Source organism: Kitasatospora sp. NPDC034035 (assembly GCF_055575755.1).
Genome location: NZ_JBVISA010000046.1, coordinates 1 through 50019 on the forward strand (window position 1 = coordinate 1; position 50019 = coordinate 50019).

Below are 50019 nucleotides of genomic sequence, written 5' to 3' on the forward strand. Positions count from 1 at the left end.
TACTTCGGTAAACGCAACAAGTTCAGGAATGACCGATGGGTGTTCGGTGCCCCTGGCACCCCTGCCTACGTCACGAAGTTCTCCTGGACTGACATCGTCCGGCACGCAATGGTCAAGGGGGAAGGCATCACCCGATGACCCCTCCCTGACTGACTATTGGGCAACTCGGCGCAAGAAGGTCAAGCCGCCGCTCGACAAGTACACGCTCCGCCTGCTCACCAAGCAGGAAGCGCGTTGTCCACTGTGCGGCGACCAACTTCTCTTCGCCGAACAACCCCCTGAGTCTCCTGAGCAATGGGAGCGATGGTGGCTGCGGATCGCCCGCCAGGCGATCACGGCCGACTACCTCGTTCACCATGGGAGACCAGGCTCGCGGTCAAACGATGATGGGACCCGGCTCGTACACGCTTCCTGTCGCCGCGGATATCTCATCCGCCAACGCAGGAGCACAACACAGCTCTCCTGAATCGTCCTGTGGGGCTTGCATGAGCCGTGTGCCGCGATGAGTGGCACGCACGGTTCTGAGGGGGGAGCGGCGGGGTAACCCGCCGCTCCTACCCGGCAATGCCTGCGGTGCAGAGCCGTTGGGGCGGGCTCAGATGTAGTCAAAGAAGCGGTCCCACCAGGTTCGTGGCTCGAAGTACGTACCGAGGTTGCTGACGCCGTCGTATCGGTTCCAGAGCAAGTGCTCGGAGACGGCGATGTAGCCGAGTGCTTCGAGTTCGTCGTCGATGGGGCGACGGTCGGCGGTGTCGAAGAGGACGTTCTCCTCTTCCTCGTCGTAGCTGCCGGGGTTCCCCAGCGTCACGGCGACGAGGTTGCCGTAGTTGCTGACCGTGATGGTGAGGTGGTCGCCGCTGACCGTCGCACCGGCGGGGATGACGATGGTGCCGTGATGGTTCGCGTCCTGGACGCCTCGATCGACGGTGCAGGTGCAGCGGAACCGCTGATCCAGCCTGTTGGCGAGCTGATCGAATCGCGCTCGGGTCGCGACGTGGTCGTAGCTCGCAGGGAACTCCATGCGGTCGGGATCGTCGAGGTCCCTCAGCAGAGCCCAGATGTGCTGGTCATCGAGGGGCATGGCCATCGTCTCCGTGTCGGTGGGGATGCTTGATGCGGTGGCTGACCTGCGCGGCGTAGGTGGCCCAGTCGCCGGCGGCCGCCTTCTGCCACTGGACGGCCACGTGGATGTGGACGCCGAGCATTCGGGCAAGGATCGCGGCTGGGAGCTCGGTTGTGAGGGTGAACAGCGCGGTGGAGCAAGTCGCCGCTGGCGAGGAGATCAGCGTCTCGTCGGTCGCCCGCGCCGCCGGCGTCCACCGCAGCCTGATTCACCGTCACGGAGACCTGCATGCGCCCGTCATCGCCCGCGCGAGCCGGCCCCCACCCGGCGCGACCACTGGAGCATAGGTCAGTCGCAAGTCTCTGCTGACCGACGTCGCGAACCTCACCGCCCGCAACAGGCGACTGGCCGCGCACATCACCCGGCTCGAACGACGCCTCTCCGAGGCACTCGGTCAGGCCGCCTGGGAAGCATCCGGCCTGGGCGCCCTCGCCGACGGCGAGACGCTCAACCGCAGGGTCGCCGAGCTGGAACAGCAGCTCCTCGACCTCCGCCCGAGTTCATCGACCGAGACGAAGACTTGGCCGCCGCCCGCGCAGCGAACCGCGAGCTTATGACGAAGCTCAACGGATGCCAGGCACCAGCCCGTTGATGTAGCGGTCGACCTTCGGAAACCGCTCGCGCCGGCGGAGGCCGACCTCTGAAACTGGTCACCATGAACACCCTGTCGATCAGGACACTGGGCCTGATCATCGAGACCGCGGTCGACAGCTGCAGCGGGACTGAGCTGAAGAACATGCTGATGATGACCGAGCTGGGTGACGGTGATCCGCCCAAGTTCACCAGCAAGGCCGAAATGCTGCGGCCGGCTCTGCTGAGGGCCCAGCGCTCCGCTACACAGGGGGACAACGCGAACGCGCACAAGGCTCTGCTGGAGTTCGTCCGACTCCTCGTCGAGAGCCTCAACCCGTTCTACCGCGACAAGCTCCCAGCTCTGACAGAAGCGATGTCGGGCGATGGCTTCGAGCTCCAGATCACCCGGAACAACTCGAAGCTCACCTGCCGAGTGCTGCCCAACGAACCCACAGTCGCCCCTCTCAACCCGGAGATCACCGCGCTGGAGGCGGAGCTGAAGGCGCGCGGCTACACCCAGGCGCTCGGCCACTACCAGCTGGCCGTGAAGCACTTCGCCGAACAGGACCACGCATCCTCGAACGGGCAGCTCAGGGCAGCCCTAGAAGGCTTGATCGTCAGCCTCGCCGTCGACCACGCTGGCTACACCGACAACGGCAAGGCCAACCAGGGCGGCGTCGCGATCAAGAGTCTCTACACTCCGGGCGGAAGACCGCCCGCTGCCCTCGGCCAGCCGCTGCCGGAACGCGACGGCGGAGCCATGCTTCAGGGGATCTGGGACATCTCGCACTCGAACGGCTCGCACCCAGGGCTGTCGGACGCGCAGGAGGCGCGTATTCGCATGCAGCTGATCACCGGTCTCGCGCAGTTCCTTCTCCGGCACTTCCCTATCTGAGCGCCGAGGGGGTTGTCGTCCGCGACACATGTTGCGGACAGCAACCCGCTTTTGACCTGCTCGGATCGTCCTTCCTGAACCGCCTACCCCAGGCGAAGGGCAGTGCAGGGCGCAGGCGCAGCGGCCGACGGCGGTGCCGTGGACGGTGCCGTCGTCGCCGGTGACGGGGGGCCGCGTCGGTGGCTCCCTTGGTGCGGGCACAGAAATCGCTCTGGACGAGGTGGTCGACGTCCGCCCCGGCGCGGAGCAGGGCTTAGGCGGCGGCGAAGCGGGCGGCGCGGGTGCTGCTCATGAGGTACCTCCGGGGCCGGGTGTCGGCCGGGCGGCCGCGCCGCTCACCACGGCGCCCCGACCCTGCGGCCCGCCACCACGGCGGCCGCCACCACCGAGGAGGACCTGGTAACCACCCAGCCCGACCACCAGGACGCGGCCGCGCCTCGGCCAGCCACCCTGCACGAGCTGCGCACCGCGCTGTCCCGCTACGGCCTGCCCGGCGACCGCGACCTGTTCGAGCGGGACCTGGCCGCCGCCCTCGACTCCTCCCCGATCGGCGAGCTGGACGCCGTCGCCGAGGTCATCGCCACCTACCGCCACCGCCTCACCCTGCGCACCAGCACCGAGGCCATGGCCTCCCTCGCCGCGCCCATTGGCGGTCAGCAGTGGGCCCCGGCCAACGAGGCCTTCACCCCGCTCTGCGCCGCTGTCGGTGACCCCGGATGCCCTGCTGCCCCGCCCGGGATGAGCTGCAGCCACAACAACGTCGCGGCCTGCGGCAGACTCGGTGGCTGAGCGCGGCGCGCTCCGCTACCGCACCCTGGCCAGCGCCCGGATGCGCTGGACCATCCTTCGTTGCCGCCTGCCCTGCGCCGCCGTCCCGCCGTCAGGGCCGTGGCCGGCCCCGCCGTCGGCCCGTCACCGCACCGGTCACGCCGAAGACGGCGTGACACTGGGCAGTTGCCATCGAGCAGGCGGCTGGTGCACGTGCTGGGCGGGGGTACCTGCCGGATCGGCCTGCACCGGGTGCCCGGCCTGCCCGCCGACTGGGCGGTTGCCACGCCGAACCCGGCGAACCGGCCTGCGAGCGTGAGCGGCCCCGGGTATCGGTCGGCACTGCGGAGGTAGGAGACTGGTACCTGGTCCCGCCCGTACGACAGCCTCTGGAGGAACCGGTGAGCGCAGCGCCCCTGCACGGCCATCACGACGGCCAGCAGCCCATCCCGCGCACCCAGGACGCCGTCGCCGCGGCCCTGCCGCCCGCGCAGCGGATGGAGTTCTACCGGGAGATGGGCGAGGCCAACGACGAGACGATCGGCGGCGTCCTGCGTCGTTGGTGGCTGCGAGCCAGGCTCTACCAGGACGCGGAGGGCGACCGCATCCACGCCGCCGTCCAGGCCGGCACCGCTCCCGGCACCCCCGCTTCGGCGGTCCTGCGCCGACTCGGGGCCCTGTGAGCGACTACACCGAGTTCCCGGACGACGACGACCCGATCACCCTCTCTCCAGCCGTTGAGGAATTCCTTGGCGACCCGGACATCCCCGCCGACGTCTTCTCCGCCGTCGTGGCGTTCATCGTCGACCTGCGCGAACACCCCTTCCCGCACCTGAGCATGCCCGTCCCCGGACGGTCCGGCATGCACTCGGCGCCGCTGCGCCGGGACCTCGGTCTGGTGGAGTACGCGGTGAACGAGAGCGCGGATCCGCCGCAGATCTACGTCTCCCGGATTCTGCGCGCGGACTGAGCGCGCCGCGGAGTCCCGAAGGGAGGGTCTCCGCGACCGTGGTGGGTTGTGCGTCGTCCGGGCGGTGGTCATGGTTCCTACGTGGTGGGTGGTGGGGTCAGCGCATCAAGGGCGTGGCCAGGGCGGCGGACCAGGCCTTGAGCTGCTGGGTCTGCCGGTACAGGACCCGGGTGTTCGCACTCCACTGCAGGAGCGGGTCGAGGGCGGCCCGGACCCGGGGGAGGACTGCCACGGGGTCGGGATGTTCGCAGGGGTACAGCAGGCGCAGCACGGCGGCGGTGCGTTCGCCGATCAGGTGGGCGAGGGTGCGCCGTTGCTTGTCGTCCGAGGTCCTGGCGGGTGGTGACGAGGGCGCGCCAGCGGGCGCGGACGGCGTCGGGTCCGTCGGACCAGCGCGCGGGGAAGGGAAAGTGGAGCTCCCGGCCGGCTCGGGAAGTGGGCCGCGACAGCCGATGCGCGGAACGCGACCGCCGCTGCGGAGCGGATCGGGTCTTCCGCTCCGTCCCTTCGGCTTCTCCTACCCGACCGCCGCCGCCGTCACCGCTGCCCCCAGTCCCACGGGGCCAGCCGGGCGCCGCGCAGGCACGCCACTTGGTGGACCGCCAGGTCGCGGGTCCGGGAGTCGAGGCGGGCGCGGCGCACGGTGTCCATCACGGCGGTGAGCACGACGACGTCCCGCACGACCTGGTAGCCCGACCACGCGCCGATGCGGTCGCAGGGCATCGCGGCGTCGTCGGTGCGGCCGTGCGTGGTGTAGGTGCGGTGGTAGGCCTGCAAGTCGTCGCGGCGGCCGCGCAGCAGCTCGTTGCTCCAGCGCGCGGCGACCAGGTCCCACTCCCGGTGGCCGCGCCACAGCGGTCTGCGCAGCGCCAGCCGCGGGTGCGTCCCGCCGTCGTGGCAGTGAGCGAGTCGTCGGGCGCCGAGGATGACGGTGGGCGGGGTCGGCCAGTCGATGCCTGCCCACTGCGCGCGCAGCCAGGCGGTGCACTCGAACAGGAACCGGCGGGCGGACTCGCTCAGCGGGGTGTCGTCCAGGCCGTCCAGCAGGCCGGCGAACGGGTCGTGGTCCTCCAGCCACAGCGCGGACCCGGGATGGATCCGGTGCACCGCGGCGGTCACCCGGGCGCTCAGTGACTCGTCCCGGCGCTGTTCCCCGGGGTCGTGCCAGAAGGTGACGGCCCGGCCGGCAGCCGTGCGCACGCCGCCGTAGTACGGGGTGACGACGGCCACCCGGTGCTGTTCCAGCAGCTCCGCGCCCCGCACCAGTGCCCATGCCTCGTCCTGACCCGTGTGTACCAGGGCGATCGCGCGCGAGGCGGGCAGCGACCAGACGTCGTGGGGGTGGTCGCTGACCAGCTCGGCGTGCCGGGCGTCGTCGCCGGTGGCCGCGCAGGCCTGGGCCAGGGCCACGTAGGACGCTGTGACGTCCTGTCTGCGGGTGCGGCCGGTGGTCTCGAGCAGCGCGCTGGTGCTCGGTCCGATGCTCACGGAGCGGTCCTCGGGTGCGGAGTCGACGGACACGGTGTCCTGCGGGCTCGCCCCCCGGCGCCGGTGGTCCGGCCGGGCCGTTCCAGGGCGATCGGGCCGTCGTGCCCGGCGACCGTCCGGCCCGCCCCCCTCGGCGCCCTCCGGAAGCAGGCGATGACCGCCCCGCGGGTGGTGGTGATCGACAGGTGGGGTTCGTCCAGCCGTCGGCGGATCCTCACCTCGTTGCCGACGAGACCCGCGGGGAGCAGGTAGAGGTTGCCCTCGAACGGCACGAGTCCGCGGGGGTCGACCCTGCGCTGGACGCAGATACGCGCCGGGAACGGCTTCGAGGGCAGGGGCAGCAGGGCTCGGGTGCGGCAGCCCGACGGCCGGTTCCGGCTGCCCAAGCGCTCGGTCAGGCGGTCGAGGCTGTCCTGGGCCGCCTGCACGCCGGGTTCGCCGGTCGCGGTGTCCCACCAGTGGAGGACGACGGAGCGGTGGGCGCGGACGACCGGGTTGGGCGCTCCCGTCTGCGGGCGGATCGCGATGGAGGCGCCGTAGTGGATCGCGATCTCGTGGAAGACGGCGGTCACCTTGCCGGCCGTCGAGCAGACCGGCGCGGTCCGGTCGAATAACCAGCGCTCGCCGGTGCCGCCGAGGCGGCGCAGCACCTGGTCCAGGGCTTCCACGCAGTGCGGGAGGTCGGTGGTGCCGGCCAGGGCGGCCCGCCAGTGGCCGGATCGCGTGAGCGAGCCCATGAGCAGGTACATCTCTTGCCCGCAGTCCCATTCGACGGGTGGGGCCGGGAGCCGTACCCAGTCGAACTGCACGTCTTCCAGGGGGCCTCGGCCGGGGCTGGCCCTCCCGCGGTGGCGCGGTCCGCGACGCGGCCACATCAGATGCCTGCGCAGGGCGCGGGTGAAGGTCGAGTAGGCGCGGTTGTAGCCCAGCTCGACGATCTCGCCGTGGAGCGTTCTCGCCTGCAGGTGCGGATCGTCGTCGAGGCGCTGCCGGCAGTACGGGACGAACTGCAGGAACTCGTCACGGGTCTCCGCCCGGACCCCTACGGTCCGCTCCCCGTTGAGGTAGGCCGTGACCGTCTTGCGGTCACGGCCCATGCACCGGGCGATCGCCGAGATGGACCAGCCCTGGTGGCGCATGGCGCAAATCTCTCGGTATTCCTCTGCACTCAGCATCCAGACTCCCAGCTATCGGAATTTCGCCGCCGCAAAGCGCCTTGAATTAGCGGCGGCCGCCAGGCATGGTCGAAAAATACAGCATGCGACCGAACCACTCAAGGAGCGGAAACGTTTCTTTCCGGATATGGCGTGGGCAATTTCAGGGAGCATGTTTACCGCCACCCCGACCGGGAACTCCACCCCGGCTCCCAATACAATCACGTACACTTATTGGGGAATTCTGCCGAGCGGCGCGGGAATTGCATATTGAAGGACGCTCGAATCGCGCGCGCCGTGAGGACCGGTGCCGAACCGTTCGTGCGGCGGGCACGGCCGGCGGGGTCCGGGACGGCGCGCGGCCTCACAGCGGCAGTCGGCAGGAAACCGTCTTGGTTCCGTCGACATGGAAACGGTACCCCCACGAGCCGGCGATGCTCTCCACCAGCAGCAGCCCGCGCCCGCCTTCTTGGGAGGCGGTTGCCCGGTACGCCCGGGGAGCAATCGCGGAGCGGTCCCGGATCCCGATCGACAGCCACCGCTGCTCGAGCGCGATGGTCACCCTGATCCGGTGCTCGCTATCGGTGTACCGGATTGCGTTCGTCAGGAGCTCAGAGGTCAGGAGTTCGGCGTCCTCGGTGAGGTGTGCTATATCCCAGAGGCTGAGAATGGCGTTCACGGCACGGCGCACGGGTCCCACGCAGTGGGTCTCCGGCAGGACGAACATGGTGACGCGCCGTCCCCGCGTGTCGTGCGGGCCCGAACGTGGCGAGTCTGCGAAGGTCATGGCCGTCCCCCGATTCCCTCCCCCGGCAAGGCCGGGATCCCGTGCTTGGCGGTCCGGCAGTGGCTTGGCGCCGGCGGCCCGCAGTGAGCTCATGGGTTCTTCCTCGGCGGTTCGGTGCCGGCGGCGGCGTCCGACGGCCGGGCCGACCGCGGCGAGCGGGGAGCGATGATGTCCGCGGCCCGGGGCGTGGCCCGGCCGGGGGGATCCGGTGGAGCGTCGGCGGTCAGGCTGATGCCGATGTGCTGTGCGAGGCCGTCGGCGAGAGCTGCCAGCGTGGGGTGGCCCGCGACGAAGTCGCCGGCGAGCCTGACGCCGAGGGAGGCCTCCAAGCGGGTGCGCAGTTCGATGCGGAGCAGGGAGTCGAACCCGAGCGCGTTCAGCGGGGTCTGCGGGTCCAGGGTGCTGGCCCCCAGCCGGAGCACGGTGCGGATGTGTCCGGCCAGGTGGTCCTCGAGGACCGTGCGGCGGGCGAGGCCGGGTTCCGCGGCCCGCAGCTCGTCCCGGATGTCGCGCGCCGCATCCTGCCCGGACGCCTGTACGGGGGTGCCGGGTGCCTCGGGCGTGAAGAGGGCGAACAGCGAGGACGCCCGCCCGGCCGGGGGGATCCAGGTGTCCGGCGAGCCCGGGATCACGCCGGTGCGTACACGGCCGTGGGTCAGGAGCGCCGCCAGGGCCTCGAGTCCTTCTGCGGTGGGAATGGTCTGGTAGCCGCGGGCCGCGAAGCCGGTGGCGACCCCGGTTTCGCCCCAGGGCCCCCAGTTCACGGCCAACGTGGGCAGCTCCAGGGCGGTGCGCCAGGTGGCGAACGCGTCGAGCCACGCGTTGGCGGCCGAGTAGGCGCCCTGGCCCGGGTTGCCGAGCAGGGAGGCCATGGAGGAGTACAGGACGAACCAGTCGAGCGGCAGTCCGGTGGTGGCCTCGTGGAGGCGCCAGGCGCCGGTGACCTTGGGATGCCAGACGCGTTCGAGCTGGTCGTCGGTGATGTTGGACACCGCGGCGTCGTCGAGGACCATCGCGGCGTGGACCACGCCGCGCAGTGTCCCGCCGCCCGCGGTGGCCTCGGCCACCAGCTGCTCGGCGACGCCGGGCTGCGCGATGTCTCCGAGCACGACGCTGACGCGGGTCCCCTGTTCGCACAGTCCGGCGAGGACCCGTTCGGTCTCGGCGGAGGGGGACGTGCGTCCGTTGAGGACGAGGTGGGCGGCGCCTCGGCCCGCCAGCCACAGGGCCGTGGCGAGGCCGACGCCGCGCAGGCCGCCCGTGACGACGTAGGCGCCGTCCGCCCGTACCGGCGAGGGCGGGTCGCGCAGTACGGCGGTGGTGTGGCCTTCGCCGGGCACCGTCAGGACCAGTTTGCCGATGTGCCCGGCGCCGGCCATGAGGCGGAAGGCGTCGGAGGCCTGCGCGAGCGGATAGGTCCGGCACGGCAGCGGGGCGAGGGCGCCCTGGCGGAGTTCGGCGAGGACCTCGCCCAGCAGCTCGGCGAAGGTGTCCGGGCGGGTGTCCTGGAGCTCGACGAGGTCGACCGTGCTCATGGTGATGTTGTGCCGTAGCGGTGCGAGACCCAGCGGGGTGTCGGCGAGGATGTCGCGCACACCCAGCTCGATGAACCTGCCGAAGGGGCGCAGCGTTTCCAGTCCGGCCCTGATGGCGGGCCCGGAGAGGGAGTTGAGGACCACGTCGACACCCTCTCCGGCGGTGGCGTCGCGGGTCTGCTCGGCAAAGTCCAGCGAGCGGGAGTCCATGACGTGCCGGATGCCCATCGCGCGCAGGTACTGGCGCCTGTCCTCGCTGCCGGCGGTGGCGAGCACCTCGGCGCCCAGGCGCCGCGCGACCGCGATCGCGGCCAGTCCGGTGCCGCCGGTGGCGCTGTGGATCAGGACGCGCTCGCCGCCGGCGAGCCTGGCGAGGCGGCGCAGTGCGTACCAGGCGGTGAGGTAGGCGACGGGCAGCCCGGCGGCCGTCTCCGCGGGCAGGCCCGCCGGGACGGGGGCGACCGCGGCGGCGGGCAGGGTGGCGAAGGTCGTGAAGAGTCCGCCTCGCACGTCGGCGGCGAGGACGCTGTCGCCGACGCACACGTTCCTGACGCCCGGTCCGACTGCGGTGACCACGCCGGTGGCTTCGAAGCCGATGCGGTAGCCCGCCTCGTCGTCGGTCGCCAGCATGCCCATGGCGGTGAGCACGTCGCGGAAGTTCACGCCCGCGGCGTGGAGGCGCAGTTCGACCTCACCGGGGCCGGGGGCACGCCGTGGTGAGGTGGTCAGGCGCAGGGCGTCGAGGTCGCCGAGCCGCCCCGCGTGGAGCTGGAAGCGGTCGGCGCCGTAGCGCACGGTGCGGGTGACGGCGGCGGCGCGTTCGGTCTCCGACAGGGGGGTGTAGGACAGCCGGGCGATGTGCCGGGTGTCACCGCGCAGGGCGATCTCGTCCTCGGGGGGGTCGGCGAGGAGTTCGGCCGCGAGCCGGTGCAGGCCGGTGTCGGCACGGTCGGCGTCGATGAGGGTCGCCCGCAGCTCCGGGTGTTCGTGCGTCAGGACGCGCACGAGTCCGCGCAGGGCGCTCTGGGCGGGGTCGGCGGGCTGCCCCGGCTCCGGAGCGTGGGCGGACCGGGTGACGGCGAACAGGCGGGCGGGCGTGCCGCGCGCGATCGCGCTCTGTGCGGCGGCGAGCAGGCGGCGGGTGCGGCACAGCGCGATCGCGGCGGCGTCGTCCTCGGGCGCGGACGGCGCGGACAGGAGGACCACGGCGCACGGTGCGGGTGCGGAGTCCCAGTGCCGGGCGATGCTCTGCTTGAGCGGCTGGAGGGCGGCACTGTCGACGGGGACGTCGAGGACGTCGGTGCGGGCTCCGGCGAGCTCGAGGGCGTCCGCCAGTGCCCGGGCGGATCCGTCCGCCTCGCCGATGACGAGCCAGGGGCCCGGGGCGGGCGGTTCGAGGCCCTCCCGGCGCGGCACCGGCTGCCAGCGGGTCTCGAGGAACCACCGGTCGACGGTTTCGTCGGCCTCCGCGCCGCGGCGTACGAAGCGCAGCGCGTCGATCTCGACGAGGGGGCTTCCCGCCTCGTCCAGCAGCCGCACGTCCCCGACGATGGCGTCCGCGGCGGTGTGGGTGAGCCGGGCGTGCGCGTAGCAGGCGTCCTCGGGGGCTGCGAGGATCCGCACGGCGCGCATCCCGACTGGCAGTACCAGGCCGTGGCCCGGTTCGTCGATCAGGCCGGCGACGACGAGTTGGGCGCACAGGTCCAGGAGGACCGGGTGGATCCGCAGGCCGTGGCGGGCGGTGCGTGCCGGGTCCGGCAGCGTCACGCGGGCCCAGAAGCTGTCGCCCTGGGCGCAGGTGCGCAGCTCGGTGATGCCGCTGAAGGCGGGTCCGTGCTCCAGGCCCCGTGCGCGCAGGCTCGCGTAGAGGGCGTGCGGATCCAGGACGACGGGGTGGTCGGCGGCCAGTGCGGCCGCGGGGAGCACCGGTGTCCGGGGGGAGGCGTCGATGCGGCGCAGGACCGCGGTGGCCTGCCGTACCCAGGTCCCGTCCCTGTCGCGGCCGAAGACTTCGCAGTCGGCGCGGTCGGCGCCGGTCAGGGTGACGGTCGTGCCGACGGGCGTGCGGGCGTCGAGGTGCAGCAGCTCGCGGAAGCGGATGTCGGTCGCTTCGACATCGTGCGCGGCGCCGCGGAACACCTCGCCGGCCGCGGTCAGGGCCAGGGCGCAGTAGGCGGCGCCGGGCAGGACCGGCCGGCCGTGGACGCGGTGGTCGGCCATCCAGGGCAGGACGTCGGTGCCGGTGTCGGCGTGCCAGGTGTGGCGGGGCTGGTCGCCGGGCACCTCCGTGTGTGCTCCCGGCAGGGCGGCGGGGGTGCTCTCGGTGTGCGGGGAGGCCGCTGCGGGCGGGGTGGTGTCGGTCCAGTGGGGTCGGCGGTCGAAGGTCAGCGCGGGTACGTCGGCCAGGCGGCCGCCTGCGTAGAGGCGGGACCAGTCGACGCCGACCCCCGCGCAGTGCAGGGCGGCGAGCTGGGTGCGGAAGGTGGTGCGGTCGTCTTCCCCCTTGCGCAGTGTCGGCAGGATCACGGGCTCGTGGAGCAGGCCGGTCAGGCTCTGGGCGAGGGGGCGGGTGACGACGGCGTGCGGCGAGATCTCGAGGTACACCTGGTGGCGGTCGGCGGCGGCCGCGGCCACGGCGGCGCCGAAGCGTACGGGTCGGCGCAGGTTGGCGCACCAGTAGGCGGCGTCGAAGACCGGGGTGTCGCGGGGGTCGTCCAGGACGGTGGTGTAGAAGGGGACGGTCGGCCGGCTGGGGGTGAGCTCGGTGAGCTCGGCGGCGAGGTCCGCGAGCAGCGGGTCGACCTGGGGGCAGTGCGAGGCGACGTCGACGTCGATCAGACGTGCCACGAGTCCGCGGGCCTGCCAGGCGGTGGTCAGGTGCCGGACGGCGGCCGCGGTGCCGGCGACGACGGTCGAGTCGGGGGCGGCGACGACGGCCACCGACACCGTGCCGTCGCCGATGGCGGCGAGGTCGTTCTCGACGGTGGCGCTGTCGAGGCCGACGCTCGCCATGGCGCCGGCTCCGGCGATGCGGGTGAGGAGGGCGGACCGTCGGCAGATGACGCGGACGCCGTCGGCCAGGGTGAGCGCTCCGGCGGTGACGGCGGCCGCGACCTCGCCCATGGAATGGCCGATGACGGCGGCCGGTTCGACCCCGTGGTCGCGCCAGGCGGCGGCCAGGGCGACCTGCAGGGCGAACAGCGCGGGTTGCACGCGGCCGCAGCCGCTGACGTGTTCGCGGTCGCGGACGGCCCGCAGGACGGAGAACCCGGTCTCGGCGTCGATCAGCGCATCGGCTTCGGCCAGGGTCTCGGCGAAGGCCGGCTCGTGGTGGAGCAGGCCGTGCCCCATGCCCTGCCACTGCGAGCCCTGGCCGGAGAACACCCAGACGGGACGGCGGGTGACGCCCGCGCCCACGTGGCCGCGTACGACGCCGGGGTGGGCCCGGCCGGCTTCGAAGGACTGCAGGGCGTGCGCCAGGTCGCGGTGGGAGTCGGCCACCACGCCGAGCCGGCCGCGCCCGGGGGAGCGGCGCAGGGCGAGGGTGTGGGCGATGTCGCGCAAGGGGGTGGCGGCTCCCTCGTCCTCCAGCCAGTGGGCCAGGCGCGCGGCGGCGGCGGGCAGTGCGTCCGGGGAGCCGGCGGCGAGGAGGAAGACGTGGGGTGGGGCGGCCTGCGGCCGCGACGGCGGTGCGCCGGCGGGGACGGCGGCCGCGTGTGCGGCGGTGCCGGCGGTGGGAGTGCCGGGGAGGACGACGGTGCGGCGGCGGGCCGGGGCCTGTTCGAGGACCACGTGGGCGTTGGTCCCGGAGAAGCCGAAGGAGGACACCGCGGCCAGTCGCGAGGCCGTCCGGGTGGGCCAGGCGGACAGGCCGGTGGGGACGAACAGGCGGGTGCCCTCGGCGCTGATGGCCGGGTTCCACCGGGTGAAGTGCAGGTTGGGCGGGACGAGCCCGCGCCGGAGGCAGAGCACCGCCTTGATCAGGCCGATGACGCCGGCCGCCGGTTCCAGGTGGCCCACGTTCGTCTTCACCGAACCCAGCGCGCAGCGCCCCTGTCCGGTGCCGTAGACCGCGGCCAGGCTGGAGAACTCGACGGGGTCGCCGACGGGTGTGCCGGTGCCGTGCGTCTCCACCAGGCCCACGTCGCGCGGGTCGGTTCCGGCTCGGGCGAGGGCCTGGCGGTAGAGGGCCTGCTGGGCCCCGGCGGAGGGTGAGGCCAGGACGTCGGAGCGGCCGTCCTGGTTGACCGCCGAGCCGCGGACCAGGGCCAGGACGCGGTCGTCGTCCCGTAGCGCGTCCTCGAGGCGCTTGAGGACGACGACGCCGCAGCCTTCGCCGCGGACGAAGCCGTCCGCGGCCGCGTCGAAGGTCCGGCACCGGCCGGTGGGCGAGAGCATCCCCATGCGGGCGAAGGACATCGTCGTCCTGGCCCCGAGTACGAGGGTGACGCCGCCGGCCAGCGCGAGATCGCACTCGCCGTCGCGCAGGGCCTGGCAGGCCAGGTGGACCGCCACGAGCGAGGACGAGCACGCGGTGTCCAGTGCCACGCAGGGGCCCTGCAGGCCCAGCAGGTAGGAGATGCGCCCCGGGGCGACGCAGTGCCCGTTGGTCAGGACCGCGCCCTCGAGTTCCCGGGGGTGGCCGGCGAGGGACTCCATGTAGTCGGTGTAGCTCAGGCCCGAGAACAGTCCCGTGGAGGTCCCTGCCAGCCGCTCCGGGGGGAGCCCGGCGTGTTCGAGTGCCTCCCACGTCACTTCCAGGAGCAGCCGGTGCTGGGGGTCCAGGACGTCGGCCTCCTTGCCCGAGACCCCGAAGAAGTCGGCGTCGAAGCCGGCGACGTCGCCGAGGTATCCGCCCCACGGCGGCATCGGCCCGGCGGCGTGGGCCGGAGCCGCGGCCATGTGCCCCGCGCGGCCGATCGGCGGTTGGCCGACCGCGTCCCGGCCGGCTTCGAGCAGCCGCCACAGCGCGGCGGGCGAGTCGATGTCGCGGGGAAGCCGGCATCCCATGCCGACGACGGCGATGTGCGCGTCAGCGGCCCTCAGGTTCTCTGTGTGGCCCATCACATGCTCTCCTACGCGCTTGCGCGGACGGGGGTGGGGAGCGCTCGCCGTCCGGCGGTGCGGTCGGCGGATGCCGGGGTCAGTCGACGTCCGAGTTGCCCAGCAGGATCGCGCTCTTGACGCCACCGATCTGGTAGTTGCAGGTGAGCGCGTAGTCGAACTCCAGGTGCCGGGTGCGCAGCCCGGGGACGGGGTCGAAGCAGATGTTGTCGGCCGGCTCCTCGCAGTTCGCGGTGGGGCACACCTCCCCCCGCCCCAGCATCAGGAGGGTCAGGGCGACGCCCAGGGCTCCCGCCGGGGCGCCGTTGTGGCCGAAGCAGGCTTCCTGGGAGGTCATCAGGAGGTCTCCGACGGCGTCGCCGTAGAGCTGTCGGGCGGCGTTCGCCTCGAACGCGGTCACGACGACGTCGCCGTCGCTTCCGCCGTGGATGTAGGGGATCTGGCCGATGTCCCACCGGTCGCCGAGGCACTTGCGGATGGCGGCGACCAGCGAGGCGCCGTTCTCGTCGCTTGCGAGCGGGTTGGACAGGCCGTCGCGGGTCATGCCGTGCGACAGGACCTGGCCGTAGGTGAACGCCCCGCGCTGCTGGGCGTGGTCGCGGCTCTCCAGCACCAGGGTCACCGACCCCTCCCCGTGGTTCACGCAGTCGGCCCGCCGGTCGTAGGGCCTCATGACCCGGTCGAAGGCCGGGAGGAGATCGGGCATGCCGTCGACGCGGATCGTGTCGTAGGCGCGCTGGGCGCCGTGCAGCAGACGCTGGACGTTCTGGATCACGTCCACGCTGAACACGTCCACGCCGGTGACGACGACGAGGTCGGTCTCGCCGTCCGCGATCATGCGGCGGGCGTTGCCGATCTGGACGGCGGAGGACGCGCAACCGCACGACACGGTGAAGCAGGGGCCGCTCGTACGCATCAGCGCCCCTTGGACCAGCGCCACGTCGGAAGGGGTGAGTCCCTGCTGGGCCCTGACGAACAGCTCCATCGCCTGGTGCGGCGAGATGGCGCCCGCGTCGGCGTGCAGGACCTCGAGGTAGCTGGCGACGTTGGCGTCGATGCCCCCGCGCCCGACCAGGACGGCGGCGTCGGTGAGGTCGCCGTCCCCGATGCTCAGTCGGGCGTCCGAGCAGGCTTCCACGAGGGACACCAGCCCGTAACGGTGCGCGTTGGTGTAGTGCTGGGAGAAGATGCCCGGCAGTCCGGGCAGGCGCTCCGCGAACGCCGCGTCCGGCAGATCGACGGAGCCGTAGTAGACACCGTGGTGCTTGAGGCACGAGCGGCCGTTGGAGGCCACGTCCCAGACCTCGCCCGCGGTGAACAGCGGCTGCTCCTCGCCCGGCAGGCAGAACCCCATGCCGGTGACCACGGTGTCCCGCCCGCCGCTGCCGCCTCGCGGGCGCCGGCCGGAGGGCCCGCTCACGACGCGTCCCCACAGGTGCGGGGCTGACGCTCTGTCCGTACTCGTACGGGACGGTCGCTGGTCATTGCTCACCTCGGAGAGTGGGGTGGGGGGTGGGGTGGGGGGTGGGGTGGTGCGGAGCGGCGCCGCGTCGGTGTGCGGCTCCCGGGGCCCGGCGCCGGTGTCGGATGCCGGGCAGGCGGTGGCGGGCGCACCTACTCGGCGATGGCGGTCCGGTACGACCACTGGTAGACGGGCATCAGTACGCCGCCGACGTCCTTGAAGTCCTGCGTGATCTCGAAGTGCTCATAGCCGTTCCCGCGAGGGATCCTCAACCGGATCTCGACGCCCCCGGATTTCACTTCCCGAATCTCAGGAATGTCTCCAGGGCCGCCCTTGAGGAAGACGAGCAGACCGTTGGGCACGACACTCACCTTCCCATTCGGAAACGCAGAAGAATTCTTCGAGACGATCAGACGGCCGGTTGACGGCGTACATCCGGAATACCCCATGGAAAGCCGTTCAACCCAGGAACACCAACAGCGCATGAAGTGAGCCAGGGGCGCACTCGCACCGCAGCCACCGGATCAAGGGGACGCCCCGGAAGCCGTGATGCCGCCCGAACAAAGCCCCGATCCAGAATCACCGGCAAGAATAAGTATGAAAACTGCGCCACGCTCCCCGAGGCGCGCCGCGCCATGAGCATAGCAGCAGGTCAAAGGGCTGTACTCGCCGACTTTCGAATACGATCTCCCCAGTTCGCGGGCGCTCCCACCGTGATTCCCTCCAAAATTCTCGAGAACTCCTCGACGGGCGTCCAGGAAGACCCTTGCCAGCGCTCACATAAAATACCCAGTGGCAAGCCTCCGGTCGCTTCCGACTCCGCTCGGTGAGGCGTCGAAAAAGTTGTGCGCCCCCGATCCGGCCTCATGCTCCCGCCCTTATCGAATTCTCTATTGCCACCCGATGGAGCCCGAACCTACCGTGAGGAAAACGCCTCCCCGACTCGGCCGCAACGGCCTTGTCAGGCGTTCGGAAGACGGAAAAGAGGAATCCTATGTCCCCGATTCTCCTCGCACTCGTCCCCTCGCAGGGTCCGGCAACCGGGGGTAGCCCCGTGCTCCTCGTCGGCACCGGACTGACCGGGGCCACGGCGGTCCTGTTCGGCGCCACCCCCGCGCTCAGCTACACCGTCCAGTTCGACGGCGCCATCTCGGCCGTCGCCCCGCCCGGGACCGGGACCGTCCCGGTCACGGTGGTCACGCCCTCCGGCACCAGCAACAACCTCAGCTACACCTACCAGCCGCCGACCCCGCCGACCATCCTCGCGCTCGTGCCGCCCATCGGCCTGGCCACGGGCGGTCTGCCCGTCCTCATCGTGGGCCACGGCCTGTCCGGCGCGACGTCGGTCCTGTTCGGCGCCACCCCGGCCTCGAACTTCACCGCGCTGGGCGACGGAGCCATCCTGGCCGTCTCGCCGGCCGGAAGCGGAACCGTCCCCGTCACGGTGACCACGCCCGCCGGCACCAGCAACGGCGCCTCCTACACCTACCTGTAGGACGGCGGCCGAACCGCCGGTCCGCGCGCGACATGATCCGGCGGGATGAGAACAGTGAGCTCCGACAGCAGGCGCTGTCGGAGCTCACTGTTTGTCGGACGCTCGGCCATGGGCGGGGTTCCGATGCCCGCGCCGCTCCCGAGAGTGGCGGCGACCCTAGTGTGATGCGCCACAAATCGCGAGGGTAAGTTCTGCTCTGCCGGCGGATTGATCTTGGTGAGGCAGTCCGCGAGGGACGCGCTCGACCTGGTTGATCCAGGAGGAGCCGGTCGGCGTGAAGTGGACGTGGAAGCGCGGGTTCCTGGCCGGCCATGTCCTGATCTCGGCGGTGTTGTGGGTGGCGTAGTTGTCGCCCACCAGGTGCACGTCGAGTTCGCGGGGCACGGCCTTGTCTATCGTGGCCAGGAGCTTCTTGAACTCGATGGCCCGGTGGCGGCGGTGCAGTTCACCGAGGACGGTGCCATCGGCGATGTTCACACTAGATCGCCGGTGCGGCGGTGTAGGTGTAGGCGAGGCCGTTGCTGGTGCCGCCGGGGGTGGTCACGGTCACCTGCACCGTGCCCGAGCCCGCGGGCGCCGTGGCGACCAGGCTGCTGTCCGACACGGCGGTGAAGGCGGCCGGCGCGGACCCGAAGGCGACCGCGGTGGCAGCGCCCAGCCCGCTGCCCGTCAGCGTGACCGTGTTCCCGCCCGAGGTCGGCCCCGCCCCGGGAACCACGCTCACCAGCTGGGGAACGGGAAGGTAGGTGAACGCCACACCGTTGCTGGTGCCGCCGGGCGTCGTCACGGTCACCTGCACCGTGCCCGACCCCGCCGGAACCGTCGCGGTGATCTGCGTCGCCGACACCACCGTGAACGACGAGGCGTTGACGGCACCGAACCGCACCGCCGTCACCCCCAGCAGATTGCTTCCGGTGACGGTGACGGTGGTTCCGCCGCTGACGGGGCCTTCGCCGGGGACCACAGCGGTGAGCTGGGGGTTGCTCAGGTAGAAGTAGGGCACGGGGAGGCTGGTTCCGCCGGCCGTGGTGACGGTGACGCCGGACGGCCCCGGCCCCCCGGTCGGCACGGTCGCGGTGATCTGCGTCGCCGACACCACCGTGAACGACGAGGCGTTGACGGCACCGAACCGCACCGCCGTCGCCCCCGTGAACCCGCTCCCCGTCAGCGTGACCGTGTTCCCGCCCGAAGTCGGCCCCTGGGCCGGGACGATCGTGGCCACCACCGGTACGGCGGTGTAGGTGTAGGCGAGGCCGTTGCTGGTGCCGCCGGGGGTGGTCACGGTCACCTGCACCGTGCCCGAGCCCGCGGGCGCCGTGGCGACCAGGCTGCTGTCCGACACGGCGGTGAAGGCGGCCGGCGCGGACCCGAAGGCGACCGCGGTGGCAGCGCCCAGCCCGCTGCCCGTCAGCGTGACCGTGTTCCCGCCCGAGGTCGGCCCCGCCCCGGGAACCACGCTCACCAGCTGGGGAACGGGAAGGTAGGTGAACGCCACACCGTTGCTGGTGCCGCCGGGCGTCGTCACGGTCACCTGCACCGTGCCCGACCCCGCCGGCACGGTCGCGGTGATCTGCGTCGCCGACACCACCGTGAACGACGAGGCGTTGACGGCACCGAACCGCACCGCCGTCGCCCCCGTGAACCCGCTGCCCGTCAGCGTCACCACCGACCCCGCCGCCCCCGACGCCGGACTGACCGAACCGATCACCGGAGCAGCGACCGCGTACGTGAACGCCACACCGTTGCTGGTGCCGCCGGGGGCGGTCACCGTCACCTGCACCGTGCCCGACCCCGCCGGAACCGTCGCGGTGATCTGCGTCGCCGACACCACCGTGAACGACGAGGCGTTGACGGCACCGAACCGCACCGCCGTCGCCCCCGTGAACCCGCTGCCCGTCAGCGTCACCACCGACCCCGCCGCCCCCGACGCCGGACTGACCGAACCGATCACCGGAGCAGCGACCGCGTACGTGAACGCCACACCGTTGCTGGTCGCCCCCCACCACCACGCCACCACGGTCACCTGTACCGTGCCCGACCCCGCCGGAACCGTCGCGGTGATCTGGGTGTCCGACAGCACCGTGAACGACGAGGCGTTGACGGCACCGAACCGCACCGCCGTCACCCCCTCGAACCCGCTGCCCGTCAGCGTCACCACCGACCCCGCCGCCCCCGACGCCGGAGTGACCGAACCGATCACCGGTATGTTGTGATCAACCATGACATACCTCCATAGGGTTGTGCAGTCTCCGAGTTGACGGATGTCGTGCGTGCGCAAACGGCTTCAGAGAGTCGGTTGTTCGCCCGGGGATGCGCGACGACGGGCGCCGAGGCGGGGAGCCCCGGTCGACGGAGGGAACATCGACCGGGGCTCGTCAGGGGTGCGTCGCTGGGCGGGTCAGGCGGAACAGACCGGCTCGTCCCAGTGAAGGAGCTCGCCGCCATCCGCCCGGTCGCCGTTGCCGGAAGCCTCCCCGGGACGGCCAAGACGCCGTCCTCGGCCGATCCGCCCCCGGCGCCGCCGGTGCTTGCCGCGGACGGACTCGGCCGAGCGCATCACGGAGGAGTTCCGTTCGAAGGCGTGGCCGTCGTCGGCCGCGGTCGCGCGCTCCGTCCTCGACGGTCCACCCGCAGGTTGACGGCCCACCAGCACCGTCGGCACGTACCACCCCAGCAGATGACCCCAGCACCACAGCGCTGAAGTCGTCCGTCGGCGGTCCGGGGGAGGGGGGCCGGCAGACCACCTGTCCGCCGCACGGGCCAGCACGCCTCGGAGCCTTTGGATCGCTTGCATGACGCCTCCTGGCGTATGTAAGCCGCCGCATCCGCCGGCACCGCTGAGACGGTGCCGGCAGATGGATCCACGTCCTCCACGGGGGTGCCCATCGCGAGCCGTACGTCACCCCGCCGCCTGAAGCAACAGCGGGCGCCGACTGCGCGCTTCCCCCGGGAGGGATGGGCGGCCCGCCGGTTGGATACGGAAAAGTAACCCAGAGGCGTGAAATCGGTGACAAGTCTTCCGACCTTCTTTCACCCGCTTGGCGCAGCGCCCGGCCGTCTCCCGAAATCCGGGAAACGGCCGATTCCGTAGCGCGCGACCCGACGCCGATCAGCGAAAACGGACACCCTTCGGGGAATTTTCACGCTGATTCCCCACCCGGCGGGATCGCGACTTCCCGACCCGGGGTTGCGCCGCGGAATCGGTCCGGGCGGGACCTGCGCGAGGACGCTTGGAGGTTGTCGCAGCGGGCCGGGTCGACCGGCCTCACAGCCGTGTCATCCCCGGCACGCCCGGCACCGGCCAAGTCGCTGACCTGCGAAGTCCTGCCAGTGACCCCGGGTCGGCCGTCCGCCGTGGGATCCGGCCGCAAAAGCCGGGACCCGGGGACGTCATGTGACGTTGCGGGTGATGTCGACGAAACGCGAGTAGTGGCCCTGGAACGCGACCGTCGCCGTGAATGTGCCGCCCATGCGGTTCTTGGCCACGATCAGGTCCCCCTCGCCGGCGCGCGGAGAATCCTTCGCGTAGGCGTCCTCCCGGTGGAGCAGGATGATTGCGTTGGCATTGGCCTCGATGCCACCGGATTCCCGCAGGTCGGCCATGGCGGGTTTCTTGTCCGCGCGCTGCTCGACGCACCGGTTGAGTTGAGCGGCCACGACCACCGGAATATTGAAGGCCTTCGCGAGTATCTTGAGGCCGCGGGCGAGTTCGTCCACTTCGGTCGTGCGACTGGTGGCCCGGCCGGTCTCGGGGGTCGTCAACTGCAGGTAGTCGACCAGGAGGACGGCCGGGCGCCGTCCCTGGGACTGCACGCGGCGCAAGCAGGGAACGCAGCCGGGGGATGCTGACCTCCTCGCTCGTGTCGACGGTCAGCGGAGGGACGCCGGCCAGGGCGATGGCCCGCAGCCGCCGTGCCTCCTGCTCCTCGTCCAGCGTGCGGTCGCGGCTGCCGTGCAGGGGGACAGGGGCTTCGGCAGCGACCCATGCGCTGGATCACCTGCGTATGCGTCATCTCCAAGCTGTTCAGGTAGACCGGGATGGCATCCGGGCAGAGCAGCATGCTGCCCAGCACGGACTGCTCGGCCGACCGGCTGCGCTGCGGACGGACCAGAAGAGGAGTGGACCGAGTTAGAGGACAGGGTTGGGGTGCTTGAAGCACCTCCTGACAGCACTTCAAGCACCCCGGGTGCTCGAAGCACCCCCCGGGACGTCCGGTCCTGCGGACCGTTTCGTCCCCTTGTCGACCCGGGGCTTGCGCGGCGGTGCGGGAGCGAGCGGCGGCCGGTCCTCGGCCGTCAGCGGTCGTCACACGTCCAATGCGGAGCGTGGCGGGGTGTGCGGCGGCGCTCTTCACTCCACGGCTCTTCAGCGCGCCGGGTAAGGTCCCGCCGCGGCCTCGACGCGGGTGGCTCCGTCCTGCGCGGCGGCCGTGGACTCGGTACTCGGCCTCCGCCCGATCGCGGCGCCCACGGCCGCCGGCCCTTGCGCGATCGGGCGGCCGGCTCCGTTCCCCCGGGGCCGGCGGGGAACCGGGCGGCGGGTACGACGGGACGAGGCTGCCCGGGCGCGGCCGATGACGGTCCCGCCCGGGCAGACGGCCTCGTCGGCCGTGCGGTCCGGTGGCCAGTGGCCTGACTTCCGGATCAGATGCCCGGGCCGGCGACGTACGTGAACGCGCCCACGGCGGTCGCGCTGCCGCCCGCGCTGGTGACCGTGACGTCGACGGCCCCGGCGGTGCCGGGCGGCGTGACGGCGGTGACGACGGTGTCGCTGACGACGACGAACGGGGCCGGCGTGCCGCCGAAGGTGACCGACTGGGTGCTGCTCAGGGAGGTGCCGGTGATGGTCACCGGGGTGCCGCCGGAGGTCGGGCCCACGCCGGGAACGACAGTGGCCACGGTGGGCGCGTCCACGTAGGTGTAGGTGAAGCCGTTGTTGGTTCCGCCCGCAGTGGTCACGCTCACCCCGACCGATCCGGCGGCCGTGCCCGCGGGCACGGTGACGCTGATGAGGCCGTCGCTGACGACGGTCGGCGTCGCGGTGTTGGCCCCGAAGTTCACGGCGGTGGCGGTCGACAACCCCGTGCCGGTGATGGTGACGGTGTTGCCGCCGGCCAGCGGCCCGGAGGTGTCGCTGAGCGCGGCCTTGAACGGCGCGCCGACGTAGTAGAAGCTGAGCGGGTTGCTGGTGCCGCCCGGGGTGGTCACGGTCACCTGGGCCGTCCCGCTGCCCGACGGCGCGATGACGGTGACCGAGGTGGGGGTGTTGGCGGTGATGGTGGCCAGCTTGGAGCCGAAGTGCACGGCCGTGGCCCCGGCGAGGTTGACGCCGGTGATGGTGACGATGGTTCCGCCGCCGGTCGATCCCTGGTTGGGGGAGATGGGCACGACTGCCTCCTTGAACGAGGTGGGTGAAGGCCGCGACGGCGGGCCCAGGAGGATCGCAGGTTACGCACGGTGTGGGTCGGACCAGGCCCCGGCGGGGACGCAACGGACGGCCGAGGCGGTGAACCGGGCGCCGGTGGGCCGGTCCACGGGTGTGGCCGGGCCGCTTTCCGGGCGTGAGGACGAGACCGTCCTGGATGGATGTCGCCGGTCGCGGTGGCGGGCGGATCGTTCACGCCCCTGCCAGGGGAGCCCATGGCGCCACGGTAGTGACCGGCCGTACGGCAGCCGACGCCCCACTCCCCCGGAGAGGATGGGCGACCCACCGGATTGGAGCTTCCAGTAACCCATTGAGGTGACAAGCAGGCAAGGCACTTGACGTCACATCACCCGATTGGCGGCACGTTGCGGCTGGGAGCACGGCCCGCCCGGCGCGAACGCCCGGCCGCGTCGGACGCGCGGACCTTCCCGGCCGCACCGGCGGGGCCGTCCGTGGGTCGGTCCTCTGGCGGCCGCGTGCGCTTCCGGTGTGCGGCGCGCAGGCCCACGACGTGTCAACTGCCATTGACGCCCGGCCCGGCCGACGTCCGGGCACGGTAGCGGACGGGGGGCGCGCGGGTGCGCGCGCACATCCGCATATGCCACTGACCCTTTCTCCGAGCGGCGGTGCCGGCCGTGCGACCGTCCGGGATCGCTGCCGTGCGCGCCACCGCACGCCGGGCAGTGGCGCGACGGGCGGCCGGATGCGTGCGCGGCCCGGAATTCCGGGGAGGACCGCGAGCGCCGTCGCGCCCGCAGAGGTCTATTCCAGTCAACCATCCTCGCGTGCTTGCGAAAATTGTCAAGCATCCGACAGTCGAGATCCGGCCACTCTTTGGCTGACCTTCGCGTGCAGCTTGACACGACATGCGCGAGACCTTTGCCAATTGATTGCAGCGCGATTCGCTCACTCAAATTACACAGCAATCGGCGACGTCTTGAAAAATCCTTTCTGCTCCCACCTCGGGATTTCGTGTATATTTCCTGGCTTCCAATGGGTCCCACGAGGGAGCCGTAATCCGTATCGGATCCTTACAGGAGCAAAATTGCTGACCGGAGAGGAATACATCAACATCTGTGCCCTGCGATCCCGAGGATTGTCCATCGCCGCAATCGCCCGTCTCCTCGGCCGCGACCGCAAGACGGTGAGCTCCTATCTGAGCGGGAAGCGCACGGTCGGGGTCCGCAGCTCCGGCTGGGGCGAGTTCGAGCGGTTCATCCCCTACTGCCGCCAGCGGCTGCAGGACGATGCCCACTTCGAGGCGTCGGCGCTGTTCGCCGAACTCGTCGATCTCGGCTACAACGGCGGCTACTCGACCTTCACCCGCGCCCTGCGGACCCATCAGCTGCGTCCCAGGTGCCCGCTGTGCCAGCGTCCGCCCCGCACCCGCCCCGCTCGGCAGGACGACGCGGAGGAAGTGCACTTCCGCTGGTTCGTCTTCTGCGACCCCCCTGCGGACTGGGGCAGCACCCACGCCTGCGTCCTGGTGGGACGCCTGACCCGCTCCCAGCGCTGGAGCGCGGCGCTCGCGGAGCAGATCGATTTCGGCCACCTGGTCGGCTCCGTCGACCGGATCCTGCGCCAGTTCGGCGGGACCGGCTGGCGCTGGCGCTTCGACCGGGCGCAGCCGATCCACTGTCCGGGAGGCGGAAAGTTGACCACGGCGCTGGGCAGGGTCGCGAAGCACTACGGTGTCGTCTCGGATCTCGGTCCGGCGCGGCAGGACGCCGACGACGAGGCGATCGGGCAAGCGCTCGCCCTGTGGTGGCGGACCGGCGGTGCGGACACCGGCCCGCTGGAGGCGCAGGAGAGCCTCGACAAGCTGGCCAGGCTCATGCACACCCGCCAGGCCTTGGCACGGGGCGGCCACGACGGAAGCACCGTGCCGCCCACGCCGGTCCTGCTCGACCTCCCCCACGACCCGTACCCCGCCAGGATCAGCGTGACCCGCACGGTCTCGGCCAACAGCATGGTGTCGTACCGGGGCAATCTCTACGCGGTTCCGCGGCATCTGCACGGCCACACCGTGGAAGTGCGCCGAAGGCTCGGTGACCCCCTCCTGGCGATCGCGACCCCTCGTGGACGGGTGATCGCCCAGCATTCACTGGCGCCCGACGGTGCCAGCCTGTCGGTCATCGGCCACCGGCACGGGATCGGTCTCGAGCGCCCGCTCCCGGTGCCGAGGCCGGCCTGCACCAGCAGGATGTACAGTCCGCCGTCCGCCGAAGCGCTCGCGGCGGCCGACGCGCTCCGACAGGACACCCGCCAGGAGGACGGATTAGAGCCCGGTCGACAGGCCGGCGGTTCGTCGGCGCGCCGGTCCTGGCGGTGGACGGGCGTTCTCGACCGGATCCGGAAGGAGCCCACCGAGGAGGAGGAGCACGTCCGTTCCGAAGCCGTGATCCACCTCGCCGCGCATCGGCAGCACGACCCGACGCCGTACCGGCGAAGCCACACCGGCTCGGCGAGGCACCCGGACCGGACGAGATAGCGCGTACGACGGCCTTCGGCCTGCCGGACCCTGCACCGGACGTGATCACGTCCGGTGCAGGGTCCGGCAGGCCGCGCCCGAGGATGCGTGCGGTCGCGGCCCCCGTCCTGCGCGCGGCCGACCGGAGCCGGGTAATTTCACAGACCGGCGGCAGGTAAAACGTCGGGAATTGCTAACCGAATTCCCCATCCCGCCCTTCCGGGCCCCGGACGCCGACCTTCCCGATAGTAACCCGGATGGAGTAGCGCAACTTTTGTATGAAGACTACTGAATTCGCCTTGGATTGCCGGAACATCAATTCTTCGCACCACCCTGCCCGTCCACACGCCCTGCCATCCGCGCTCGGCGGTGCAATACGTTCCGTTCATGCCGGCGCCCCGCCGGCATGAAACGCTTATTTTCGGAGGGGATTCGGATGACCCGTTCTCGTCTCGCCGCCGGCGTCGTCGCCGTCGCCATCGCAACCGGCGCTGCCCTCGCCATCGCCCCCGCGGCCCAGGCCGCGGAAGCCCCCGTGCCCCAGGTGTCGGCGTGTGCCGCCGATCTCGCGGCCGCGCTCGACAGCAACGCGGCGGCCATCGACGCCGACATCGCCGGTGACACCGCCGGCGCCGGCGCCCACAACCTCCACACCCTCGTCATCCTGGCCGGAGCGCGGCACGACTGCTCCTGCCAGCACGCCCAAGTCCGCGCGGACATCATCGCTGCGGCGACCGACAGCGTCCGCGCGGCGGTGTCCAACTCGGTCGGCGACTCCGCTGCTGCACTGGACAGCGAGGACGCCGTGACGGCCGAGTTGACGGAGGCCCTGGAGATCGTCGAGTACTCCGAGGTGTGAGGTCTCGCGGCGTACGGGTACCCGTTGTCGACCTGCTCGGGTGCGGGGGCCCCGGCGGTCGGGCCGCGTCGTGGAGCCGTCCCCTTCACAGGCGCGGCACGACCGGCGCCGGCGCCGGTCGACAAGGCCTCGGCCTTCGAGGCGGCCGCCGAATTCGGCCCGCCCTTCGGAGACCGCCGTTGCCCGCATGGTCCGCGAAGGCCCGCCGGCGACCGGCGAGGTGGGCGCCGTCCCCACCTCGCCGCACGGCCTCACGGCACCGTGCGGGCGTGAGGAGTCCCCGGTGAAACCCGGACTTCGCAGGTGGGGTTTCAGGTCTCCAGCCGGCGTGGGCGGGTTTCGTCGATGCCGAGTAACGCGAGCAGCTCGGCCTGGATGCCGGCGGCGGTTGTCCTGCAGGAACCTGGGGGCCGCAGCGAGGGGGCCCTTGAAGTCGCCGTACCGGCGCTCGACGCGAACCGGACGCCGGCGGCCAGCAGGGCGGTCACGTTCGGGTAGGAGATCAGTTCGGAGTCGCCGACCATCAGCAGGTCGCGTTGCGCAGACAACTTCCGCAGAGCGGTCATCGCGCCGACCACCTGGGCGACCTCCGCCGTCCCGCCGCTGCAGGCGCGGTGGAACACCGGGATGCCACCGTCGCCGGTGACCGCCAGCCCGGCCTGGATCTGCTTGAGATCCGGGCGCCCGTGCCTGGCCTGCGGATACCCCTCCACCTGCGCCTCGTCATCCCCGTACAGGGAGACCGAGGTCATGTCCCAGTGCAACTGGGCGCAGTCGATGCCGAAGTCGGCGATCGCCTGAGCCCCGACCGTGCCGATGATCTGCTCGACGTGCGGCGCGATGGCGTCCAGCGCCCACTCCCTGGCCGGCCAGACGCGGTGCGCGGCCCGCCGAGGCATCGGCGTCCTGCTCGTCTCCCGGGGCTTCGCACCCTTGAACCGCGCTGCCGCCCGGGCCCCGGCGTTCCGAGCCCGGAAGCCCGCCCCCGCGCCCTTGCCCCGTGGCCGGTCGACCGGCCACGGACGCCGGCATCCTCCCGCCGACACCCCGGGCACCTGCCTCCGGAGGGGTCTGTCACTGCTGGGGCTGGCGGAACAGGTCCTGCTGCGTGACGCCGTCCGCGAACATGACGTTCTCACTCAAGCTCGCGAGCAGGTCGAGGACAGCGGCGAGCGGCTGGTATTCCGTGCGGATGGCCGGGCGCTCGCCGCACTCCTTCAAGTGCTCCCAGAGCGCGTGGAAGTAGTCCTCGAGCTCCAGACGCGCGTTGAACTGCGCGCTGAGCCCTTCGGAATCGAGGCGACGCAGGCCGTCGCGGTCGAGCCGGGCCACCGAGTTGATGACGCTGTTGACGATCTCACGGCTCTCGATGCCTGAGCTGGACATGGGTTCTCCTCACGATGTGCGCAGTGGAAGACCGGGGCTGACGCTCGATGCGCCGCCCGGCCCGGCTGGATCGCGACCGTCCCGCAACGGTCAGCACGCCGCGGCGCTCCGACCGGACAGCGGGACGGCGGCCCACACCGAGCAGCTGCCGTCCGTACTGAGCCGCACCCCCCAGTCCTGCGAGTAGTCCGCGACGAGCGCCAGACCCCTGCCGTGGTCCTCGTCCGGCGTGGCTCGGTGCAGCTGCGGCACCGCGGAGGTCTTTCCCTGGTCACGGACCTCCACCAGGAGCTGGTCCGCGGTCCGGCGCAACCAGGCGGTGATGTGCGCGCTGTTGGAGTGCTCGAGGGCATTGGTGACCAGTTCGGAGATCACCAGCAGGACGGCGTCCCGGGTATGGCCGGCCCGAACGCCCTCGACGTCCAGCCACAGCCCTGCCAGCCGCCGGGAGATCGGTACCGCGCGGACCAGGGACGGCAGCCTGAAGGACAGCGGACGGCCTCTGACCAAGTGTCGAAGGACATCTTCGGCGAGAGCTCCTGCCAGCCGTCCATCGATCTCTGCGGTGGTCAGTGGAATCTCCTCCTCGGTGAACGGCGGGACCGCTTCTCGGCTCACGGGCCGAATGCGGCTGCCGGTGCGACTGCTCGTGGCTTTCGCGTCCCGGTCCACGCTCGGCGCCCGGGGATCATTCCCTTCGGCGCGCAGCCGGCCGAGTGGAAGTAAATCAGGAATAGATTATTCGCGGGGAGCTATCCGTCGCAAGAAAAGGGGGCGCATTTATGCAATACAGCGCCTAGTGTGAAGGTAGGAATAGTTCACACCGTCGATGATCCGGCGGAATGAAACGGCTTGCTTCGTCCACTCGAGTCCGGATTTGACGGCGAATGGCGGCGGTCCATTGGTCCCGGCAATCAGTGGAGCCTTTTGGGACAAACTTCCCTCCGGGCGCACAAGGGCGGCCGGCGACTCGCTCACGGAATTCCGCACCGACCTGGCCGAAATCAGCCGTTCCGCCTGTGCGCGTCGCGGCCGGGGAAAACGTCCTGGTGGGGATGCGCTGCCGGACCGGCCAACCTCGGCCGGAGGACCGGCGCGCCGACGCACGGGCGACGTCACGAGGCGAAGCCCGCCCCGGCCGTGCGCCGGTCTGCCTCCGACGTCGCACCGACGTCGGAGGCACTGTCGACGAGGGGCGGCCTCCACCAGCACCGTCACCGCGAGGAGCTGCGCCGCAGGCGCATCCCCGAGAACGATCTCGCCGTAGGGCCTCTGATCGACGGTGTGATCCCAAAGGCCCGTGCACGTCCGGAAGGAGTGCTTCTGCCGGCTCTTGCGGAGACGACCCTGCGAGCCGACGCGGGCCGGTGCGATGAGAGTCGCACCGGCCCGCGGATCCAATTTCCTCGACCGGGGTACGGCAACGCGCCACTTCAGCGATTAGGCGCAAGCCGGAAGCGCTGGCAGACACCGCAGCTGCTTACCCCCGGAGAGGATGGGTGACCCACCCGGTTCGGATGCACCCAGTTACTCATCGGGCCGAAATAGCCGCAATCCCCCGACCGGTCGATTCACCCGTACGGTCGAGCGCGCCGGAAGTACAAACCGCTTGTGCGACCGGACCGGAAGCCCTTCCGCAGGAAATTTTCATATCCCGGTCCGTCCGCTCGGGAAATTGGACACCATATCCGGAGGCGACTGCCCGTTGATCGCGGAATACCGCGTGCGGGAACCGGCCGGGATCCGACGGCGGCGATCACGGCACCCTGACCGCGGGCTCGATCGGAATGGCAGGAGCCGGACCCGGGGTGAGGATCCCGTCGGGCTGTCCCCGCACCCGCGTCGGCCTCTGGCGCCGGCGGGCAACCGGCAGACCATCGGAGAGGTGGACCCGGCGGGAGGTTCCGCGGTGGCGTCTCGCAGGCCCCGGCCGCGCTGCGCGGCCGTGCCGGTCTTCCCCGCATCGGGTCGGCCGTCCCGCCGCGGAGCGGGATCGGACGCCGCTACGGCTTCCGGGGGCGCGTCACGGGGCCCGGTCCCGTGTCCGGGCACCTGGCCGGGGCTTCCCCGACCGGCGGCCTCCTGACCGGAGGCCCCGGTGGCGCCCCGCCGGTGCCGAGCGGCGTCGGCGGGGCGGGCCGTCGGCAGAGCCTCGCCACCCCGGGCACAGGTCCGCTCCCGCTCGAGCCGGCGAGCAGCAAGCCGCCGGCGAAGGATTGTTCCTTCCGACTCGTCACCCCCTGCCGCCGACCGGTCGGCGGGTCCGCTCGCACCGGGCGCGACCGGCATCGTGAGCGGGTCTGTCGCGGGTGGCGCGTGCGGCGCGTGGCCGACCGGCTCCCACTGTTCCCGAAGCCTGCGACAGGCGGCAGCGGCGGCGGCGGGACCGCAGGAACGGCAGGTTTCCGGATCGTCGGCGTCACGGGCGACCAGGGGCCCGCGGCAGAGCGCGCACTCGGGGCTCCGGACCGGCCCGCTCCCGGTGACCGTCTCGCTCGCCCGGTCGACGACCTTGATCAGCCAGGGCAGCGGGGAGACCACCGAGGACCACGGCACGGCGCCGACCGGCTCCCTGCGGCGCGCGAACTCCCACGCCGACTCAAGGGCTTCGAGGACCACCGCACCGTGGACGTCGGGGGATGTGCCGTAGTCGGCGAATGTTGCGACGATGTGCTGAGCGAGGAGGTCGAGCTGTCGCTCGGTCAGCCGGTCCGCCAGTTGCCTCGGCAGGCGGCTCAGGGCCGACGACGCGGCTTGCCGGCCCCATCGCTTCTGCTCGTCGGTCACCGACCGGATCGTCTTCCGGTCGGTCTGCCGTCTGTCGCGCCCTGCCGGGCCTGCTGCGTCCCCATCGGTTCCCGCCGCGTGGCCTCGCGCGCGGGTGCGCACGGTTGCCGGTTCGCGGGACGGACAACCGCCCACGACCGCAGGCGTGTTCAGCAGGTCATGTTGGGAGGATCGTGTTTCTGCCACCGAATCGGGGGTGGCCAGTGTCACCGAAACGGGGGGATCGGCTGTCACCGAACCGGCGGCCTCCCGGCACGGGTCGAGCGAGTCGCCGTGACGGGAATCCGGTCCGGTGTCGAGGACCCCAACACCGTCGCCCGCGGGCCCGCCCGCGGACCGCGGCGCGGGGACGGGCCCGCTCGGGAGGGACTCCGGCTGCCCGTTCGGTACGCGCAAGGGCACGGGATGGACGACGTATCTGTACGCCCTCCTCTCGCCGACTCGTCGGCTCACCCACCCCTGGGCCAGGAGTTCGGCCACCGCTTCACGGGCCGTTGCCTCCTTCATCCCGCACTCGCGCGCGATCCGCGCGAGGGGAGTCGGTTCGGGGAAGTGCTGCCGCAGGGTGAGCAGGGCATAGACCTTGAACCGGGTACCGGCCAGAGACGCCCGGGCGTACGAGCCGACGCACACGGTCAGCTCGTCGTCGGCAGGCGGACGGACGCGTCGGTTCATGGTTCCGGTGGCAGGATTCCGAGTCGCTCGAACCAGGTCCTTGGCCTTCGCTCTGGCGATCAGACGGTTGACACCGCCCCGTGACAGCCCGAGCTGCCGCCCGATGGTCTCGTCGGCAGCGAAGCAGAATCCCGACTTCCAGCCGTAGTCCTGCACCAGCGTCACGACCCGGATCAGGTCGCCGGTCAAGTCCCTGTCACTGAGCCACACCGCCGGGAACCGGGTGGCGGGCAGGCCGGCCCGCCCAGGGCCCCGGGCCTGCCCGCGGGCAGGCCCGGGGCCCTGGGCCCGCTCCGTGCACGCAGCGCCCGAGTACGGCGGGCTCACGGAGCACCGCCGAAAGCCCGACGCCCGCCCGCTTCGCTGCCCGGCCCGCCCGGCCGCCCGTCGACGCCCGGATCGGTCGACGGGCGATACGCCAGCCGTCCCGAAGGCACCGAGGCGACCCTTTCCCCGGCCGGCTCCATTCGAGCGGTGGTCACTCGCGCTCGAGAGCCCGTTTGGGGAGGTCCTTTGAGGTTTCGCTCATTCAGATGCCCGCGTCCTCCCCAGGGAAGGACGGAACGGCGGATCACGACATGGGCGGGGAGCGGCTGGCAGATTCTGATTCGGTGATGCAAAATGGCAGTGCCTACTTACGGACGTGTGAGAAGGCAACAGCCCGTCAGGACACAGGTTCTCGCCTGATCCCGAGTGTGCGGACGGGCCGAGGCAGCGGTGAAATTCCGTCGTCGACTCAGGCATGTGGTCGGCGACGACGGATACAGGGCGTTCAGACACCGAGGCATGTGATTGGTGCACAGACGGTGAAGGTCCGGTGGTGCGGACCAAGCCGTCTCCATGCTGCTAGGTCACGTCAAAACCTCCCCGCAGGGGGGCACGGTGATTGAAGAGGGTCGAACGAACGAGGAGAAGCGATCACGAGTGGTCGCTTCTGCCTGACGCGGTTTCGAGTCCAGGCGCCCGAGGGGTGATCTGGAACAGCGATGTCGAACCGACTGCACCCCCACAGCCGTCCGGACTCACCGGAGTCCGGACGGCTGATCCACGACTGAACCAAGTCTCGACCAAGAGTACTCCTCCCATCACAGAGTGTGAATACCTCTCGTATACGACTCATCGCAGGGGCCCACTGGGCCCGGCCACAGGCAGTGGTTCGTTCGAGTCGGCAAGAACGGACAGCTCGAACGCCTGGCAGTGGGGTTCGATCGTCCGCCCGGAGCGTTCCGCGTGACGGCGACGGCAGGACGCCGACGGCCATGATGCGGCATCCAGCGGTCCTGTCACCAGTCACCCGATACGGGAAACGTGCAACCGGCCATTTCACGCACGCAATCCGAGCGTCTGTTAATCGGATGACCGAATCGAAGGCGCGCCCCGCTGGGGAGAATTGCAAAGCATCCGGCACCATTCGAGGCCGTCCCGCCGTGAAAGAGGGGAAGCCGAGCGAGCGGACGGGGTCACGCTCGCTTCGACCGTCCCCATCCGAGGCCAGCAGCAAGAACGCCGCACGCTCGGCAAGGAGCTCGGCGGCCTGGGTAAAAGCTCCGAGCGCCGGCAGCCTGAGCATATTTCAGGACACCCGGATGCCGTACATTTCCCGGCGATTAGCCCATCGTTGTCGGGGCATGAGTCCAACAGCAGTCAAGCCGCCTCCTCCTTTGCCGCTGGAGCGGGACCGGATCTGCAGTGCCGGTGACAACTGGCTATTCGTTCCGGACCGGACGAATCCCGCGGGCGACCTGGAAATCGGTTATCTCGTGAAGAACGGCGAACGCGTGGTGCTGACGCATTGCTCGCGCCAGCTGGCCGAACTCTTTCGCATCCTGCGCCGACTCGAGTTCGAGTTCTCGACGCGGCTGCAACGATCAGAGGAATAAACGGGCTGATTGAGAGCGCCGGCCGCGATCCACGATGACGCAAACAGGAGGACTGCTTTGTACGAGTCGACGGACATCGATTTCAGCCCCTACTACACGCCTGGATTCAGCCCCGACGACGGGGTCATACACAACCGCTCCCTCTGGCCGTCCGCCGGGCAGCTGTCCGCCGACCTGTCCTATCCGGTCGTCAACGGCTGGGCCGATCCGGTTGTCAACGGCTGGGCCGATCCGGGGATGCTTCCGCATTCTTCGAACGCGGAAGCGGTCGAGGAGGAGGCCGGCCTGCCGGCCATGGGGTTCCACCCCCAGTTGATCGCCGCCCGCCGGGAGCGTCGCGCCCGCCCAACACGCCGCCGGCCCGACATCCTCGGATCCGTCATCGGATTCCTGACGCTGACGATCGTCACTGCGGTCTGCATCCTCGGTTGGATGATCTCCTACCATCCGCTGCGGGACGTGGCCCTTTCGCAGCTGCCGCGGGGTCTGTCCCAGTACTGGCCGGTCGTCGTCTACGGACCGTGGATGGTCGCCTCCCTCTCCGTTCTGCGTGCCGCGCTGGGAGGGCGCAGGATGGCGAATTCCTGGACGGTCATCCTGGTATTCGCGGGCATCGCCAGCCTCCTGTGCATCATCAACACACCCTGCACGATGCCCGAGGCCGTCGTCGCGGGCCTTCCGCCGGTGACGGCTGTGGTGTCCTTGCAGCAGATGGTGCGCCAGCTGCTCGTCGCCCGACAGGAGTCCCAGGAGGACCGTCGGCAGAAACCCTCGCACCGGGCTCGGTAGCACATGAACAACACAGCGCCTGCATTCTCCGCCCGTCCGTGCGGGAACCCGAAGATTCTCTTTCAGGATCACCGCCGCGCGCATGGCGATGATCGGCAGGAAGCAGCCGCGACCGATCCGGAAATCGCCGGCGTCCCCACCCTCACCGGCAGCCCGACCGCGAGTGATTGACGCGCGCTGGCACTCCCCTTCTCGGCCAGGAGGGGCGCCGCACTGTTCCGGGTCGGCACGCCACCGGATGCGGGCGGCGTCCGGCCGTTGCTTCGGATCGAGCACTGTCCCGGCTGCACCGTTCCCGATTTCGGTCCGGCAGCGACCACGGTTCACATGCCAGGCCCACCGCGCACGCCCTCACATCAACCTACCGCCGATCCACTGCCCACGCGGGACCCCACGATCGCTGCGCCCTCCTTCCTCCCCGCCCACGTTGCTGCCCCCTGGGCAACGGATCGGGCGGGCCGAACCGAGCAGCGCCCATGGCGAGGCGGGTCACATCAGGTTGGCCCAATAGGGTGAATCATCCATCTTTCGGGTGACCTCACGTTTGGCTTGGGTAGCTACGGAGTGCGTGCGACGGGCTGCAGACCGTAGCCGCACCCCGGCGCTGAACTCATACGGCCGGTAACCATGCTCCGACGGAATTGAAAGGAACGAGACTCATGCTCCTCACTCTGCTCGGTAACATCGTGGCCTTCCTCGGCTGGCTGCTCTAGCGGTTGTCGACCCACCCGGCGGCGAGCCGGCCCCGCCCACGCGTTCGGTGACGGGGCCGGACTCACCAAGAGCCTGCCGCGACTCCGAGATGTCCGGCCACTGACGCCATCCCATGCCACACGCCGTCCGGGCCTCCCCAACCGGGGCAAGCCGGCCCTGGTCGCACAACGGCACCGCGACGCAGACGGGGCCGTTGCGCGCCTGCGCGCCCCATGGCGGGGGGGCGATCAAGAGGACATCGACGCCCTACTCGACGGCGTAACCCCGGTATGGCACGCCGCGGCAGATACCGGTCGCGGCTTGCTCGGCGCGCACTTCATCCCCTGACGCGTTGGCACGGAGCGAAATCCGACAGGTCCCGCTGTGCAATGCGGGACCTGTCGCTACCGTTCGCGCTGGTCAGCCCGTCGGCGCCCGGCTACCCCCGCTGCCGCGGAATCCGCCCCCGTAGGCCTTCCCCAACCCCATCCCGGGTTGATCCCCGCTCAGGCGGGAAGCACCACAGCAGCGGGCCGCGAGCCGACCGCGCAGCCCGGCAGCCGCCCTCCTACGCATCCGCCGTCAGCCGTACCAGCAGCAGTCCCGCGCTGTAGGAGCGGGAGCGGCCGACGCCGGTGGCGAGGGCGCCGGTAAAGGCATGAGGATCGGTGACGGCGCCCTTGATCTCGGCGCGGCCGATCTTGGTGCCCTGGTGCTTGGCGGTCAGGCCGAGCTTGGGGAGCATGCGGATCGCCAGGGAGTCCGGGTCAGCGTCGGCGCTGATGCGGCGGATGCCGGCCGGTCCGACGCGGTCGGCGCTGGCGGGCTGGAGCCGGGCGGCGAACCACTCCTTGACGTGGCGGGGGGTGGCGTATCGGCGGGTCGCGTGATCCGCTCGGTAACGGGCATCAGCCGGTCCTGGACCGGGGAGGCCGGGAACCCGGCTTTCGTGATGCGGGCGCCGCCCTCTGTGCAAAGGCCCATCTCTCACTTCCTGCTGGGAGTTGGCTGTGCCGGCGTGCTGCTCGCTCCCGGCGGTGCCTCCCGTCTCCTCCTCTCGAGCACATGCCCGTCCGCGCGTCTTGAGCGGTGGTCACTGAGGGAGCGCAAGTCCCCCTCCCGGGGGCCAGCCCCCGGACCCCCGCTGGGGACCTCGGGTCCCCAGACCCCTTACGCTGCCGCAGTCCGCTCCGTCCTCAGCCGGATGACACCGCCTTGGCGGCGATGTCATCCGGCTTCCGGGCGGTGCTCCCTTGCCCCTGGCCCAAGTGGTTGCTCCAGTCAGTGGTGAATCAACTGACTGGGCTCCCGCCTACCCAAAACGGTCCCGAGTGGCTGCTCAGTGGTTGCTGTAGAGACGAGCCACTGAATGCGCGCCGCCCGAGGGGGAAGCTGACCAGCACATCGCTCAGGTGACCCGGGAGCTGGGAGGCCGTTCGCGGCCGAGCAGCGGTATGCAACGGCGGGTTGCCCCCGGGCTCCTGGTGCGGTTAGCACGCAGCGGCCTGCAGTCGGATGGCCAAGCACCCTGAGAGGTGCTCACGTCGCTGGCGTCGTTCAGTTGCAGAAGAGGCAGAAGAGCGCATTAGGGCGCTGACCTGCGGAAATACCTTCCGAAACCACGATCGCCAGATCTGCTACCCAGATCGAGGGGCTGCCAAGGCTGTCCATAGGACCGTGGTGAAGTGACCACAACCTCGTGGTGACCAGATCAAGAGGTCTGGCTACCACGATCGTACGATCGTGGTTCAGTGCCGAAAAGTACATCTGCGGATGCCCTTGGAGGGAGGCGCGACACGAGGTCGTGAGCGCCCCCTGAAGTTGGCTCAGTGACGTTTCGGTCATGTACTTTTAGGCCATCTGATCCGCTGCGGCCGACCGTGGCAGGGTCCAAGACCTATGCCCGAGGAAGGAGGGGACCACGTGGCTGCCGCCGCACGGCGTCGACGCGCGCCAGCAGACGAGAACGGGGAACTTCTCCCCTTTGCTCCGTTCGCGTTCTACTCCGGACACGCGAACGTCGACAAGGAACGCGTCCGCGCCATCTGCCGCAGCAACAAGTTCACCCCGGGCGAGAAGTTCATGGTCCTCTGGTGGATCGGAACGTCGCCAGAGGGCATGGAGCCCGTGGTGATGACGGGGGCGGACATCGGCAAGGAAGTCGGCATGACGGCGGATGCCATCGGCCGGATCAGCCGCAAGCTCCTCAAACACCGGATCTTGGTCGCGGTGGGTACGTTCGGGAACTCGAAGTTGTACCGGATTACGCCCTACATTGCGTTCCACGGTCCGGGCTACGATCAGCGTGAAGCGGTGAAGCGCTTCAACCCCCCAGACATTCCTGGGTTGGCCCCGAGAATTCGAGAGTGGTGGGAGGACCGATGAGCACTCAGACGGTTGCGCTGCATGGGAGCAGGAGCATGTCGTTCGGGGAGCTGCTGAGGCGAACCCACAATCTGACCGCGAATCAGCGCCTGATGGTCGTGCTCTACAACGATCCGGAGCTCGTCGGCCGGAACGGGGTGATCGAGCAGTCCGCAAAGGACCTGGCGGGCATTCTGGGATGGGCGCCGACCATGTTCTCTCGCATCCGGCAGCAGCTCGTTGATGCGGGATGGCTGGAGCAGTCCGGCGGGCGAGCCCAGGTCAAGTTCTTCCGACTGACGCCGACAGCCCACGGGCAGACGCGAGCGCTTCGGCTCGTGGACTGAACGCTGCAGGAACTGCGAGGGGTTGTTGATCCGCTGCGGATCAACAACCCCTCACGCTTATGAACGTTTCGGCATGGAACCACGACCGACCGATCGTGGCTTCGTGCCGCGGAGTGCAGCAGCCCCGGAACGGCGGGGCGCTTATGAACTTATCGGCAGGGAACCACGACCCACCGATCGTGGTCGTGATGGCCACCTTGGTGCCCAGGCGGGCCTCGGCGATATGTATGTTTCGGCATGGAACCACGACCGACCGATCGTGGCTTCGTGCCGTGGAGTGCAGCAGCCCCGGACCCGGCCTGACGACTACGCCCAGGTGCCAACAACGAAGGACTCGAGGCGGGGGACCTGGAGGGCGACGCGCTCGTCGGCGCGGATGGTGATGACGCCGTTCTCGAAGTTGAGGCCGTTCTCGTTGGAGACGGTGACGGAGTCGGCCTCGTCACCGGGTTGAGCCCACGGCCTGACCGATCCGCCGTCCAGGGCCGGCCCGCCCACAGTCGGCGGGCCGGGCCTCCCTCTTCCCGGAGGCCCCGATGACGCGCGCCACACCCGGCCCGCACCCGCACCCGCTCACCCCGGCCGACCTGCCGCCCGGCACAGCCTGGTGGAGCTCCTGCCCGGACTGCCGCTCCCCGATCCAGGGCGGCCCCGCTCGGACTGCGCGCCCACCGCCCACCGCCCCGACCCCAGTTGTCCACGGCGACCGCGTTGGGTCGGGTGCGGGGCCGGCCGACCGGTCCCGCACCCGCATCTTCTGAGCACGGGGATGAACTGCGGGCTGTCGGCGGCCTGCCCCTCGGTCAGGACGAACACCAGCGGGCGGCACTTCCGGTCGCCGGAGGCATGGATCTTGCTGGTCTGTCCGCCCCTGGAACGTCCGAGCAGGGAGGCCTTCAGCCGGAGCTTGCGCCGACGCCGGATTCGTCGCCGTTCTTCCCGTTCCGGGTCGTCTGAGGTGTCCTGCACGTCTTGTTCTTCCGGGCCTCCCCCCTTTGCCGCGCCTTCTCCGCCTCGTTGGCGGCCTTCTCCAGGGCGGCCGGAGCGTCGGGGTCCAAGTGCATCCCGGCAGCGTCGTGGTGGGCGCGGATAGGATCCGGTCACCCGCGAGGCCGCCCGCGCTGTCCACGCCCGCCTGCTGGCTGTCGTCGGGCAGGCCGCGCCCGGCCGGTAGCAGATCGCGGCAGGCGGCTGCCGGCCTTGTCCCGGCCTCACCGCGAACCACTTCGACCAGGGCAGACGGCTGGGACATTCCTGGTACTACAGGCAGCGGGGCGATCTGCCATGAGTACGCGAAGTCAGGTTGATGGTGGGGTGACGGCGGAGGATCCAGCGGTCCTGGATGCCGAGTTCGAGGCAGGCGCGTGCGACTCCAAGTGATGCAGAAGCCAGACACGCTGAACCGGCATCACTTCGTGCAGGAACCTACGTCCAGAATGGGGCATTTGGTACGTATTAGAGCCATGCTGAGGACGGTGGACGTGATGGGGGACTCGCCGCTGGACGCTCAGGCATTGTTCGGGTGGGCGCTGACCGACGTGTGGACGACGGCCAGGGGTCGGACGGCGCGCCGGTGTGCCGTCCTGGCGTGCCCCGGGTCCTGAGGTTCGGCCGTCCGGTCGCGAGCGAACACAGTCGTACGCGTGGACGGTGCCGTCCGTCACGCGCGGTCTGTGCCATGGTCCTTGTCCTCGCGTCCGCGCTGGCCTGGGTCGTGACCGGTCCGTCCGATGCCGCCCGGGCCGCGACCGCGTGTGCGGCGAGTCTGTGCGTCCTCAACGCGAGTGCCGCGGACGCCCTGTACGTCCACCCCGGCAGCGTCCAGGTCACCGGCAGAATCCTGGTCAACTCGACGAACAGTCAGGCCGCGCTCGTCAGTGGTACCACCTCGGTCATCGCGAACGGGGGTACCATCGGCGGCCCGGCGGCCCCGGCCGGCTTCGCCACCGCGAGCGGCGGCTCGTACAGCCCGGCCCCGGTCAACCAGCCCGCCGGCACCGACCCCTACGCCGCCTTGGCCCAGTGCCCGGCCGCATCGGCCTGTCCTTCGACACCGACCCCGCCGTATCCCTCGGTCAACCACATCTCGGGGAACCAGACGATCAGCCCGGGCGTGTACACCAGCATCTCGTCCCTGTCCGGCACGCTCACCCTCAATCCCGGCACGTACGTCATCACCGGCACCAACGGCATGACGATTTCCGGCGGCAAGCTGATCGGCACGGGGGTGACGATCTACCTCGCCTGCCCCTCCTACCCGACCGCCTGCGCGGCGGCCACCAGTGGTGCGTCCTTCACCAGCCAGAGCGGAGGCAAGACCACGCTCAGCGCACCGACCACGGGGGCCTTCACCGGTCTTTCGATCATCGCCGACCGCAACAACACCGCGGGGGCCCTGGTCACGGGAAACGGCACGTGGATCACCGCCGGCGGTGCGATCTACACAGCCGCGGGGAAGCTGACGGCCACATCCGGAGGCAAGGCCAGCTTCACCCGCGCGGTCGTGGACACCGTCGAGACCAGTGGCAGCAACAGCTCCCAGATCAGCGTCATCCCGACTACGGGCACACTGTCGATCAGCGTGCCGGCCACGGCGGGCCTGGGCGGCGCCGCGCCCGGTGGCACCATCAGCGGTGCCCTCGGCTCGGTGACCGTCTCGGACGGGCGGGGACTGGCCACCAGCACGTGGACGGCGACGGTGTCCGCCACGAACTTCACCACTGGCGGAGCCTCGTCCGCCGAGACGATCACCACCACGAACGTCTCGTACTGGTCCGGACCCGCGACGAACACGAACGGAACCGTGACGGCTACGCCGGGCCAGAGCGACGCCTCGGCAAAACAGTCGCTCAGCAGTTCGAGAACCGGCTTCACCACCACCGGCAACGGGAACAACTCCACGAGCTGGGCCCCCACGGTGGTGATCACGGTCCCCGCCGCCGCGGCAGTCGGCACCTACACCGGCACCGTGACCCACTCCGTCGCCTGATATCGCCCTCCCCGTCCGATGAACCCATTCGGGCCTGTCGGGTTCAGCTCGCCCGCCTGCGGCGAACCATCCAGCCGCAGGCGGCCAGGAGGCAGACGGCCGACACGGCCGCGGCCATGCCCGGCGTCATCGCGAGGGAGTCCGCCGTGTCCGGTGTGACCGACGCCTCGGCTTGGGAGCCGCCGGGAAAGGTGATGGTGGCCGTGGCGGTGTGTTGGACCAGACCGCTGGCCAGTGTGAGGTGGACCTTCCACGGTCCGTTGGGAAGCTGCCTGTCCAGGGGGACGGTCACAGGCTCGGTCTGGTCGATGCCGAGGGTGGTGCCGAGGTTCACCGCGTAGGGACCGGCGCTGAGGGATCCCGGCCCGTCGGTCATCGACATCGATCCGGTCAGGTCGAGGGCACGCTTGCCGGTGTTGTGGACCTTGGCCACCAACTTCGGTGTGCCGTCGGGCGCGCGCCCGGGAGTCAGCCCCTCGATCCGGAAGTCGGACGGCGGCTCGCCTCCGGGACCGACGTCGAGGTAGAACCGCACTCCCACGCGGTTGACCAGGCGGACGTTCCCGGCCGGGCCGGCATGGCCCGCGACCTGCGCCCAGAGGACGGCGTACCGTTCGCCGGCGGACGCGTTCGACGGCACCCGGACGCTGATGCGGACCACGGCCGTGCCGTGTGCCGGGACGTCGCGCACTGCGGTGGACGGCGGCGTGGACGGCGGCGTGGACGGCCGAGTGCCCGATGTGCCGCAGTCCGTCGTCTTGCTGGACACATCCGCGTCCGAGACACAGTCGTCCACCGAGACCCAGGTCGTGAGCTCGTTCGGGGTGCGATCGGCATCGACGGTGAAGGTGCCGCTGGTGACGGCGGCGGAGCCCGCGTAGAGATCGACGTGCTGGGCGACGTCGGAGGTGTTCGTCACCAGCAGCCGACGGTGGATGACGCTGCCGGGCGCGAGGTGGTCCACGACGTACGTGAGTGCGCGCGGGTCGGCCTCACGGTCCCGGGGCGCGTCGAGCAACTTGAGGCCGATGCTCCCCTCGACGGTGGGAGGCGGCGTCTGGCCCTGGCCCTCGGCTGCGGCGGTGCTCGCGCCGCAGACCAACGCGAGCACCGCTACGGTCGCACACCACAGGCCGGCTGGGCTACGCGATCGAATGTGTCACCGTCCCGGTGTAGGTGCCGTTCACCGCAGCGGCGGGGATCGCGACGACGAGCGTGGGGTTCCATGTCGCGGAGTTGTTGCCGGTGCCCGCGGTGAGGCTGTAGGTAGTGCGGCTGACGTTGAGGCTCTGGGCCTGGGCCGACGTGGCCTGGCCGGGCGTGAAGACGCCCACCCCGGTGGTGGAGCTCGCGGTCCCCGACCAGTAGGAGACCGAGCTGGCCGGGACCGTCTCCGGAGCCGTGCCAGCGCCCGTCGTGAAGCTGGTGGAGATCGCGGACGCGGTCCAGGCGGCCGTGAGCAGAGCTCGGGAGTCGGTGACCGTGACATTGCCCAGTTGTCCGCTGACGGAGTTTCCGGGCAGTCCGCTCCCCAGACCCACCGGACCGGCGGGGACCGAGATCGCTAACGAACCACCCGAGACAGAGAACGTGACCGCCGTGTCTCCGGGCGCGGCACTGGCCACTCCGGCGGTGGTGACAACCATCGCGGCTGCGGCGGCTACGGCGGCTACGGAATATCGGATACGCATGGGCTCTCCTTCGTCGTCCAAGCCCGGAACAGCAACCGTCCCGGGTATCGCCCCGGTGACGACCCATAGTGATATCCGTATACGCACGGAAGCTAAACGCAATTACTCCATCTGGTCGAACGCGACCATGGAGGAGAGCCCGGCCAGGTCAGGCCGGGAAACGAACGCACCATCGGCAGATAGTAAGGATTTGCGAAATGCAGTCGGATGATACGTGCATCAATGGATCCTGAAGAGGAAGTCCGTGACTTCCGCCTCATCGTTTGTTTTTGACGCTCGTTCAGTGGGGAGTGTACGTCCGAAGCGCGACCGCGAAAGCGATGTCGCCCTGAGCCGCGTGTCGCGGTACCGGACGACTGCCTCGCCTCTCTCCTCTACAGGCCCGACGCCGGTGACGTGTGTGTCGTACCGGCGCTCCGGCCCTCGCCACGTTCTCCGGGAAGGTGTCTCATGTCTCGCCATCCTGGCCGCCTCCGGCGGCTTTGTCGTGCGCTCGTCGTCCTGGCCCTGACGGCCGCTGTCGGAGCTCCCGGCACCGTCGCCTTCGGCCAGTCCCTGCACCACCACCCCGGATCCCGCCTGCGCCCGTGGGTGAAGTCCTGTGTCCAGCACCGGGGGCCGGCGGGGCTCGTGGGCTGCCTCGCGAGCAAGCACCCCCAGGCGGGGGGATCGCAGCCCCGCCTGCTGACCTCCACCATCAGCGAACTGGCGACACCCACCGCCAATTCGGCCCCGGTCGGCATCACCGCAGGGCCGGACAGCGCCCTGTGGTTCACCGAGAACTCCGCCGACGCGATCGGGCGCGTCACCACGGGCGGCACGTTCACCGAGTACTCGGTGCCCACCACCAACGCGGGCCCGGCCGGGATCGTCACCGGGCCGGACGGCGCTCTGTGGTTCACCGAGTCGAACGTCGACAAGATCGGCCGGATCACCACCGGGGGCACCTTCACCGAGTACGCGCTCCCGACCTCCGGCGCCTACCCGTGGGGCATCACCGTCGGCTCGGACGGCGCCCTGTGGTTCGCGGAGCCGGGCGCCAACAACATCGGCCAGATCACCACCGGCGGCACGGTCACCGAGTACGCGGTCCCGACCTACGGCGCCTACCCGCTGAGCATCACGGCCGGGTCGGACGGCGCCCTGTGGTTCACCGAAGTGCTGTCCGGAAGCATCGGCCAGATCACCACCGGCGGCACGGTCACCGAGTACGCGGTCCCCTCACTGGCCTCACTGCCCATCGGCATCACCGGAGGACCGGACGGCAACCTCTGGTTCACGGACGCCGGAGCGGCGCAGATCGGACAGGTCACCACGGCGGGTGTGTTCACCGCCTACAACCTCACGGATGCCCTCTTCCCGTTCCCGTGGGGCATCACCACCGGGCCGAACGGCAACCTGTGGTTCACCGAGAACGCCAGCAACGACATCGGCCAGATCACGACGTCGGGGACGATCTCCGAGGTGTCGATCCCGACCTCCGGCTCGAACCCGTTGGAGATCGCCACCGGATCCGACGGCAACCTCTGGTTCACCGAGAACTCCGCGAGCCAGATCGGGGTTGTGACTCCCTGACAGGACCGCCGGGGTGAACAGTCACCCAGCCTGGCCACCCCGCCTCCCGCCATCTCGACGGGAGGCGGGGTGGCCAGGCAGTCCGCCGGGTCGGCGTCGATCGGACCGGTGCAAGCGCCGGGTGGCGCCCGTCCCGTGGCCATCCGCGTGCTGCTCGGACAGGTACAACTCCCGGTCCAGCAGCACCCGGTGGCCATACTGCTGTACACACGTCAAGTCCACTCCGGTCGCTGTCTGTCTGGTGGCACGCGGGGTGGTTCCGTGCGGGCCTGAAGGGCGGGAGGGGCGTGCGCATCGGATGAGCCGGCCTGTTCGGTCCCCGCCCAGTGGCCGAGGGCGGCCCAGGGGACGGGCGGTGGGGGTATTCGCTGTATCACCTTCCGTACCCGTCCCACTATTCGCGCGGCGTGCCGCGAACTGTTCCGCGCGCTCGGCCTGCCCGGCGATCCGCCCGCGCGGCCGATCGAGTTCGACGCCGTCCTCAAGGACGCCCTGGCCCGCGGCTTCCACGTGCTGGTCTGCGACGAGGCGCAGTGGATGTCCAGTGACCAGTGTGGGACGCGGGGTCGGTTCGCCGGTGGCGTTGCGTTTCCTTCGGCCGCTCGTTGATCCGTCTGGTGGTGCCAGTAGCTTTCAGGTGCTGCCTGAATGAGCGTCCACGAGGGGCAGGAGCTGGAAACCGGTGGTGGGGCGTCATCTGTGTCTGATCAACGGCGGCGTCGTGGATCCGGGTACCGGCCCGCTGGCCGACGCGGATCCGTGGGCATTCCAGGACACGTGTGCCCTGGCGTTCCGGGCAACGTGGGTGGTACGCGGGTTCGCGCCGTCGACGATCCGTTCCTCCACCTCGCTCCTCGCGCGGGTGATGGCCCGCTTCGACCGGCCGGTGTGGGAGATCGGTCCCGAGGACGTCGATGCGATGGTCAGGCACCTGACCACCCAGGGGCGGGCCCCCGGGACCCGCCGGTTGTATGTGCAGGCGCTGCGCTCCTTTCTGGAATTCCTGCGCGAGCGCCACCAGACGGACATCTATGCGCGGTTCGGGATCCGGGTGGGCAGCCCGGTGGACCGGTTCAACCGCGCCCGGCACACCGCAGACGGCTCACCCTCGGTGGGGGTCCCGCCCACGGTCGAGCGTGTGGCCGCGTTCTTCGCCTTCGCCCGTGACCGGGTCGCCTGTGCCGCGGACTACCGCGCCGCGGCCAGGGACTACGCGCTGCTGCGCACCCTGTACATGGCGGCGCTGCGCGTCGGCGAGGTGGTGCGTCTGGAGTGCTGTGATGTCCACCCGGGGCAGGGACCGTCGGGCAGGTTGCACGTGCGGTTCGGGAAGGCCGCGAACACCTCCGGCCCGCGTCCGAGGTGGACGCCGATGTTGGACGGACTCGACCAGGTTCTCGCCTGGTACCTGGCGGATGTGCGGCCGCTGTTCCCCGACACCCGCGTCCTGTTCCCGGACCCCAGCGGCGCGCCGCTGAAGCCGGAGGCGGTCCGCGACCGCCTGGCCCGTCTCCTCGACTTCGAGGACCGGCCGGTGGGGGAGCGGTTCACCCCGCACATGCTGCGCCGGGCGTGCGCGACGCACCAGTACGAGCGGGGGATGGACCTGATCGCGGTGCAGCACCTCCTGGGTCACCGGCACATCGCCTCCACGATGGCCTACGTCAAGCCCTCCGCCCGTTTCGTCGAGGACGCCTGGCAGCGCGCCACCGACGCTGCCGTCGCGGACCTGGCCGGCTGACCAGATGGAGGAACCCCGATGACCAACCCCGCCACCCCTTCCCCGGATAGGCCACGTTCCGCGGACACTCCCACTGAACCGCCTCCCGGTGTCCGCTGGAGGCTGCGGATGGCGGCCGCCGAGCGGGGCGTGTGGACCGCCACCCAACTGCGCTGCCTGCTCGCCGAACTCGCCCACCTGGAGCTGTCGGCAGCGTCGGTGTCCGCACTGTTCACGAAGCAGCCGGCGCAGGTGAAGCTGTCCACCCTGACCGCGCTGTGCACCGCCCTCGACTGCGCACCCGGCGACCTCCTCACCTTCCCAGGCACCGAGCCGCCCGGCCCGCTTCCGCCGCCCCTGGAACGAACCACGCTGGTTGCGCCCGCGCTGCCCACCGAACCACGCTGCTCCGCACAGACGTGGCCAGCAGGAACACCGCACCGTTCTCTCCCGCCCCTGTGAACCACCCCCCGACCTGGCCGCCCTTCACCGCCCCGGCCGGTGGCTTGCCCTCTCACGGGCCGTCGGCCACAGCCCGCCCAATCCGAGGCTTCTGCCGCTCTGACACCGACCGTCCGAGGCCACCCAGACCTCCCTGACAGAGCACCCGCATCAGGAGGTGTAATCCATGCCCGCCCGTGTTCCCGGCGCGGTACAGGGCCACTGCCCCGGCTGCTACGTCGTGCGATGGCTGCGTCCGGACAGCGGCCGCTGCGCCTGGTGCTCCAGGACCTGCCCGGGCTGCACAGGGACACGGCGCGCAAGCGCCGAGCGCTGCGCCGCGTGTGAGCGCCGCGCCGCCCAAGGCCCGGGACGGGGTCCGTGCGTGCGCTGCGGCCGGCGCCGGATCCTGGACGCCGCCTCCCAGCACTGCCGCCCCTGCCGCACCCGCGACCCCGGCACCGCCGCGCCACCACCTTCGTGCGAGGCCTGCGGACGGCCCGGCCAGTGGATCAAGGGCTTGTGCAAGGTCTGCTACCAGCGTTCGGCCTGGACCGTGACCGCCCGCGCTCAGGGCTGGGCCCGCCGCCTCCCCGACACCCCGCCGTGGTGGCAGGACCTCGGCGACCATCTCGCCACCCACCGCAACCCCGTATACGCCGGCGACGTCATCGCCCGCACCGCCCGACTCCTCCAACACACCCCGGCCCCCACCCCCGTTGTGCTCCTCGCCCGCGCACACGACCACGACCCCCAAATCGCCCAAGCCCTCACCGACTTCTTCACCACCCACGGCCACCTCCCACCCACCCCCGAAACCGACACCGAGGACCTGCGCGCCGCAGCCCGCCGCCAGCGCCGCCTCGACGCCACCCCCGCCCCGCTGCGCCCCGCTGCCCGGGCCTTCGTCGACCACCTCCTGGCCCAGCGCGCCCACGCCATCAAGCACGGCCTGCGCCCCAAGCAGCTTCGGACCATCGAGGTACGCATGACCACCGTCCGCGACTTCGCCCTGCATGTGCACGGCCAGGGCACCACCACCTGGGCGAGCGTCGGTACCCACGAGGTGGAGGCGTTCCTGGCCCGTAACCCGTGCCGCCGTGCCGCGTGGCTTGCCGGACTGCGCCAGTTCTTCGCCCACGCCCGCCGCGCCGGTCTGATCCTCCACGACCCCACGGCACCACTGGACGCCCCGCAGCACCGCGGGTTCCGCGGCCCTATCCTCACCCTCGACCATCAGCGCGCCCTCTACCAGCGATGGACCACCAACCCGGACACCTGCCCCCACGAAGCCCTCATCGGCCTTGCCGCCCTCCTCCACGCCGCCACCACCACCGAACTGCGCCACCTGACCGACGCCGCCGTGGACACCGTCCACCGCACGCTGCACTTCCCCGGCCGCCCGGCACCCACCCCACTCGACACCGCGACCTGGCACGCCCTTCAGCGCTGCCTGGACCACCGCGCCCGCACCGGATCGGCCAATCCCCACATCCTCACCACCCGCCTCACCGCCACCACCCGCGCCCCCGCCGGCGCCGCCCACATCCGCGACAGCCTCACCCCCGTCGGCCTGCTCCCGCGCATCCTGCGCTCCACCCGTCTGCTGACCCTCGCCAACCAACTCGACATCGAACTGCTGACCGCGGCACTCGGCATGTCCTACTCCGGCGTCATCCCCTACCTGAACCCCGCCCACCCGCTCCACGGCTCGTAACCCCACGCTGGCCGCATCGCCTGCGCACCGGCCAAGCCCCACACCCCGCACACAGGGGCCGCCAGGCCCCGGCATCCTCCTGCTGCGCCATCCACCGCCGAGAGCGTGGCAAGGCGGCGAGGGCACGCCGGGCGGCCCGCATTGGCGTCTATGTGCCGAGCGCTACCAGCATGCACGCCCGTGACCTGATCCACCGCGAGACGCCAAAATGGCCTTGATCGCCGATTTGGCTAGACCATTTTGCCCAGCCGCCACGCGGGACCAGGCAGGCGGCAGCCTCCGCCAGGTAGTTACTGTCAGTGCACACCGCCTCGCCGAGACCCAACTAGAGCCCCGCCCCCACCACCGAACCGGCCGGAACGCCAGAAAAGGCCAACCAAGAGAATTTATGGAAAAGGAGCGGGATCCATTCACGGTAATCATCTGAATCCGCATCAGAAGACCCTAGGGTGAAGTGCCGATGTTCGCTTTGAAGGATCCTTGCTGTGCTCGGTCCGGATTTGGTCTGGCCCCGCTGCGCCCCGGCATCGGGCGGCGTGCTGTGGCCGTGACGGGCAGGCACCTCGCGCGTGTCATCGAGTGGCGCCTGGGCGCGTGGCCGCTGTCCTCGCCATCGTCCTGGTCGCCGTCGCGCTGTGCTCTGGCTGGGTTCCGCTGGCCGTGGTGTGGGCCGCTGCCCCGGCCGTCCGGTCGCTTGGGTCGCTTGGGCGTAATCGCGTGGACCCACCGGGTCCACGCGCCCCTACGCCCCCTCAGCCTCGATCAGTGAGGATCTCCGAGAGCACGCGTCGCGCGTCACGGGCGTCGGCGCCGTCCTGGCCCAGGCTGTTGGCGCACGAGACGAGCGTCTTCCACAGTGCCCAGCCGCGTCCGCGCGCCCAGGTCGCATCGTCGACGCGCAGCCGTTTCCGGAACACGTCGCGGCCGTCGGCCGAGAGCAGGGTCCACGCGATCGCGAGGTCGCAAGCGGGGTCCCCCACGCCACACGTACCGAAGTCGATGACGGCGGCGAGCTGTCCGTCCTCAAGGAGGAGGTTTCCCTTGGCAAGGTCGCCATGGAACCAGACGTCGGTCCCGTCCCACTGCGCTTCGAGCGCCTGAGTCCACACCTCGTGTGCCGGCGCGACGTCGATGTGGCCGCGCAGCTCGTCCAGCGCACCGAGCGCCTGCGTCTCGTAGGTCCGCAGCGTCGCTCCACGGAACCAGTTGTGCTTGCCGGGTTGTGGCCCTTGCGAGGCATCGATGCGCTGCAACGCGGCGACGAAGTCGGCCAGGTCCTCGGCGAAGCGGATCGGATCGGCGACTGACTCGAATGTCGCGGGTGTGCCGTCGATCCACCGATAGACCGACCACGCGAACGGGTAGGTCGCACCAGGACTTCCCTTCGCCAGCGGCACCGGGATCGGTAGGGGGAGAGCGGGTGCCAGCTCGGGTAGCCAACGGTGCTCCTTGTCCACGGCCAGGGCGTACTCCTGCGCGCTGGGCAGGCGCAGCAACATGTTGTCGCCCAAGCGGAAGGTCCGGTTGTCCCAGCCGCCGTTCTCCACAGCCGTCACAGGTAACGCGGCCCATTGTGGGAACTGTTCGGCCACGAGCCGCCCTGCCTGTTCGGCACTGACGGCGACCCGCTGGGGAATGGGCCCAAGATCTGGAACATCGTTCAACAGGTACCCCCTTGTCCAGGCTCTAGTGTGAGCAGACAGACATTGCTCCACACGAGTAAAACCCACCCGATGCTGCCTCGGGAGACCCCTCGGCGGTCAGGCTGCGCCTGGCCCCGCTCGGCCTGTGCTGCGCCACCTCGGCGCGCCCGCGTCGCCCCGGCCGTACCCGCGCCGCGGGTCTGGCCGGCACCTGCCCGGGGCGCCGCAGGCGCCGCCGGGACGACCTCGGTGCCGGGGCCGCCAGGCCCCGCACCGAATACTGGCCCGCCCTTTTCCGGCGGCGCGTAGGCGACACCACCGTCCCTTTCGAGGGGCCGTCAGGCCCCGACCACTGCGAAGGCCCGCTCTGTTTTCCGGTGCTGTTCTGGTTGTTCTCGTCGTGTTGGGCCGCAGGGTTCGAGAGGGCGCCGTGATGGTAATTTTGGCCGGTAGGAGCGGGTAGCGGTTTGGTGGTTGTTGTGACATTAGGCGGCGAGATTCAGAGTGCTTGGCGGTGGGTTTATGACCGGAGTTCCAGGGACGGCCGGTGGTGTACTTCTGGCCTCTTCTCCGTTTGTCTGCGCGGTGACATCAGGGGCCGGGGGTCGGTGACATTCCATGCGTTTCAGCGGCCCGCGCTGCGCCCAGTGCTGCCCCCTGTCCGGGGCTTTTTGACGGGGTGGGGTGTGACGGTTCGGTGGCTGTTTTCCGGGGAGTTCTCAGGCCGGATTCCGGGGGTGGTGCGGGGGCCGGGTCGGTGCCAGCTCTTGCATCTTCGGTGCCCCAGTCCCCCGCCTCGCCCCGGCACGGGGCGCCAGGCCTGGGGATGGCTGCCCGGGGCAGCCCCGGCACGGGGCTGCCGGAGGGCCTGGCGGTGGAGGACCCGCCAGGGGCCCTCCGGTCCCCGGTTGAGACGCTGCAACGGGGATTTACGCCATATCGTCAACGGGTGCTCGGCCGGGTACCCCCCTCCCCGTCGGGGGAGGCCTTGTACCGGAAATTCGCGTCACATCGTCAACGCCGCCCGACCGTAGGGAGGGGAGGGGTGCTACAGGAATTTTGCGTCACATCGTCAACGGTGGGGATGGCCCCGGGGGAGGGGCCTTGTACCCGAAATTCTCGTCATATCGTCAACGCGCCCCGGGGCCCGGGCCGCAGGCCCCCTCAGTTGCTGCCCCGTCAGGGGCCAAAGCCTGCCCGTGAATTCGCCGCAGGCGAATGGCCCAAGCCACCCGCCCGGCGCAGCCGGGCCCC

The 50019-nt window shown here is 70.6% G+C and carries 37 protein-coding genes and 2 pseudogenes; 15 read left to right on the plus strand and 24 right to left on the minus strand.

What is annotated here, in order from left to right; genetic code table 11:
• Nucleotides 1-595: 595 nt before the first annotated feature.
• Entirely contained in the window at nt 596-1081 is a 486-nt protein-coding gene (locus tag ACZ52J_RS38680) for a hypothetical protein (RefSeq protein WP_465625592.1), read from the minus strand.
• Between the two features lie 697 nt (nt 1082-1778).
• Between ACZ52J_RS38680 and ACZ52J_RS38685 the strand changes: the two genes are divergently transcribed.
• Nucleotides 1779-2591, plus strand: a complete 813-nt coding sequence (locus tag ACZ52J_RS38685) for a hypothetical protein (protein WP_465625594.1) — start codon at nt 1779-1781, stop codon at nt 2589-2591.
• A 288-nt stretch (nt 2592-2879) separates the two neighbouring features.
• Here ACZ52J_RS38685 and ACZ52J_RS38690 read toward each other — a convergent pair whose 3' ends face one another.
• Nucleotides 2880-3185: a hypothetical protein gene (locus tag ACZ52J_RS38690; RefSeq protein WP_465625596.1), complete on the minus strand. Its 306-nt coding sequence runs from the start codon at nt 3183-3185 to the stop codon at nt 2880-2882.
• Between the two features lie 575 nt (nt 3186-3760).
• Between ACZ52J_RS38690 and ACZ52J_RS38695 the strand changes: the two genes are divergently transcribed.
• Nucleotides 3761-4042: a hypothetical protein gene (locus ACZ52J_RS38695; RefSeq protein WP_465625598.1), complete on the plus strand. Its 282-nt coding sequence runs from the start codon at nt 3761-3763 to the stop codon at nt 4040-4042.
• Nucleotides 4039-4329 carry a hypothetical protein gene (locus tag ACZ52J_RS38700; protein WP_465625600.1) on the plus strand — a complete coding sequence of 97 codons (291 nt, stop codon included), beginning with the start codon at nt 4039-4041 and terminating at the stop codon, nt 4327-4329. The genes ACZ52J_RS38695 and ACZ52J_RS38700 overlap by 4 nt, the downstream gene beginning before the upstream one ends.
• 97 nt (nt 4330-4426) lie before the next feature.
• Here ACZ52J_RS38700 and ACZ52J_RS38705 read toward each other — a convergent pair whose 3' ends face one another.
• From ACZ52J_RS38705 to ACZ52J_RS38735, 7 genes are all read right to left on the minus strand, one after another.
• Nucleotides 4427-4561: a hypothetical protein gene (locus ACZ52J_RS38705; protein WP_465625602.1), complete on the minus strand. Its 135-nt coding sequence runs from the start codon at nt 4559-4561 to the stop codon at nt 4427-4429.
• Nucleotides 4562-4866: 305 nt separating this feature from the next.
• Complete coding sequence (locus tag ACZ52J_RS38710; RefSeq protein ID WP_465625604.1) at nt 4867-5817, minus strand: hypothetical protein; 951 nt, start codon at nt 5815-5817, stop codon at nt 4867-4869.
• Entirely contained in the window at nt 5814-6956 is a 1143-nt protein-coding gene (locus ACZ52J_RS38715; protein WP_465625606.1) for a Mu transposase domain-containing protein, read from the minus strand. Before ACZ52J_RS38715 ends, ACZ52J_RS38710 begins: the two co-directional genes overlap by 4 nt.
• Before the next feature lie 379 nt (nt 6957-7335).
• A complete protein-coding gene (locus ACZ52J_RS38720; protein WP_465625608.1) occupies nt 7336-7758 on the minus strand; it encodes an ATP-binding protein in 423 nt (140 codons plus the stop codon).
• A gap of 89 nt (nt 7759-7847) precedes the next feature.
• Complete coding sequence (locus ACZ52J_RS38725; RefSeq protein WP_465625610.1) at nt 7848-14357, minus strand: SDR family NAD(P)-dependent oxidoreductase; 6510 nt, start codon at nt 14355-14357, stop codon at nt 7848-7850.
• Nucleotides 14358-14436: 79 nt separating this feature from the next.
• The gene (locus ACZ52J_RS38730) at nt 14437-15711 is read right to left on the minus strand and encodes a beta-ketoacyl synthase N-terminal-like domain-containing protein (protein WP_465625655.1); all 1275 of its coding nucleotides are present in this window, start codon (nt 15709-15711) and stop codon (nt 14437-14439) included.
• A gap of 260 nt (nt 15712-15971) precedes the next feature.
• Complete coding sequence (locus ACZ52J_RS38735; protein ID WP_465625612.1) at nt 15972-16181, minus strand: DUF5988 family protein; 210 nt, start codon at nt 16179-16181, stop codon at nt 15972-15974.
• 632 nt (nt 16182-16813) lie between these two features.
• On the opposite strand from ACZ52J_RS38735, the gene ACZ52J_RS38740 reads away from it, so the two are divergent.
• Nucleotides 16814-17314, plus strand: coding sequence for an IPT/TIG domain-containing protein (locus tag ACZ52J_RS38740; RefSeq protein WP_188302620.1), 501 nt, complete (start codon nt 16814-16816; stop codon nt 17312-17314).
• A gap of 156 nt (nt 17315-17470) precedes the next feature.
• Here ACZ52J_RS38740 and ACZ52J_RS38745 read toward each other — a convergent pair whose 3' ends face one another.
• The 5 genes and pseudogenes from ACZ52J_RS38745 to ACZ52J_RS38765 all read right to left on the minus strand — a co-directional run bounded on the left by ACZ52J_RS38745 (nt 17471) and on the right by ACZ52J_RS38765 (nt 22702).
• Complete coding sequence (locus tag ACZ52J_RS38745) at nt 17471-17791, minus strand: transposase (RefSeq protein ID WP_465625615.1); 321 nt, start codon at nt 17789-17791, stop codon at nt 17471-17473.
• A gap of 1 nt (nt 17792) precedes the next feature.
• Entirely contained in the window at nt 17793-18839 is a 1047-nt protein-coding gene (locus ACZ52J_RS38750; RefSeq protein ID WP_465625657.1) for an IPT/TIG domain-containing protein, read from the minus strand.
• Between the two features lie 15 nt (nt 18840-18854).
• Nucleotides 18855-19535 (minus strand): annotated as a pseudogene (locus ACZ52J_RS38755) (IPT/TIG domain-containing protein); the annotation flags it as partial.
• A 1169-nt stretch (nt 19536-20704) separates the two neighbouring features.
• Complete coding sequence (locus ACZ52J_RS38760; RefSeq protein WP_465625659.1) at nt 20705-21127, minus strand: DnaB-like helicase C-terminal domain-containing protein; 423 nt, start codon at nt 21125-21127, stop codon at nt 20705-20707.
• A gap of 831 nt (nt 21128-21958) precedes the next feature.
• On the minus strand, nt 21959-22702 hold the full coding sequence (locus ACZ52J_RS38765) for an IPT/TIG domain-containing protein (protein WP_465625617.1): 744 nt from the start codon (nt 22700-22702) through the stop codon (nt 21959-21961).
• A 1133-nt stretch (nt 22703-23835) separates the two neighbouring features.
• Between ACZ52J_RS38765 and ACZ52J_RS38770 the strand changes: the two genes are divergently transcribed.
• Nucleotides 23836-25230, plus strand: a complete 1395-nt coding sequence (locus ACZ52J_RS38770; protein WP_465625619.1) for a Mu transposase domain-containing protein — start codon at nt 23836-23838, stop codon at nt 25228-25230.
• Between the two features lie 415 nt (nt 25231-25645).
• A complete protein-coding gene (locus ACZ52J_RS38775; protein WP_465625621.1) occupies nt 25646-26068 on the plus strand; it encodes a hypothetical protein in 423 nt (140 codons plus the stop codon).
• A gap of 311 nt (nt 26069-26379) precedes the next feature.
• Here the strand turns inward: ACZ52J_RS38775 and ACZ52J_RS38780 are convergent, their stop codons facing one another.
• From ACZ52J_RS38780 to ACZ52J_RS38795, 4 genes are all read right to left on the minus strand, one after another.
• Nucleotides 26380-26967, minus strand: coding sequence for a hypothetical protein (locus tag ACZ52J_RS38780; RefSeq protein WP_465625623.1), 588 nt, complete (start codon nt 26965-26967; stop codon nt 26380-26382).
• A 175-nt stretch (nt 26968-27142) separates the two neighbouring features.
• On the minus strand, nt 27143-27454 hold the full coding sequence (locus ACZ52J_RS38785; protein ID WP_360510158.1) for a hypothetical protein: 312 nt from the start codon (nt 27452-27454) through the stop codon (nt 27143-27145).
• Nucleotides 27455-27544: 90 nt separating this feature from the next.
• Nucleotides 27545-27964, minus strand: coding sequence for an ATP-binding protein (locus ACZ52J_RS38790; RefSeq protein WP_465625625.1), 420 nt, complete (start codon nt 27962-27964; stop codon nt 27545-27547).
• A gap of 1137 nt (nt 27965-29101) precedes the next feature.
• On the minus strand, nt 29102-31105 hold the full coding sequence (locus tag ACZ52J_RS38795; protein WP_465625627.1) for a MarR family transcriptional regulator: 2004 nt from the start codon (nt 31103-31105) through the stop codon (nt 29102-29104).
• Nucleotides 31106-32544: 1439 nt separating this feature from the next.
• On the opposite strand from ACZ52J_RS38795, the gene ACZ52J_RS38800 reads away from it, so the two are divergent.
• Both ACZ52J_RS38800 and ACZ52J_RS38805 read left to right on the plus strand, forming a co-directional pair.
• Entirely contained in the window at nt 32545-32796 is a 252-nt protein-coding gene (locus tag ACZ52J_RS38800; protein ID WP_465625629.1) for a hypothetical protein, read from the plus strand.
• Nucleotides 32797-32853: 57 nt separating this feature from the next.
• On the plus strand, nt 32854-33585 hold the full coding sequence (locus ACZ52J_RS38805; protein WP_465625631.1) for a DUF2637 domain-containing protein: 732 nt from the start codon (nt 32854-32856) through the stop codon (nt 33583-33585).
• Nucleotides 33586-34846: 1261 nt separating this feature from the next.
• On the opposite strand, the gene ACZ52J_RS38810 is transcribed toward ACZ52J_RS38805, so the two are convergent.
• Nucleotides 34847-35269, minus strand: a complete 423-nt coding sequence (locus ACZ52J_RS38810; RefSeq protein WP_465625633.1) for a type I-E CRISPR-associated protein Cas6/Cse3/CasE — start codon at nt 35267-35269, stop codon at nt 34847-34849.
• Nucleotides 35270-36201: 932 nt separating this feature from the next.
• Here ACZ52J_RS38810 and ACZ52J_RS38815 point away from each other — a divergent pair.
• Nucleotides 36202-36663, plus strand: coding sequence for a MarR family transcriptional regulator (locus tag ACZ52J_RS38815; protein WP_317620883.1), 462 nt, complete (start codon nt 36202-36204; stop codon nt 36661-36663).
• Nucleotides 36660-36989 (plus strand): cyclic nucleotide-binding domain-containing protein, encoded by a 330-nt coding sequence (locus ACZ52J_RS38820; RefSeq protein WP_465625635.1) that lies wholly within the window; start codon nt 36660-36662, stop codon nt 36987-36989. The genes ACZ52J_RS38815 and ACZ52J_RS38820 overlap by 4 nt, the downstream gene beginning before the upstream one ends.
• A gap of 306 nt (nt 36990-37295) precedes the next feature.
• Here ACZ52J_RS38820 and ACZ52J_RS38825 read toward each other — a convergent pair whose 3' ends face one another.
• Together ACZ52J_RS38825 and ACZ52J_RS38830 are read right to left on the minus strand one after the other, a co-directional pair.
• The gene (locus ACZ52J_RS38825) at nt 37296-37487 is read right to left on the minus strand and encodes a hypothetical protein (protein WP_465625637.1); all 192 of its coding nucleotides are present in this window, start codon (nt 37485-37487) and stop codon (nt 37296-37298) included.
• 285 nt (nt 37488-37772) lie between these two features.
• Nucleotides 37773-37874, minus strand: a pseudogene (locus ACZ52J_RS38830) (IS5/IS1182 family transposase); the annotation flags it as partial.
• A 793-nt stretch (nt 37875-38667) separates the two neighbouring features.
• Here ACZ52J_RS38830 and ACZ52J_RS38835 point away from each other — a divergent pair.
• On the plus strand, nt 38668-39978 hold the full coding sequence (locus ACZ52J_RS38835) for a hypothetical protein (protein ID WP_465625639.1): 1311 nt from the start codon (nt 38668-38670) through the stop codon (nt 39976-39978).
• A 43-nt stretch (nt 39979-40021) separates the two neighbouring features.
• On the opposite strand, the gene ACZ52J_RS38840 is transcribed toward ACZ52J_RS38835, so the two are convergent.
• Nucleotides 40022-41089: a COG1361 family protein gene (locus ACZ52J_RS38840; RefSeq protein ID WP_465625641.1), complete on the minus strand. Its 1068-nt coding sequence runs from the start codon at nt 41087-41089 to the stop codon at nt 40022-40024.
• A gap of 31 nt (nt 41090-41120) precedes the next feature.
• Nucleotides 41121-41669 carry a hypothetical protein gene (locus ACZ52J_RS38845; RefSeq protein ID WP_465625643.1) on the minus strand — a complete coding sequence of 183 codons (549 nt, stop codon included), beginning with the start codon at nt 41667-41669 and terminating at the stop codon, nt 41121-41123.
• Nucleotides 41670-42119: 450 nt separating this feature from the next.
• Here ACZ52J_RS38845 and ACZ52J_RS38850 point away from each other — a divergent pair, with 450 nt between their 5' ends.
• From ACZ52J_RS38850 to ACZ52J_RS38865, 4 genes are all read left to right on the plus strand, one after another.
• Nucleotides 42120-43244 carry a Vgb family protein gene (locus ACZ52J_RS38850; protein ID WP_465625645.1) on the plus strand — a complete coding sequence of 375 codons (1125 nt, stop codon included), beginning with the start codon at nt 42120-42122 and terminating at the stop codon, nt 43242-43244.
• A 682-nt stretch (nt 43245-43926) separates the two neighbouring features.
• Nucleotides 43927-44985: a tyrosine-type recombinase/integrase gene (locus tag ACZ52J_RS38855; protein WP_465625647.1), complete on the plus strand. Its 1059-nt coding sequence runs from the start codon at nt 43927-43929 to the stop codon at nt 44983-44985.
• Between the two features lie 108 nt (nt 44986-45093).
• Nucleotides 45094-45426, plus strand: coding sequence for a helix-turn-helix domain-containing protein (locus ACZ52J_RS38860; protein ID WP_465625649.1), 333 nt, complete (start codon nt 45094-45096; stop codon nt 45424-45426).
• Between the two features lie 364 nt (nt 45427-45790).
• On the plus strand, nt 45791-47122 hold the full coding sequence (locus ACZ52J_RS38865; protein ID WP_465625651.1) for a hypothetical protein: 1332 nt from the start codon (nt 45791-45793) through the stop codon (nt 47120-47122).
• A 752-nt stretch (nt 47123-47874) separates the two neighbouring features.
• On the opposite strand, the gene ACZ52J_RS38870 is transcribed toward ACZ52J_RS38865, so the two are convergent.
• A complete protein-coding gene (locus tag ACZ52J_RS38870; protein WP_465625653.1) occupies nt 47875-48786 on the minus strand; it encodes an aminoglycoside phosphotransferase family protein in 912 nt (303 codons plus the stop codon).
• Nucleotides 48787-50019 lie beyond the last annotated feature (1233 nt).

Coding starts and splice junctions, on each gene's coding strand:
- ACZ52J_RS38860 (WP_465625649.1), top strand. CDS start 45,094: ATGGCGGCCGCCGAGCGGGGCGTGTGGACCGCCACCCAACTGCGCTGC.
- ACZ52J_RS38685 (WP_465625594.1), top strand. CDS start 1,779: ATGAACACCCTGTCGATCAGGACACTGGGCCTGATCATCGAGACCGCG.
- ACZ52J_RS38800 (WP_465625629.1), top strand. CDS start 32,545: ATGAGTCCAACAGCAGTCAAGCCGCCTCCTCCTTTGCCGCTGGAGCGG.
- ACZ52J_RS38740 (WP_188302620.1), top strand. CDS start 16,814: ATGTCCCCGATTCTCCTCGCACTCGTCCCCTCGCAGGGTCCGGCAACC.
- ACZ52J_RS38715 (WP_465625606.1), bottom strand. CDS start 6,956: ATGCGCCACCAGGGCTGGTCCATCTCGGCGATCGCCCGGTGCATGGGC.
- ACZ52J_RS38730 (WP_465625655.1), bottom strand. CDS start 15,711: ATGGGGTTCTGCCTGCCGGGCGAGGAGCAGCCGCTGTTCACCGCGGGC.
- ACZ52J_RS38820 (WP_465625635.1), top strand. CDS start 36,660: ATGAGCACTCAGACGGTTGCGCTGCATGGGAGCAGGAGCATGTCGTTC.
- ACZ52J_RS38720 (WP_465625608.1), bottom strand. CDS start 7,758: ATGACCTTCGCAGACTCGCCACGTTCGGGCCCGCACGACACGCGGGGA.
- ACZ52J_RS38775 (WP_465625621.1), top strand. CDS start 25,646: ATGACCCGTTCTCGTCTCGCCGCCGGCGTCGTCGCCGTCGCCATCGCA.
- ACZ52J_RS38680 (WP_465625592.1), bottom strand. CDS start 1,081: ATGCCCCTCGATGACCAGCACATCTGGGCTCTGCTGAGGGACCTCGAC.
- ACZ52J_RS38725 (WP_465625610.1), bottom strand. CDS start 14,357: ATGGGCCACACAGAGAACCTGAGGGCCGCTGACGCGCACATCGCCGTC.
- ACZ52J_RS38845 (WP_465625643.1), bottom strand. CDS start 41,669: ATGCGTATCCGATATTCCGTAGCCGCCGTAGCCGCCGCAGCCGCGATG.
- ACZ52J_RS38835 (WP_465625639.1), top strand. CDS start 38,668: ATGGTCCTTGTCCTCGCGTCCGCGCTGGCCTGGGTCGTGACCGGTCCG.
- ACZ52J_RS38780 (WP_465625623.1), bottom strand. CDS start 26,967: ATGCCTCGGCGGGCCGCGCACCGCGTCTGGCCGGCCAGGGAGTGGGCG.
- ACZ52J_RS38850 (WP_465625645.1), top strand. CDS start 42,120: ATGTCTCGCCATCCTGGCCGCCTCCGGCGGCTTTGTCGTGCGCTCGTC.
- ACZ52J_RS38785 (WP_360510158.1), bottom strand. CDS start 27,454: ATGTCCAGCTCAGGCATCGAGAGCCGTGAGATCGTCAACAGCGTCATC.